At 65.8% G+C, this 56,644-nt stretch carries 60 protein-coding genes (2 of these 60 running past the window's edge); 24 read left to right on the top strand and 36 right to left on the bottom strand.

Features of this window, described 5'->3' with window-relative positions; all coding sequences use genetic code 11:
- The 4 genes in view from CH273_RS07060 to CH273_RS07045 are tightly spaced (each overlapping or abutting the next) and all read right to left on the bottom strand, a layout consistent with a single transcriptional unit that may run on beyond the window.
- Positions 1-218, bottom strand: partial view of a DUF1801 domain-containing protein gene (locus CH273_RS07060; protein ID WP_032393785.1) — the 5' portion only. The gene continues 202 nt to the left of window position 1, outside the view; only the first 218 of its 420 coding nucleotides appear in the window; the start codon lies at positions 216-218; its stop codon lies beyond the left edge, outside the window.
- Positions 215-559 carry a UBP-type zinc finger domain-containing protein gene (locus tag CH273_RS07055; protein WP_032393784.1) on the bottom strand — a complete coding sequence of 115 codons (345 nt, stop codon included), beginning with the start codon at positions 557-559 and terminating at the stop codon, positions 215-217. Before CH273_RS07055 ends, CH273_RS07060 begins: the two co-directional genes overlap by 4 nt.
- Positions 556-2,058, bottom strand: a complete 1,503-nt coding sequence (locus tag CH273_RS07050; protein WP_052049234.1) for an ATP-binding protein — start codon at positions 2,056-2,058, stop codon at positions 556-558. The genes CH273_RS07055 and CH273_RS07050 overlap by 4 nt, the downstream gene beginning before the upstream one ends.
- Complete coding sequence (locus CH273_RS07045) at positions 2,055-3,710, bottom strand: NAD(P)/FAD-dependent oxidoreductase (RefSeq protein WP_032393782.1); 1,656 nt, start codon at positions 3,708-3,710, stop codon at positions 2,055-2,057. The genes CH273_RS07050 and CH273_RS07045 overlap by 4 nt, the downstream gene beginning before the upstream one ends.
- Before the next feature lie 442 nt (positions 3,711-4,152).
- Between CH273_RS07045 and CH273_RS07040 the strand changes: the two genes are divergently transcribed.
- The 6 genes from CH273_RS07040 (at position 4,153) to CH273_RS07015 (ending at position 9,895) form a co-directional block, all read left to right on the top strand.
- The gene (locus CH273_RS07040; RefSeq protein WP_032393781.1) at positions 4,153-4,929 is read left to right on the top strand and encodes a DUF1206 domain-containing protein; all 777 of its coding nucleotides are present in this window, start codon (positions 4,153-4,155) and stop codon (positions 4,927-4,929) included.
- 194 nt (positions 4,930-5,123) lie between these two features.
- On the top strand, positions 5,124-5,588 hold the full coding sequence (locus tag CH273_RS07035; protein WP_032394134.1) for an SRPBCC family protein: 465 nt from the start codon (positions 5,124-5,126) through the stop codon (positions 5,586-5,588).
- Positions 5,589-5,676: 88 nt separating this feature from the next.
- Positions 5,677-5,946: a GlsB/YeaQ/YmgE family stress response membrane protein gene (locus CH273_RS07030; protein ID WP_032393780.1), complete on the top strand. Its 270-nt coding sequence runs from the start codon at positions 5,677-5,679 to the stop codon at positions 5,944-5,946.
- Positions 5,947-6,079: 133 nt separating this feature from the next.
- Complete coding sequence (locus CH273_RS07025) at positions 6,080-6,808, top strand: phosphatidylserine decarboxylase (protein ID WP_032393779.1); 729 nt, start codon at positions 6,080-6,082, stop codon at positions 6,806-6,808.
- Positions 6,805-7,659 carry a CDP-alcohol phosphatidyltransferase family protein gene (locus CH273_RS07020; protein WP_032394133.1) on the top strand — a complete coding sequence of 285 codons (855 nt, stop codon included), beginning with the start codon at positions 6,805-6,807 and terminating at the stop codon, positions 7,657-7,659. The genes CH273_RS07025 and CH273_RS07020 overlap by 4 nt, the downstream gene beginning before the upstream one ends.
- A 58-nt stretch (positions 7,660-7,717) precedes the next feature.
- Positions 7,718-9,895, top strand: coding sequence for an AAA family ATPase (locus CH273_RS07015; RefSeq protein ID WP_032393778.1), 2,178 nt, complete (start codon positions 7,718-7,720; stop codon positions 9,893-9,895).
- A gap of 53 nt (positions 9,896-9,948) precedes the next feature.
- On the opposite strand, the gene CH273_RS07010 is transcribed toward CH273_RS07015, so the two are convergent.
- On the bottom strand, positions 9,949-10,701 hold the full coding sequence (locus tag CH273_RS07010; protein ID WP_032393777.1) for an isocitrate lyase/PEP mutase family protein: 753 nt from the start codon (positions 10,699-10,701) through the stop codon (positions 9,949-9,951).
- A gap of 62 nt (positions 10,702-10,763) precedes the next feature.
- Entirely contained in the window at positions 10,764-11,174 is a 411-nt protein-coding gene (locus CH273_RS07005; protein ID WP_329955499.1) for an NUDIX hydrolase, read from the bottom strand.
- 235 nt (positions 11,175-11,409) lie between these two features.
- Between CH273_RS07005 and CH273_RS07000 the strand changes: the two genes are divergently transcribed.
- From CH273_RS07000 to mnhG, 6 genes are read left to right on the top strand one after another with little or no spacing between them, the layout of a single operon-like run.
- Positions 11,410-14,259, top strand: a complete 2,850-nt coding sequence (locus tag CH273_RS07000; protein ID WP_032393776.1) for a Na+/H+ antiporter subunit A — start codon at positions 11,410-11,412, stop codon at positions 14,257-14,259.
- On the top strand, positions 14,256-14,879 hold the full coding sequence (locus CH273_RS06995; protein ID WP_032393775.1) for a Na(+)/H(+) antiporter subunit C: 624 nt from the start codon (positions 14,256-14,258) through the stop codon (positions 14,877-14,879). Before CH273_RS07000 ends, CH273_RS06995 begins: the two co-directional genes overlap by 4 nt.
- Positions 14,876-16,519, top strand: a complete 1,644-nt coding sequence (locus CH273_RS06990; RefSeq protein WP_032393774.1) for a Na+/H+ antiporter subunit D — start codon at positions 14,876-14,878, stop codon at positions 16,517-16,519. The genes CH273_RS06995 and CH273_RS06990 overlap by 4 nt, the downstream gene beginning before the upstream one ends.
- Positions 16,520-16,521: 2 nt before the next feature.
- Positions 16,522-17,163: a Na+/H+ antiporter subunit E gene (locus CH273_RS06985; protein ID WP_306436883.1), complete on the top strand. Its 642-nt coding sequence runs from the start codon at positions 16,522-16,524 to the stop codon at positions 17,161-17,163.
- Entirely contained in the window at positions 17,160-17,417 is a 258-nt protein-coding gene (locus tag CH273_RS06980) for a monovalent cation/H+ antiporter complex subunit F (protein WP_032393772.1), read from the top strand. The genes CH273_RS06985 and CH273_RS06980 overlap by 4 nt, the downstream gene beginning before the upstream one ends.
- 19 nt (positions 17,418-17,436) lie before the next feature.
- A complete protein-coding gene (gene mnhG / locus CH273_RS06975; RefSeq protein WP_032393771.1) occupies positions 17,437-17,778 on the top strand; it encodes a monovalent cation/H(+) antiporter subunit G in 342 nt (113 codons plus the stop codon).
- Between the two features lie 9 nt (positions 17,779-17,787).
- Here mnhG and CH273_RS06970 read toward each other — a convergent pair whose 3' ends face one another.
- The 4 genes from CH273_RS06970 to CH273_RS06955 all read right to left on the bottom strand — a co-directional run bounded on the left by CH273_RS06970 (position 17,788) and on the right by CH273_RS06955 (position 20,674).
- A complete protein-coding gene (locus CH273_RS06970) occupies positions 17,788-18,918 on the bottom strand; it encodes a glutamate--cysteine ligase (protein WP_230596607.1) in 1,131 nt (376 codons plus the stop codon).
- A gap of 1 nt (position 18,919) precedes the next feature.
- Positions 18,920-19,630 (bottom strand): superoxide dismutase[Cu-Zn], encoded by a 711-nt coding sequence (sodC, locus tag CH273_RS06965; RefSeq protein ID WP_045198742.1) that lies wholly within the window; start codon positions 19,628-19,630, stop codon positions 18,920-18,922.
- A gap of 113 nt (positions 19,631-19,743) precedes the next feature.
- Positions 19,744-20,277: a LytR C-terminal domain-containing protein gene (locus CH273_RS06960; RefSeq protein WP_230596606.1), complete on the bottom strand. Its 534-nt coding sequence runs from the start codon at positions 20,275-20,277 to the stop codon at positions 19,744-19,746.
- A 58-nt stretch (positions 20,278-20,335) separates the two neighbouring features.
- Positions 20,336-20,674 (bottom strand): DUF3263 domain-containing protein, encoded by a 339-nt coding sequence (locus CH273_RS06955; RefSeq protein WP_032393769.1) that lies wholly within the window; start codon positions 20,672-20,674, stop codon positions 20,336-20,338.
- 229 nt (positions 20,675-20,903) lie between these two features.
- Here CH273_RS06955 and CH273_RS06950 point away from each other — a divergent pair, with 229 nt between their 5' ends.
- From CH273_RS06950 to CH273_RS06940, 3 genes are read left to right on the top strand one after another with little or no spacing between them, the layout of a single operon-like run.
- Entirely contained in the window at positions 20,904-21,506 is a 603-nt protein-coding gene (locus CH273_RS06950; protein ID WP_032393768.1) for a peptide deformylase, read from the top strand.
- Positions 21,503-22,474 carry an N-acetylglutamate synthase, CG3035 family gene (locus tag CH273_RS06945; protein ID WP_442981388.1) on the top strand — a complete coding sequence of 324 codons (972 nt, stop codon included), beginning with the start codon at positions 21,503-21,505 and terminating at the stop codon, positions 22,472-22,474. Before CH273_RS06950 ends, CH273_RS06945 begins: the two co-directional genes overlap by 4 nt.
- Positions 22,475-22,485: 11 nt before the next feature.
- Entirely contained in the window at positions 22,486-23,286 is an 801-nt protein-coding gene (locus tag CH273_RS06940; protein WP_052049231.1) for an exodeoxyribonuclease III, read from the top strand.
- Between the two features lie 15 nt (positions 23,287-23,301).
- Here the strand turns inward: CH273_RS06940 and CH273_RS06935 are convergent, their stop codons facing one another.
- Both CH273_RS06935 and CH273_RS06930 read right to left on the bottom strand, forming a co-directional pair.
- Positions 23,302-23,655, bottom strand: coding sequence for a GNAT family N-acetyltransferase (locus CH273_RS06935; protein ID WP_032394128.1), 354 nt, complete (start codon positions 23,653-23,655; stop codon positions 23,302-23,304).
- Between the two features lie 119 nt (positions 23,656-23,774).
- Positions 23,775-24,101 carry a GNAT family N-acetyltransferase gene (locus tag CH273_RS06930; protein WP_032393766.1) on the bottom strand — a complete coding sequence of 109 codons (327 nt, stop codon included), beginning with the start codon at positions 24,099-24,101 and terminating at the stop codon, positions 23,775-23,777.
- Positions 24,102-24,393: 292 nt separating this feature from the next.
- Between CH273_RS06930 and thiD the strand changes: the two genes are divergently transcribed.
- On the top strand, positions 24,394-25,248 hold the full coding sequence (gene thiD, locus CH273_RS06925) for a bifunctional hydroxymethylpyrimidine kinase/phosphomethylpyrimidine kinase (protein WP_032393765.1): 855 nt from the start codon (positions 24,394-24,396) through the stop codon (positions 25,246-25,248).
- On the opposite strand, the gene CH273_RS06920 is transcribed toward thiD, so the two are convergent.
- The 7 genes from CH273_RS06920 to thiO form a co-directional block, all read right to left on the bottom strand.
- Entirely contained in the window at positions 25,210-26,031 is an 822-nt protein-coding gene (locus tag CH273_RS06920; protein ID WP_032393764.1) for an adenylate/guanylate cyclase domain-containing protein, read from the bottom strand. The genes thiD and CH273_RS06920 overlap by 39 nt on opposite strands.
- Positions 26,032-26,068: 37 nt before the next feature.
- The gene (locus CH273_RS06915; protein WP_032393763.1) at positions 26,069-27,526 is read right to left on the bottom strand and encodes a M28 family peptidase; all 1,458 of its coding nucleotides are present in this window, start codon (positions 27,524-27,526) and stop codon (positions 26,069-26,071) included.
- 26 nt (positions 27,527-27,552) lie between these two features.
- Complete coding sequence (locus CH273_RS06910) at positions 27,553-28,323, bottom strand: ABC transporter permease (RefSeq protein WP_032393762.1); 771 nt, start codon at positions 28,321-28,323, stop codon at positions 27,553-27,555.
- Positions 28,323-29,285, bottom strand: a complete 963-nt coding sequence (locus CH273_RS06905) for an ABC transporter ATP-binding protein (protein ID WP_032393761.1) — start codon at positions 29,283-29,285, stop codon at positions 28,323-28,325. The genes CH273_RS06910 and CH273_RS06905 overlap by 1 nt, the downstream gene beginning before the upstream one ends.
- Positions 29,286-29,918: 633 nt before the next feature.
- Positions 29,919-30,671, bottom strand: coding sequence for a thiazole synthase (gene thiG / locus CH273_RS06900; protein WP_032393760.1), 753 nt, complete (start codon positions 30,669-30,671; stop codon positions 29,919-29,921).
- Positions 30,664-30,879, bottom strand: a complete 216-nt coding sequence (thiS, locus tag CH273_RS06895; RefSeq protein ID WP_032393759.1) for a sulfur carrier protein ThiS — start codon at positions 30,877-30,879, stop codon at positions 30,664-30,666. The genes thiG and thiS overlap by 8 nt, the downstream gene beginning before the upstream one ends.
- On the bottom strand, positions 30,876-31,928 hold the full coding sequence (gene thiO / locus CH273_RS06890) for a glycine oxidase ThiO (protein ID WP_082322375.1): 1,053 nt from the start codon (positions 31,926-31,928) through the stop codon (positions 30,876-30,878). The genes thiS and thiO overlap by 4 nt, the downstream gene beginning before the upstream one ends.
- Positions 31,929-32,086: 158 nt before the next feature.
- Here thiO and thiE point away from each other — a divergent pair, with 158 nt between their 5' ends.
- Positions 32,087-32,779, top strand: a complete 693-nt coding sequence (gene thiE, locus CH273_RS06885) for a thiamine phosphate synthase (protein WP_032393757.1) — start codon at positions 32,087-32,089, stop codon at positions 32,777-32,779.
- Here thiE and CH273_RS06880 read toward each other — a convergent pair.
- The gene (locus CH273_RS06880) at positions 32,776-33,612 is read right to left on the bottom strand and encodes an NUDIX hydrolase (RefSeq protein WP_032394127.1); all 837 of its coding nucleotides are present in this window, start codon (positions 33,610-33,612) and stop codon (positions 32,776-32,778) included. The two genes, thiE and CH273_RS06880, sit on opposite strands and share 4 nt — an antisense overlap.
- A 72-nt stretch (positions 33,613-33,684) precedes the next feature.
- Between CH273_RS06880 and CH273_RS06875 the strand changes: the two genes are divergently transcribed.
- The 3 genes from CH273_RS06875 to CH273_RS06865 are packed head-to-tail and all read left to right on the top strand — an operon-like array spanning position 33,685 to position 38,373.
- Positions 33,685-34,989, top strand: coding sequence for a hypothetical protein (locus CH273_RS06875; protein WP_032394126.1), 1,305 nt, complete (start codon positions 33,685-33,687; stop codon positions 34,987-34,989).
- Complete coding sequence (locus CH273_RS06870; RefSeq protein ID WP_032393756.1) at positions 34,986-35,957, top strand: glutamate ABC transporter substrate-binding protein; 972 nt, start codon at positions 34,986-34,988, stop codon at positions 35,955-35,957. The genes CH273_RS06875 and CH273_RS06870 overlap by 4 nt, the downstream gene beginning before the upstream one ends.
- A 10-nt stretch (positions 35,958-35,967) precedes the next feature.
- Complete coding sequence (locus CH273_RS06865) at positions 35,968-38,373, top strand: serine/threonine-protein kinase (RefSeq protein WP_052049229.1); 2,406 nt, start codon at positions 35,968-35,970, stop codon at positions 38,371-38,373.
- 13 nt (positions 38,374-38,386) lie between these two features.
- Here CH273_RS06865 and CH273_RS06860 read toward each other — a convergent pair whose 3' ends face one another.
- Positions 38,387-39,574 carry an acetate kinase gene (locus CH273_RS06860; protein WP_032393755.1) on the bottom strand — a complete coding sequence of 396 codons (1,188 nt, stop codon included), beginning with the start codon at positions 39,572-39,574 and terminating at the stop codon, positions 38,387-38,389.
- Positions 39,571-41,691: a phosphate acetyltransferase gene (gene pta / locus CH273_RS06855; RefSeq protein WP_052049228.1), complete on the bottom strand. Its 2,121-nt coding sequence runs from the start codon at positions 41,689-41,691 to the stop codon at positions 39,571-39,573. Before pta ends, CH273_RS06860 begins: the two co-directional genes overlap by 4 nt.
- Before the next feature lie 94 nt (positions 41,692-41,785).
- Between pta and CH273_RS06850 the strand changes: the two genes are divergently transcribed.
- On the top strand, positions 41,786-42,298 hold the full coding sequence (locus CH273_RS06850; protein WP_032393754.1) for a nitroreductase/quinone reductase family protein: 513 nt from the start codon (positions 41,786-41,788) through the stop codon (positions 42,296-42,298).
- Between the two features lie 12 nt (positions 42,299-42,310).
- Here CH273_RS06850 and fgd read toward each other — a convergent pair whose 3' ends face one another.
- The 4 genes from fgd to CH273_RS06830 all read right to left on the bottom strand — a co-directional run bounded on the left by fgd (position 42,311) and on the right by CH273_RS06830 (position 44,800).
- Positions 42,311-43,324 (bottom strand): glucose-6-phosphate dehydrogenase (coenzyme-F420), encoded by a 1,014-nt coding sequence (gene fgd, locus CH273_RS06845; RefSeq protein ID WP_032380238.1) that lies wholly within the window; start codon positions 43,322-43,324, stop codon positions 42,311-42,313.
- 64 nt (positions 43,325-43,388) lie between these two features.
- Positions 43,389-43,721: a YidH family protein gene (locus CH273_RS06840; RefSeq protein ID WP_032393753.1), complete on the bottom strand. Its 333-nt coding sequence runs from the start codon at positions 43,719-43,721 to the stop codon at positions 43,389-43,391.
- Positions 43,718-44,038, bottom strand: coding sequence for a hypothetical protein (locus CH273_RS06835; protein ID WP_082073910.1), 321 nt, complete (start codon positions 44,036-44,038; stop codon positions 43,718-43,720). Before CH273_RS06835 ends, CH273_RS06840 begins: the two co-directional genes overlap by 4 nt.
- A 69-nt stretch (positions 44,039-44,107) precedes the next feature.
- Positions 44,108-44,800 carry a GNAT family N-acetyltransferase gene (locus tag CH273_RS06830; protein ID WP_094637981.1) on the bottom strand — a complete coding sequence of 231 codons (693 nt, stop codon included), beginning with the start codon at positions 44,798-44,800 and terminating at the stop codon, positions 44,108-44,110.
- 104 nt (positions 44,801-44,904) lie between these two features.
- Between CH273_RS06830 and map the strand changes: the two genes are divergently transcribed.
- Complete coding sequence (gene map, locus CH273_RS06825; protein ID WP_032393751.1) at positions 44,905-45,675, top strand: type I methionyl aminopeptidase; 771 nt, start codon at positions 44,905-44,907, stop codon at positions 45,673-45,675.
- Positions 45,676-45,687: 12 nt separating this feature from the next.
- On the opposite strand, the gene CH273_RS06820 is transcribed toward map, so the two are convergent.
- On the bottom strand, positions 45,688-46,101 hold the full coding sequence (locus CH273_RS06820) for a GNAT family N-acetyltransferase (protein ID WP_082322374.1): 414 nt from the start codon (positions 46,099-46,101) through the stop codon (positions 45,688-45,690).
- 264 nt (positions 46,102-46,365) lie between these two features.
- Here CH273_RS06820 and CH273_RS06815 point away from each other — a divergent pair, with 264 nt between their 5' ends.
- Positions 46,366-46,845, top strand: coding sequence for a winged helix-turn-helix domain-containing protein (locus tag CH273_RS06815; RefSeq protein WP_032393750.1), 480 nt, complete (start codon positions 46,366-46,368; stop codon positions 46,843-46,845).
- Between the two features lie 3 nt (positions 46,846-46,848).
- On the opposite strand, the gene CH273_RS06810 is transcribed toward CH273_RS06815, so the two are convergent.
- Complete coding sequence (locus CH273_RS06810) at positions 46,849-47,373, bottom strand: hypothetical protein (RefSeq protein WP_032393749.1); 525 nt, start codon at positions 47,371-47,373, stop codon at positions 46,849-46,851.
- A gap of 98 nt (positions 47,374-47,471) precedes the next feature.
- Between CH273_RS06810 and CH273_RS06805 the strand changes: the two genes are divergently transcribed.
- Positions 47,472-48,437, top strand: coding sequence for a prenyltransferase/squalene oxidase repeat-containing protein (locus CH273_RS06805; protein ID WP_032393748.1), 966 nt, complete (start codon positions 47,472-47,474; stop codon positions 48,435-48,437).
- 194 nt (positions 48,438-48,631) lie between these two features.
- Here CH273_RS06805 and CH273_RS06800 read toward each other — a convergent pair whose 3' ends face one another.
- The 8 genes from CH273_RS06800 to CH273_RS06765 form a co-directional block, all read right to left on the bottom strand.
- A complete protein-coding gene (locus CH273_RS06800) occupies positions 48,632-49,054 on the bottom strand; it encodes a nuclear transport factor 2 family protein (RefSeq protein ID WP_032393747.1) in 423 nt (140 codons plus the stop codon).
- A gap of 69 nt (positions 49,055-49,123) precedes the next feature.
- A complete protein-coding gene (locus CH273_RS06795) occupies positions 49,124-50,059 on the bottom strand; it encodes an NADP-dependent oxidoreductase (RefSeq protein ID WP_032393746.1) in 936 nt (311 codons plus the stop codon).
- Positions 50,060-50,096: 37 nt separating this feature from the next.
- Positions 50,097-51,221 (bottom strand): LLM class flavin-dependent oxidoreductase, encoded by a 1,125-nt coding sequence (locus CH273_RS06790; protein ID WP_032393745.1) that lies wholly within the window; start codon positions 51,219-51,221, stop codon positions 50,097-50,099.
- Complete coding sequence (locus CH273_RS06785) at positions 51,218-51,958, bottom strand: DUF1684 domain-containing protein (protein WP_032393744.1); 741 nt, start codon at positions 51,956-51,958, stop codon at positions 51,218-51,220. The genes CH273_RS06790 and CH273_RS06785 overlap by 4 nt, the downstream gene beginning before the upstream one ends.
- Positions 51,955-53,310, bottom strand: a complete 1,356-nt coding sequence (locus tag CH273_RS06780; RefSeq protein ID WP_032393743.1) for an NtaA/DmoA family FMN-dependent monooxygenase — start codon at positions 53,308-53,310, stop codon at positions 51,955-51,957. The genes CH273_RS06785 and CH273_RS06780 overlap by 4 nt, the downstream gene beginning before the upstream one ends.
- Positions 53,307-54,383 (bottom strand): LLM class flavin-dependent oxidoreductase, encoded by a 1,077-nt coding sequence (locus tag CH273_RS06775; protein ID WP_032393742.1) that lies wholly within the window; start codon positions 54,381-54,383, stop codon positions 53,307-53,309. Before CH273_RS06775 ends, CH273_RS06780 begins: the two co-directional genes overlap by 4 nt.
- Positions 54,376-55,974: a dipeptide ABC transporter ATP-binding protein gene (locus tag CH273_RS06770; protein WP_032393741.1), complete on the bottom strand. Its 1,599-nt coding sequence runs from the start codon at positions 55,972-55,974 to the stop codon at positions 54,376-54,378. Before CH273_RS06770 ends, CH273_RS06775 begins: the two co-directional genes overlap by 8 nt.
- Positions 55,971-56,644: the 3' portion of an ABC transporter permease gene (locus tag CH273_RS06765; RefSeq protein WP_032393740.1), read on the bottom strand. The gene runs 220 nt beyond the window's last position; only the last 674 of its 894 coding nucleotides appear in the window; its start codon lies off the right edge, out of view; the stop codon is at positions 55,971-55,973. The genes CH273_RS06770 and CH273_RS06765 overlap by 4 nt, the downstream gene beginning before the upstream one ends.

Genomic DNA, 56,644 nt, shown 5'->3' with positions numbered 1-56,644 from the left:
CCCACGACGAGACTCTCGCCCCGACGACCACTGCCCGTCGTGTAACGGTAGGCACCGAAACCCACCATCGTCGGCCCCCACATCACCGCCGGCTGCCCGGTCACCCGACCCATCATCTCGGCCAGGGCGAGACCGTCCGCGCGGCGAACCGGATGTTCGACAGCGGCCAGAAAATCCTCGGCCGGTACATCGGTGGGTCGAGTCAGGTTCTCGTTCAATTGATCAGGGCCTGCCAGTTCGACGGCACCCGCTCACGCGGCCCGGGCACCGTCTGATCGAGCGGATGATGTTGCGGCGGAGCCAGTTCGGGGCCGTCGTACATCTGCTCGTCGGCATAGTTGTAGAACCAGTCCTCGCCGGGCTCGTAACTGCGCACGAACTGGTGCCGGGTGGACTCCGCATGCTTACTGGCGTGCTGCGACGGTGAGGAATCGCAACACCCGATATGGCCGCACTGCGCGCACCGACGCAGATGCACCCACCACCCTTGCGTTTGCGTGCACTCCACACAGCCCGGGCCCGACGGTGGGACCGTCGGGTCGATGCCTTCGATGGTCATGTTGCCTCCTCTGTGGCCGGGTCGACGGGCAGCCGAACGATGAACCGTGTGTCGCCCGGTTCGGACACCACTCGCAGATCACCCTGGTGCTTCTTCACCACGATCCGCCACGAGATGTCCAGACCGAGACCCGTACCTTCGCCGACCGGTTTGGTGGTGAAGAACGGCTCGAAGATCCGCGACCGAATCTCCTGCGGCACACCGGGTCCGGTATCACAGATCTCGATCTGAACCTGATCCTCGTCCAACGATGTCCGCACCGTCAACACCCCCTTCTCTTCAGGGGTCGTTCCTGCAGGCTCCACTCCCGCGCCTGCCATCGCCTGCACGGCATTGTCGATCAGGTTCGTCCACACCTGGTTGAGTTCGGCTGCGTAGACCGGGATGGGCGGAACCGCGGGGTCGTAGTCCTTCACCACCCGAATCTCGTCACCGATCTTGCGGCCCAACATGATCAAAGTGCTGTCGAGCAATTCCCGCACGTCGACGGTCTGGTACGGCGCGCGGTCCATCTGCGAATACTGTTTCGCTGCACCGACGAGCGTGGAGATGCGCGTGGTCGAATCCGCGATCTCGTTCATCAACAGCTCGGTTTCGACGGTGTAGTTGAGCCACCGGATCGCACCCTCCAGCATCGTCGGATCGTCCACCGTCGCAGCAACCTTGTCGAGCCACGGCACATCCAGACCGGCCGAGACGAACGTCGGAGCCAGATCCCAACCGTCGCCGATACCCTTGTCCTCGAACCATTCTCCGAGTTCGTCCTCGCGGTCCGACGCCTCCATCGCGGTCAGCTTCGGAGCCTTGGCCACCAACTCCACGGCCTCGTTCTGCAGTCCGACCAGATGCGCCATGCTGCCGCGATCGAGAGTGCCGCCGGCGATCATCGCCAACTTCTGCCGCATGTGCGCCACCCGATTCCGCAACGCCGACGTAGCCCGCACCGCAGCGGCTGCCGGATTGTTCAGCTCGTGCGTCAACCCGGCAGACAGAGAACCCAACGCCAACAGGCGTTCTCGTTGTTCCACTATCTGCTTGGTGTTCTGATTGCCGAAGAACAGACCCTCGAGCAGGTGCAGCGCCATCGGGAACCATTCCCGCACGATAGACGCGAAGCACTCGGCGTCGAGCACGAAGAACCGCGAGCGCTCGGTCACCCGCATCGAACCCTGGTACGTCTGCGGCACCCGATCACCCAGGTACGCCTGCCACGCACCCGCGTACACCCCCCGCTGGGAGGTCCGGTTGACCACCAGATCCTCCCCGCCCGAGAGCTTCGAGAGCACGACGGCACCGTCCATCAACACGTAGAAACACGTCGCCGGATCGCCCTCCGCATACACCGGCCCGGGTTCGATCGTTTCGATGCGTCCGTCCCGACACAGCTCCGCCAGCTGCGAGTCGGAGAGATGCTCGAACAGGAACAGCGTCCGCAACTCCTCCGGATCACACGCGGGCCCACTCTGGTCACTCCGCGGGCTCCGCTCCTGCGCGCTCACGGGTTCGCCAGATATCTGTGCACCAACATCACGGCCATTGCTCCCTCTCCCACTGCCGACGCGACGCGTTTGGCCGAGTCGGATCGAACGTCACCGGCTGCGAAGACGCCGGGCACACTCGTCTCGAGGTGATGCGGCAGGCGAGTCGGCGTCCACCCGGCAGGTCCCCGTCCGTCGGTGACGAGATCCGGCCCGGTGACCACGAATCCATGGTCGTCCCGCACGAGTACCCCGTCGAGCCACTCGGTGCGCGGCGCCGCCCCGATGAACAGGAACAGATACTGCGCGTCGACGGTCGTCGTCTCGTCGGTTGCCCGGTTCCGCAGCGTGATCGACTCGAGGTGACCGTCGCCCGACACGCCCGCGACCTCGGTGCACGGCCGAACGCTGATCTTCGGATTCTCTTCGATCTGTTTGATGAGGTAGTACGACATCGACGCTTCGAGGGAGGACGCCCTGATCAGAATGGTCACCGACTTGGCCCCGCGCGAGAGATACACCGCCGCCTGACCGGCCGAGTTCGCGCCGCCGACGATGTAGACGTCCTGCTCGGCACAGCGCGCCGCCTCGGTCATCGCCGATCCATAGAACACGCCGCGTCCGGTGAAGTCGTCGATTCCCGGTGCGTCCAGCCTGCGATAGGCGACGCCGGTGGACAGGATGATCGTCTGTGCACTGATGCTGCGGCCGTCGGCGAACCGTACGGTGCGCGCGGCACCGTTGGTCTCCAGGCCGACGACGTCCTGGGTGGTGACCACCTCGGCACCGAACTTGAGCGCCTGCCGCCGTGCCCGCTCGGCCAGCTGTGCACCCGACACCCCGTCGGGAAAGCCCAGGTAGTTCTCGATGCGAGAACTCTGACCGGCCTGGCCGCCGGTTGCGGTCCGCTCGATCAGGGTCGTCCGCAGACCCTCCGACGCACCGTAGAGCGCAGCTCCCAGTCCCGCCGGTCCGCCGCCGATGACGACCAGGTCGTAGAACTCCTCGGACGGCGACACCGTCAACCCGAGCCGATTGCCGAGTTCGGCATCGGACGGTTCGATCAGCGCATCGCCCTCGGTGGTGATGACCACCGGCAACCGGCTGTCGTCCACGCCCGCGGCCGCCAGCAGCCGGGCACCCTCGGACTCGTCGGACATGTACCAGCGATACGGCAGCTGATTGCGAGCGAGGAACTCGCGGATCTCCGACGAGCGCGCGGACCAACGGTGGCCGATGATCTTGGTGTCCTCGACGGCCCGATGGTCGTAGGCACACCAGGCCTCGAGTTGGGCGTCGAGCACGGGATAGAGCTTCTCCTCGGGGGGATCCCACGGCTTGAGCAGGTAGTAGTCGAGGTCGATGACGTTGATCGCGTCGATCGCGGCGTCGGTGTCCGCGTACGCGGTCAGCAGGATGCGCCTGGCCGTCGGGAAGATGTCCATGGCCTGCTCGAGAAATTCCATGCCGCTCATCTGCGGCATCCGATAGTCAGCCAACAATATGGCGACCGGGGTGCCGCGCAGCGCGAGTTCCTTCAGCGCGTCGAGCGCCCCGGAACCGGACTCCGCACGCACGATGCGGTACTGCTCGCCGTATCGGCGGCGCAGGTCGCGGGCGACCGAACGTGAAACCCCTGGATCGTCGTCGACGCTGAGAATGACCGGTTTCATGACCCTCCAGAACTGGTGCTCACCAACGACATGAGCATGCCACCGCGTCGCCCCGAATGGGAGGCAAGCAGTCCTGGAATCAGTGGGGTCAGATTCGGCCGCGCCTGATCAGATCGAGCTCCTGCGGGGTGAGGAGTCGTTCGAGCTTCTCGGCGGGCCAGGTGCGTGGGCTGCCGCTCATCCTGGCGGTCTTCAACAGCGGGAGATCTCTGCTGGTACGACGCATTATCGACTGTAATTTCACGGTGGATCACTCCGAACAATTTCTTCGTTGGTCCCGACACTCCGCTTGCTACATCGGTCAGTGTCCGCCCGGTGTTAACGCCTCGGTGGGATCTCGTGCGGCGTTTCGCAGCTCGAGACAGTTTCCTCGGTCCTCGCTCGGGGTAAACGGGAGCCCAAATCTACTGATCGGGGAACGATAGTGAACACGTCGGGAAATGTGGCCAGTTCCGTACAGAACAACGGAGCATTCGAGAAAGCGGCGCGAGCCGGTCACTTCGTCAGCGGAGTGCTGCACATTCTGATCGGATACATCGCGGTTCGGTTGGCATTCGGCCAGGCAGGTAATGCAGACCAGTCCGGTGCACTCGCCGAATTGGCCGACAAGCCCGGCGGGAGGATTGCGCTCTGGGTGGCGGTGGTCGCATTCGTGGCGCTGGCGCTGTGGCGCATCGTCGAAGCGATCGTCGGCAAGAAGTCCGACGCCGACGCAGGCAGTGCGATGGACCGTCTCAAGGCTGCCGCGCTGGCCGTCGTCTACATCGCGTTCGCTTTCTCGACCTACGGCTTCGCTACCGGCTCGGGCAAGTCGAGCGGGCAGCAGAACGCCGGCTGGTCCGCCCGATTGATGGAATCCGGCGGCGGCAAACTCGTGCTCATTGCTGTCGCGCTGGTCGTCATCGGCGTCGGCGGATACCACGTCTACAAGGGCGTTTCGAAGAACTTCCTCGACGATCTCGAAGGCCACCGGAGCGGGGCCGTCGTCAAACTCGGCATCGCCGGATACGCCGCGAAGGGCACTGCCCTCGTCGGTGCCGGACTTCTCGTCGTGGTGGCCGTTCTGCAGTCCGATCCGTCGAAGGCCACCGGCATCGACGGTGCCCTCAAGACCCTCGGCTCACAGCCCTACGGTCAGGTTCTGCTGATCCTCGCCGGAGTGGGCATCGCGCTCTACGGGCTGTATGCATTCGTACTGGCTCGCTTCGCTCGCATGTGAGCGGGAGTGGAGCCTGCGGAACGACCCCAGGTGAGCGGGAGTGGAGCCTGCGGAACGACCCCAGGTGAGCGGTACTTCGTAGTGGGCTACGAATTTCTGCTCACCTACGTGGCCGATTGTGTCCGTTGACACATAGGATGCGCACGATTGAGTGTGACATTCAGTTGCATCTACTCACTACCAGGAGGCCCACGTTGAGCAAGACTCTCGAAGCCACGATCGACATCGCCGCGAGCCCCGAGACCGTATGGTCCATCGTCTCGGACCTGCAGCGCATGGGTGAGTGGAGCCCGCAGTGCAAGAAGATGAAGGTCTTCGGCGGACCGGTCGGCAAGGGCACCAAGACGCTCAACGTCAATCGCAAGGGGATGCTCGTCTGGCCCACGACCTCCAAGGTCGTCACCTTCGAGCCCAACCGTGAACTCGCGTTCCGCGTCGTCGAGAACAAGACGATCTGGTCCTACACCCTCACACCGACCGCGACCGGAACGACCGTGGTCGAGAAGCGGGAGGCACCCAGCGGCACGTCGGCGGTGTCGTCGTTGCTGGTCAAGCGTGTCCTCGGCGGCATCGACGAGTTCGACGTCGAACTCGTCGAGGGTATGAACAGCACCCTGCGCCGCATCAAAGTCGAGAGCGAGAAGCTGGGAAAAAAATAATTCTTCTCAGGAAGGTTTCAGGTTTGTTTCCCTCGGGCATCCGACGTTTCGACAAGCAAACGACACGAACGGAAAGTGGGGGCAACACATGTTGGGTCTCGGATTCATCGGCTGGATCATCATCGGCGGACTCGCAGGGTGGATCGGCAGCAAGATCATGAAGACGGATGCTCAGATGGGCATCATTCTGAACATCGTCGTCGGCATCATCGGTGGCCTCATCGGCGGATACCTGCTGAAGGTCTTCGGCGTCGACGTCGAAGGTGGCGGACTGATCTTCAGCTTCATCACCTGCATCCTCGGCGCAGTCATCCTGCTGTTCCTGGTCAAGCTCGTGACAGGTCGCAGCCGCGTCTGATCGACTCGCAGCTCCCGACTGCCGGGGCACCTCACGTACGCTGTGAGGGCCTCGGCAGTCGTGCTTTCACGCCTCGATTGCTTCCGGCATCACGACCTGCCGACACCTGTCCGACGAAAAGTTAGAGGAGACCGTGGCACGCCGTCCCGCCCCGATTGGTCAACCGCCCCGCACCGGAGCGGCTCACATCGTCGACCTGGTCCGTGAAACGGTTCCACCGCTCCACCCCGCAGGCCTGCCGTTCGTCGGTGGTCCGCTCGCCGTCGCCGTTCTCGGCCGCCGATCCAAGTGGGTTCGCAACGCCGGCCTCGTCGCCGCCGGAGCCTGCGCCACCTTCTTCCGCCACCCGTCGCGGGTGCCACCGAACCGCCCCGGCGTCGTCGTCGCTCCCGCCGACGGCCTGGTCACCCTCGTCGACACCGCCGTCCCGCCCGCCGAGCTCGACCTGGGCTCGCAGCCGGTTCCGCGCGTGAGCATCTTCCTCTCGGTCCTCGACGTGCACGTCCAGCGCGTTCCCGTCGCCGGTCGAGTGGTGGAGGTCGTGCATCGCCGGGGCCAGTTCAAGTCCGCAGACCTTGCCGAGGCCAGCGAGGTCAACGAGCGCAACAGCATGCACATCAGGACCGACTCCGGTCAGGACGTCGCCGTCGTGCAGATCGCCGGTCTCATTGCTCGACGCATCATCAACAACGCCAAGGTGGGCGACGCCCTGTCGATCGGCGACACGTACGGCCTGATCCGATTCGGTTCCCGCGTCGACACCTACTTCCCCGCGGGCACCACACTTCTGGTCGAACGCGGTCAACGCGCCGTCGGCGCCGAGACGGTCCTCGCCGAGCTTCCACAGTGGAAACCGACATGATCACCAGACGCGCCAAGCCGCCTGCTGCCATCCGTCTGCTCCCATCCGTCGTCACGATTCTCGCGCTGTGCTCGGGCCTGTCCGCGGTCAAGTTCGCCCTCGACGGGCAGCTCGGCACTGCGCTCGCCATGATCGGTGCCGCTGCGATACTCGACGCGTTGGACGGCCGTATCGCTCGACTGCTCGACGCCACCAGCAAGATCGGTGCCGAACTGGACTCGCTGTCCGACGCCATCTCGTTCGGTGTGGCCCCGGCTCTGGTGCTGTACGTGACACTGCTCGAGGGCAGCAGCGGCGGCTGGATCGTCGCACTGGTCTACGCCGTGAGCATCGTGCTCCGTCTCGCGCGCTTCAACACTCTGCTCGACGAGGACGACACTCCTGCCTACGCGCGCGAGTACTTCACCGGAGTTCCTGCTCCCGCCGGAGCGCTCATCGCCATGGCACCGATCGCGGGCTTCGAGCAATTCGGCGACGGTTGGTGGGCCTCGTTCTACGTCGTCGCCGGGTGGTCGATCCTCACCGCCGGTCTGATCGTCAGCCGCATCCCCACGTTGGCGCTCAAGACGGTCTCGGTTCCGCCGCGGCTCGCCGCGATCCTGCTGGTGCTCGTCGCGCTGCTCGCCGCCGCGCTCATCACCTTCCCGCTGATCCTGCTGATGGGCTTGGTGCTGGCCTACCTGGTGCACATCCCGTTCGCGGTGCGCTCGCAACGCTGGACTGCCGCGCGCCCGTACACCTGGGACGCCAAGCCGGCCGAGCGCCGCGCAGAGCGTCGGGCCATCCGACGCGCACCGGGCAACAATCGCCGGTCGCAGGCTCGTCTGGGACTGCGTCGACCTCGCAGCTAGTGTCTCGCCGCTACTGCAGGGAGTGGAGCCTGCGGAATGACCCCAGTAGGTTGGGTGTGTGACCGAATCTCGCTCGACGACGCCTGAGCTCGTTCTCACCGCCCGCCTCAACACCTCGGCCGCCGATGCCCGACGCGGCGTCGTGCGCCTGCATCCGGAAGTTCTCGCGGCGCTGGGCCTGCGAGAGTGGGATGCCGTGTCGCTCATCGGTTCTCGTCGCACGGCCGCCGTCGTCGCGGCGGCACCCGACGGATCGCCCCAGGGCACCGCACTTCTGGACGACGTCACTCTCTCCAACACCGGTCTTCGCGAAAACGCTTCTGTCGCAGTCGGACCCGTCACCGTATACGGAGCCAGGACCGTCGCGGTGACAGGCTCCGCGCTCGCCACCGGTTCCATCTCCGACGCCACCCTGCGCCAGGCGTTGCTGGGCAAGGTGCTGACGGTGGGCGACACGGTCTCGCTCCTCCCCCGCGATCTCGGACCCGGCACTTCGACCACATCGGCGACGCAGGCGCTGTCGAGAACGTTCGGGGTTGCGTGGACGACCGAGCTGTTGACGGTCTCGGCCGTCGACCCGTCGGGTGGGCCGGTGAGTGTGCAGCCCAATTCGGCGGTCGGGTGGGGCTCGGGCACCGTCACCGCTGCACAGCCGCAGGCCGCGTCGCGTCCCGCGCCGAAGTCCGCAGCACCGCCGGTGAGCGCGGCGGATCTGGTGGGAGTCAGCGTCCAACAGTCGAAACTCACCGAGTGGCTGCGGCTGGCGTTGGACGAGTCGGAGTTGTTGGCGACGCTGGGCGCATCGCCGCATCTGGGAGTGTTGATCACCGGACCGGGCGGGGTCGGCAAGGCGACGTTGGCGCGCGCGGTCATCGGAGAACGCGCATGCGTCGTGCTGGACGGACCGTCGATCGGCGCGCTGGAGGCCTCGGCTCGGGTGGATCGGGTCACCGCGGCGGTCGATGAACTCGCCGGTTCCGGGGTTCTGCTGATCACCGACGTCGACGCGTTGCTGCCCTCCGTTCCCGAGCCGGCGTCCACGTTCGTCCTGGACGTATTGCGTCGGGCCGTCGACACTCCCGGTCTTGCCCTGATCGCGACGACGGCTCATCCGGAGGCAACAGATCCCCGGCTGCGTGGTCAGGACCTGTGCGATCGGGAGCTCACCATCACCCTGCCCGACGCGTCGGGCCGCAAGGGATTGTTGGAGCATCTGCTGCGCAAGGTTCCGCAGGGCGACGTCGATCTGACCGAGATAGCTTCACGGACACCGGGTTTCGTGGTCGCCGATCTGGCCGCACTGACGCGGGAGGCGGCACTGCGGGCGGCGGCTCGCGCATCGAACGATTCGGCCGCGGCCTCGTTGACGCAGGACGATCTGGTGGGCGCTCTTCAGGTGATCCGTCCACTCTCGCGATCGGGTAGCGAAGAACTGGCCATCGGCAGTCTGACGCTCGACGACGTCGGCGACATGGTGGAGACCAAGCAGGCACTCACCGAGGCGGTGCTGTGGCCGCTGCGTCACCCGGATTCGTTCGCGCGCTTGGGAATCGAGCCGCCGCGCGGAGTTCTGCTGTATGGCCCGCCCGGCTGCGGCAAGACGTTCCTCGTGCGGGCGCTGGCCAGTTCCGGGCAGCTCAGCGTGCACTCGGTCAAGGGCGCGGAGCTGATGGACAAGTGGGTGGGATCCTCGGAAAAGGCTGTGCGAGAACTGTTTCAGCGTGCACGCGATTCCGCTCCCTCGCTGATCTTCCTGGACGAGGTGGACGCGCTCGTACCCCGACGCGGCCAGAGCTCGGATTCCGGCGTCGGCGACCGGGTGGTCGCGGCGCTGCTGACCGAGCTCGACGGCGTCGAACCGTTGCGCGACGTCGTCGTGCTCGGGGCGACCAACCGACCCGATCTGATCGATCCCGCCCTGTTGCGCCCCGGCCGCCTCGAGCGCCTGGTGTTCGTGCCGCCGCCGGATTCCGATGCCCGCGTTGACATCCTGAAGGCGTCGGGCAAATCCATCCCGCTCGCCGAGGACGTGGATCTGGAGTCTCTGGCGTGCGATCTCGACGGCTACTCCGCGGCCGACTGCGCAGCCTTGCTGCGTGAGGCCGCGTTGACGGCGATGCGTCGGTCGATGGATGCGGCCGACGTCACCGCCGCCGATGTCGCCGCTTCTCGGGCGACGGTGAAGCCGTCACTCGATCCCGAGCAGGTGGCGCATCTGCGGGCCTACGGGTCGTGAACGGAAACTCGTAGCAGGCTACGAAGTTCTGCTCACCTGCGGCGAAGCCGCTCTCACTTCCAGCGGCCGAGGATCTCCTCTGCCCGCTTGGCCAACTCCATCTGGAAGATCGGTCCGAAGCTGATGCGACCGACACCGAGGGATGCGAAGTGCGACAGATCGCCTTCGGCCGGGTTGGCGATGGCGTTGATGGGCAGCGGGAGTTCCTCGGCGAGACGCTTGTAGTCGGCGTCGTTGTGGAATCCGACGGGGTAGAGCGAATCGGCTCCGGCCGCGGCAGCCAGCTTCAGGCGCGCGATGGCGCGGTCGACGCGGTCGCTCTCGTCGCCGATCGCCTTGACGAACAGGTCGGTGCGGGCGTTGATGACCACGTGTACGTCGGTGGCGTCGGACGCCGCGCGCAGTGCTCCGACGAAGTCGGCGTGTTCCTGCGCTTCGCGCAGGCGTCCGCCTTCGCTGTGCACGGTGTCCTCGATGTTGAGGCCGACGGCTCCGACGGAGATCAGGCCGTCGATCAGTCGCTTGGGGTCCTCGCCGTAGCCGGCTTCGATGTCGACCGACAGCGGCACGTCGACGGCGGCGGAGATCTGCGAGATGCGGGCGAGCAGTTCGTCGAAGGTCATGCCTTCGTTGTCGGGCTTGCCGATGGAGTCGGCGACGGGGTGGCTTCCGACGGTCAGCGCGGTGAAGCCTGCGGACACGGCCAGATTGGCGGACCAGGCGTCCCACACGGTCGGCAGTACGACCGGGTTTCCGGGCTTGTGCAGCTCGAGCAGGGTGGTGGCTTTCTCGGACAGGTTCGTCATCGGTACTCCTCAACGGTGGCCGGTGGAGAACGTTCGTTCTCTCGGTCTCCAACGTACCCGCTTCAGTCGATCAAATCGAGCGCTCTCATCCGGTCGAACACCATCAGTGATCCCGGAGCGACGTCGGGCATCGCCGCGTACTCGTCACGGGTGAAGTACCTGATCTCTGCGATCTCGCTGGTCGGCGTCGGCTCGTCGGCCAGATCGGCGAGGAAACACGTGAGCTCGAGTGGGGTGCCCGCCGGGTGCCCCCATGCCTGACACTCGAACACCCCGAGCAGCCGGGCACCCGTGACCGACGCGTCGAGCTCTTCTCTGATCTCGCGATGGAGGGCTTGCTCGGGTGTCTCGCCGGGGTCGATCTTTCCGCCCGCCATGTAGAACGCGGATTTGCCGGCCGATCGCGTCTGGATCATTCGGCGATTCCGGACGTACGCCAGCCCGGCGGTCCGAATGATCCTCGATCCGCTCACGACAACGCGCTCCCCTCGACCGGAGTCACCGCGACCGTTATGTACCGCTTGGCACGCGTCCGACCACGCAAAGTAAAGTGGACATCGACAACGCACGGCTGCCGTTCGGCAACCGGTTCGTACTTCTCAAAGCCTCACATCGAATTTCACACGGACTTCGCACACCCTACTCATCGCCGCCCTACGACCACCGCTCGGTTTGACCGCCGATGCGACCGAGACGACGGAGTGACTTTTGCTCGCCATTCTTCTTGCGCACGCCGCCGCCGCGCTGCTCGCGCCGCTGCTGGTCCGGTGGTGGGGTCGCAATGCCTTTTTCCCTCTCGCGCTCGTACCCCTGCTCAGCCTGATCTGGGTGTTCGGCAACTGGGGAACCGAACAGAAGCTCGATATCGAATGGGTCCCGGGCCTGTCGATGAACATCGACATGCGATTCGATTCGCTTGCCGCCATCATGTCGCTGCTGGTCCTCGGAATCGGTGCTCTGATTCTGCTCTACTGTGCGCGCTACTTCGAGGACGACGAACCTCGGCTCGGGCTGTTCGCCGCCGAGATGGTCGCGTTCTCCGGTGCGATGTTCGGCCTCATCACCAGCGACAACATGCTGGTGCTCTACATCTTCTGGGAAATCACGACGGTCCTGTCGTTCCTGCTCGTCGGTCACTACGCCGAGCGTGCCTCGAGCAGACGCGCAGCCACTCAGGCGCTGCTCGTCACCACCGCGGGTGGCCTGGCGATGCTGGTGGGCATCATCATCCTCGGCCAGGTCTCCGGTACCTACAACCTCTCCGAGCTGGTCGCGAACGCGCCGGGCGGTTGGTTGCCCGGTGTCGCGATCGTGCTGGTCCTGATCGGTGCACTGAGCAAGTCGGCCATCGTGCCACTGCACTTCTGGCTGCCAGGAGCCATGGCCGCACCGACCCCGGTGAGCGGCTACCTCCATGCCGCCGCGATGGTCAAAGCAGGCATCTACCTGGTGGCGCGCCTGGCCCCTGGGTTCGCCGATTCCGGCCCGTGGCGCGCCACCGTGATCAGCCTCGGACTGCTGTCGATGATCCTGGCCGGTTGGCGAGCTCTGCGGGCATTCGACCTCAAGCTGATCCTCGCGTTCGGAACCGTCAGTCAGCTCGGCTTTCTCATGGTGTTGGTCGGCATCGGTTCGGAGAAGGCGATGCTCGCCGGCCTGACGATGGTGATCGCGCACGCGATGTTCAAAGCGGCGCTGTTCATGGTCGTGGGCATCGTCGATCACACCACCGGCACGCGCGACATCCGCAAGCTCGCCCACCTGGGCAAGAAGGCTCCCTGGCTCGCCGCGATAGCGGCGCTGGCCGCGGCCAGCATGGCCGGACTCCCGCCGATGCTCGGGTTCGTCGGCAAGGAGACTGCGTTGTCGGCCGTGATCAGCACGCCGACGCTCGATCCCATCGTCGCGGCCGTCGTCGTCGCGGGCCTGGTGATCGGCTCGATTCTCACGGTCACCTACAGCATCCGATTCGTCTGGGGCGCATTCGCACGCAAGCAGCTCAAGCGTCCGAGTCCGTCGGTCAGGGCGATGCATGCACCGTCCGCACTGTTCCTGGCTGCACCTGCTTTCCTGGCGGTTCTCGGCGTGATCGCCGGATTCGGATCCTCGATCGTCGACCGCATCGTCAGTCCCTACGCCCGCACCCTCCCGTCGTACGGCCAGGAGCCCTACCACCTGGCCCTCTGGCACGGATTCAACCTCCCGCTCGCGCTGACGGTCGTCGTCGTCACCGGCGGTGTCGGGCTGTTCATCGCCCACCGGGTCGTCAACCGGCTCAAGTTCGAGCATCCCCCGCTCGGCAATGCAGACCGCATCTACGACAACGTGCTCAAGTACATGGATGCCCTGTCCATCCGCCTGACCGGCACCACCCAGCGCGGTTCGCTCCCCCTCACCCAGGGCACGATCCTGCTGACTCTGGTGCTGCTGCCGATGATCGTGTTGCTCGTCGGCCAGGACTCCGGCCTGGACTACACCCTGTGGAACACCCCGTTGCAGCTGGTCATCGGCGTGATCATGATCGCCGGTGGCCTCGGGGCCACGGTGATGCGCAACCGCCTGGCCAGCGTCATCCTCGTCGGTCTGACCGGCTACGGCTGCGGCGTCATCTTCGCCATTCACGGCGCACCGGATCTGGCACTGACCCAGTTCCTCGTCGAGACTCTCACCCTCGTGGTCTTCGTGTTGGTGCTGCGCAAGCTGCCGGCCGAGGTCGACGATCGGGGCTCGGCCGGTTCGCGCGGCCCCCGCGCCGTGCTGGCCGTCGCCGTCGGAGCGACCGTCAGTGTGCTGGGCGCATTCGCGATGAACGCCCGAAACACGGCCCCGGTGTCGCTGCTCCTGCCGGACGCCGCCTACGACCTGGGCGACGGCAAGAACGTCATCAACGTCATCCTCGTGGACATCCGCGCCTGGGACACCCTCGGCGAGATCTGCGTTCTGCTCGTCGCGGCGACGGGCGTGGCCAGCCTGGTCTTCCGCAACCGCCGGTTCGGCAGCGCTCCGCGGGTGTCCGACGCCCCCGCATCGTCCTCGGATGCGAATTTCGCCGCGGAGACGACGTGGTTGCTCGGCGGCGATCTGATCGATCCGCGACATCGCTCGTTGATTCTCGAGGTCACGACGCGATTGATCTTCCCGACGATCATGGTGCTCTCGATCTACTTCTTCTTCTCCGGCCACAACGCCCCCGGCGGCGGTTTCGCCGGTGGCCTCACCGCCGGACTCGCGCTGGTGCTGCGGTACCTGGCGGGTGGGCGCTACGAGCTCGGCGAGGCAGTGCCGATCGACGCCGGCAAGATCCTCGGTCTCGGGTTGATCTTCGCGGCCGGTACCGCGGTGGCGTCGATGTTCCTCGGAGCGCCTGCGTTGTCCTCGGCGACGTTGGAGGTGACGTTGCCGATTCTCGGCGACATCAAGTTGGTCACCGCATTGTTCTTCGACCTCGGTGTGTACCTCATCGTGGTCGGGTTGGTACTCGACGTGCTCCGTAGTCTCGGCGCCCGTCTCGACGCGCAGGTGGAAATGCAGAGCCAAGGCCGAGTGAGCGCCCCATGACCGCAGATCTCGGAATGCTGATCATCACCGGTGTTCTCGTCGCATCGGGTGTGTATCTACTGCTCGAACGCAGCATCACCAAGATGCTGCTCGGGCTGCTGTTGTTCGGCAACGGCGTCAATCTGCTGTTGCTGACCGTCGGCGGGCCCGCGGGGGCACCACCCATCGTGGGTCGCGACAATGCCGTCAATCAGGAGATGGCCGATCCCCTGGCCCAGGCTGTGATCCTCACGGCGATCGTCATCACGATGGGTATCGCCGCGTTCGTCCTGGCGCTGGCGTATCGGTCGTTCACCCTCAACACCAAGGACGACGTGGAGAACGACCCCGAGGACACCAAGGTCTCCCGGCGTCGCTCGATGGCCGAGGCCCCCGACCGCGACCGCTCGGACGACCCGGTGACGGGCGAGCCGAGCTTCGGCGGCGACGCGTTCGACTCGAAGGGCAACCCGATTCCGATCGAACAACTCGTCAATCGCGAGGACCTCGAATGCTACGAGGACCTGCACGACGGTGATTTCGACAACGACGACGACGATCCGCAGGTGCGCGGGCTCGACGGAATCGACACAGCCGAGAAGGACGACAGCAGGCCACAGAAGAAGGGAGACGACCAGTGACGATCTCCCCAGGAGTGATCGACGTTCTGACTCCGCTGCCGGTACTGATTCCGATGTTGGCGGCGGCGCTGACTCTGGTGCTGGGTCGACGTCCTCGCGCTCAGCGTTTCATCACCCTCGTCGCGCTGACCGCTGTGGTCGCCATCTCGTCGGTGATGCTCTACCTCGCCGATCGCGACGGCACCAGCGCACTGCAGGTCGGCGGCTGGGACTCCCCGCTCGGCATCTCCCTCGTGGTGGACCGCCTGTCGGCGATGATGCTCGTCGTCTCGTCGATAGTCCTGCTGGCCGTCATGGTCTACTCGATCGGTCAGGGCATCCGTGACGGCAGCGAGAACCAGCCCGTCTCGATCTTCCTGCCGACCTACCTCGCGTTGACCGCAGGTGTCTGCAACGCGTTCCTCGCAGGGGACCTGTTCAATCTGTTCGTCGGCTTCGAGGTGTTGCTCGCGGCGTCGTTCGTGTTGCTGACCCTCGGCGCGAGTGCGGACCGGGTACGCGCGGGCGTGTCGTACGTGATGGTGTCGATGGTGTCCTCGCTGATCTTCCTGATCGGCATCGCGCTGGTGTACGGCGCAACCGGAACGCTGAACCTGGCCCACATCGCGGTACGGATGGACGACATCAACCCAGGAACGAGGACCGCGATCTTCGCTGTCCTGCTGGTCGCGTTCGGCATCAAGGCCGCGGTGTTCCCACTCTCGACGTGGCTGCCCGACTCCTACCCCACCGCCCCGGCACCGGTCACCGCCGTGTTCGCCGGCCTGCTGACGAAAGTCGGTGTGTACGCGATCATTCGCGCCCACACCCTGCTGTTCCCCGACGGCTCGCTCGACAACGTACTGATGGTCTGTGGCCTGCTGACGATGCTCGTCGGCATCCTCGGTTCCATCGCACAGAGCGACATCAAACGACTGCTCTCGTTCACCCTCGTCAGTCATATCGGCTACATGATCTTCGGCGTCGCGCTGTCGACGCAATCGGGACTGTCCGGCTCGATCTACTACGTCGCCCACCACATTCTGGTGCAGACGACACTGTTCCTCGTCGTCGGTCTCATCGAGCGTCAGGCCGGCTCGTCGTCTCTTCGACGCCTCGGTGGTCTGGCTGCGGCCAGCCCGGTGCTGGCGATCGTGTTCCTGGTGCCGGCCCTCAATCTCGGTGGCATTCCGCCGTTCTCGGGCTTCATCGGCAAGGTCGCACTGCTGCAGGCCGGTAGCGAGCAGGGCAGCGTGTTGGCCTGGTTGCTCGTCGCGGGCGGAACGGTCACCAGCTTGCTGACGCTGTACGTCGTCGCCCGTGTCTGGACCAAGGCGTTCTGGCGTGCTCGCGCCGACGCCCCCGAGGGCGACCTGGCGGACAACAGCCCGTCCGCGCTGCTCGACGACTCGTCGGACATCGCGTTCGGTGATCGCGAGGACGTGGGCCGGATGCCGGCCTTCATGCTGATCCCGACGATCGGGCTCGTTGCCGTCGGCTTGGCCATGACGGTGTTCGCGGGACCCATCATCGACATCAGTGATCGCGCCGCGGCCGACCTTCGTGATCGATCGGTGTACATCGATGCGGTGCGCGGAGCGGAATTCGTCGGAGATCAGGCCGCCGAGCAGGCTCGCGGAGACGAGGAAGGCACTCGATGAAGATGAACCGCTCCCTTCTGCTACGCGTGTGGACTCTCGCGTGGTTGACCGCCATCTGGGTTCTGTTGTGGGGCAACGTCTCTGCCGCGAACATCCTCGGTGGCATCGCGGTGGGACTGCTCATCATGGTGCTGCTGCCGTTGCCTCGCGTTCCCGTCGAGGGCCGCATCCACGTGTTCTCACTCGTCAAGCTGGCCGTCGTATTTCTCTACTACGCAATGGAATCGAGCTTCAGCGTGGCCTGGCTGGCCATCCGGCCCAAGGCTCCACCGGTCACCGGGGTGCTGCGCTGCCGTATCGCGATCAAGTCCGATCTGGTGCTCACCCTGTTCGTCGACGCGATGAATCTCGTGCCCGGCACCATGGTGCTCGAAATCGACCGGACCAGACGCCTGCTCTACGTGCACGTGTTGGACATGGGCACCCAGAAGGCCGTCGACGGTTTCTACGCCTACGTACGAAACATGGAGAAGCTGTTCATCGCCGCGTTCGAGCGAGACTCCGACTGGAAGCCGAGCCCATTGCACTTCCAGGAGTACGAGCAGTACCACGGAGTGCTCGGCGACGATCCGATCCCGGTCGATTCGGACGCGCCTCGGGACGACAAGAAGACCGACGACAAGAGGAAGGGGGACTGGTCGTGACCGTCGTACTGGCGATTGCCGGAGCCCTCCTGATCGGTGCCGCGATTCTCACCGCGTACCGATTGCTCGACGGACCGAGCACGCTCGACCGTCTCGTCGCGATGGACACGATCCTCGCCGTCTCGATGTGCGGTCTCGGCGTGTGGGCCGTGTACAGCCGCGACACCACCCTCGTACCGGCCATCGTCGCGCTGTCACTGGTCAGCTTCGTCGGGTCGGTCAGCATCGCACGATTCAGGGTGAGGGACGAATGAACAACACAGTGAGGGACGAATGAGCACCGTAGCCCAGGTCATTTCTTCCGTCTTCATCCTGTTCGGAGCCCTGCTCGCCTTCACCGCGGCGGTGGGCATCGTGCGCTTTCCCGACACCCTCTCGCGGATGCACGCGGCCACCAAGCCACAGGTGGTCGGGCTGATCATGGTTCTGATCGGGGCCATCATCAGCCTGCGCGGCAACGTCGACATCTGGATGCTGGTGCTGGTGGGCATCTTCACCCTGGTCACCGCTCCGGTCATCGCACACACGGTCGGCCGCGTCGCCTACCGCGAACAGCGCGGCCGCGACGGACTGCTGATCGTCAACGAGATGGAACCGAACGAATCGGACCAGTAGGCGAGCGGATCAGGATCGGAGGTCGGTGACCAACGATTCGACGACGGCTCGCAGGTCGCCGCCCGATTGCGCGGCCACCGCCCGCTGACGTTGGTACGACGCCCCCCGCCGGGGAATGTCGGCCACCGCTGCCAGTTCGTCGACGCAGTTCAGTCGGACGGCCGTCGGCGTCAGCTTCTCGAGCAGATCGTGCAGATCGTCGGTGACCAGCCGTTCGTTGCTGTCGGAGTCGAGGATGATCTCGGCATCGAGGCCGTACCGCGCGGCACGCCACTTGTTCTCCTGGACGTGCCACGGTGGTATCGACGGCAGGGTCTCCCCCGCTTCGAGACGTTCGTCGAGATGGACGATGAGGCAGTGCGTCAACGCAACGAGAGCCGCGAGCTCCCGCTTGGTCGACGCCCCGTCGCACACCCGAACCTCGATCGTGCCCCACTTGGGAGCAGGACGGATGTCCCAGTGCATGCCGCCGAGTTGCTCGATGACGCCGGTCTTGAGCTGATCACGGACGAAGCCCTCGAACTGCGACCAGTCCTCGAACTGGAACGGCAGACCGGCCGTCGGCAGCTGCTGGAACATCAGTGCCCTGTTGCTGGCGTAGCCGGTGTCGTTGCCCGCCCAGATCGGTGAGGACGCCGACAGCGCCAGCAGGTGCGGGTACTGCAGCAGCAGCGAGTTGAGAATGGGAAAGACCTTGTCGGGAGACGACACACCCACGTGCACGTGCACACCCCAGATCAGCATCTGCCGACCCCACCACTGGGTACGAGCGATCAGCTCGTCGTAGCTCGGAGAACTGGTGAGCTGCTGGGTGGACCACTCGGCGAACGGATGAGTGCCCGCCGAGAACAGGTCGATTCCCAATGGGTCCGCGGCGCGCCGCACCAACTCCAGGGAGCCGCCGAGGTCCTCCATGGCCTCCCCGACGTTCTCGCACACTCCGGTGACGAGTTCGACGGTGTTGCGCAGCAGTTCCTTGGTCACCCGCGGGGTGTCCCCGGCGAGATCGCGGACGCCGTCCATGACCGCCTCGGCGGAGTTGACCAGGTCCCGCGTGTTCTTGTCGACCAGCGCGATCTCCCACTCGACGCCGAGCGTCGGGCGCGGTGAACTCGCGAAGTCGATCCGGGGAGCGTTCAAACTACTGCAGTACCGCGCATGCCGCCCGCGAGCCGGCGTCGCCGGTCATCAGAGTCGTCATGTCCGGCACAGCGGCACCGTCGGGCAGGGTGTATCGCGGCGGGATGTTGGCGAAGTTGTCGGCACCCTCGTGCACGATCACCGAGGTTCCGGCACCGTCCGCACGCAGATCGTCGAGTGTGATCGCGTCCGTGGTGGTGACGAGCATTCCGGTGCCGTCCTCGCCGACCTGGATGGACGTCAGATCACCGCTGGCCGGGTGCTCGGTGCGGCCGTCGACCTGCAGGTGACCACCCGCGGACAGGAACGCGCCCGGATCTCCGCCGGTCGGTGCCACGGAGTTCGGCTCGCAGGCGGCGACGGCATGGACGTGGAAGCCGTGGAAGCCGGGGGTCATGCCCTCGACCTCGGCGGTGACGGTGAGCTTGTCGCCCTCGGCCGCGAACGAGACCGTGCCCACCTCGGCACCGCCGGCGTCGCGCAGAGTGCCCTCGATGGTGTCGCCGGAACCCGACTCGGCCGGGCCGTCACCCGCCACGGCTTCTGCCGACGGATCGGCCTCGCCGGTCCAGACCGGAGGGACGGTTCCGGGGACATCGGACGGAACCTCGCCGTTGCTGCAGGCGGAGAGCCCGAGCGCCGCGATCGCGAGGACCGGGGCCACGTAACGCAACGATCGGGTCGCAGCAGTGCGTCGCTTGAACATGTCCATCGGAAATCGCTCCTCTTTCAGGCAGTTTCGCCGGGCTCGGAAATGATAACGTGCCGACCGATTCAGCCGAATCGGGCACGGAAGTCGATGCTGTGCAACTGGCCGCTGCAGGACTACTGAGTCACGATGACGACGACGCCTGCCGTGGATTCGAGTGAGGTCGGCTTGGGTTCGGCCGGGACTCCGAGCTGCGTGGCGATCGTCTGCGCGGCCTGTTCCTCGCCTGCCGCGGTGCCGTAGTACACCGCGGTCTGAGCGAACTGGGCTTCGCTGAAGTTGCCGGTCTCGGCGACGGTCCATCCCTCGGCGGTCAACGTACTTGCGGTGCCTGCCGCGAGACCGGAGATGTTGGAGTTGTTCAGAACCCGCACCTCGACGTCGGCGGGGGTGCCCGAGGTGGTGGTGGTCGGCGCGCTGCTGGTCGTCGCGTCACCTGCCGGTACCTGAGCGGCCGGAGCCTGTGCGGTGGGTGCTACCGCAGCCGGTGCACTCGTCGTCTCGGCGGCGGGCTCGGCGGCCGAGTTGTCGGAATCGGAACCCGTCAGCGACAACGCGCCGATCGCCGCGAACAGGATCGCGAGCGAGATCAACACCATGGCCAGGGCACGGAGTGGTGGCCCGGTCTGTTCCGGGTTCGGGCTGCTCACGTAGTCGACCCTAGCCGACCGTCGACGGCGACCCAGCACACGGAACTCGAGGACCTGCTCAGACGTCGAACCCGAGTCGACGTGCCGCACGAGCCTTCTGCCGACTCGCACGCAACCGGCGCAGGCGCTTGACCAGCATCGGATCAGCGGCAAGTGCCTCGGGACGATCGACCAACGCGTTCAGGATCTGGTAGTAGCGGGTTGCCGACATGGAGAAGAGTTCCTTGATGGCCTCTTCCTTCGCCCCGGCGTACTTCCACCACTGCCGCTCGAAGGACAGGATGTCGTGCTCTCGTCGACTCAGTCCGTCCGCACCGACCTCGTTCGGATCCTGTGAGCCGTCCGAACTTCCCGGTTGCTGAGACTGGTTCGAGTCACGCGCTGCTGCGCCGTCCATCCCACTCCTCGACTTCTCGACTTCCTCGGGTCTGCAGGATCACCCACCCGGAGAAATCTGCTTCCCCCAGCACTGCCGGCACCCAAAGGAGCACCGACCGAATTACACGGTTGTACTTCGGGGATCATTCAACCACGTTCGACGGCTCGAGCACGGCTCCCGCGAGGTACCGGCGCGTGGCGTGTTCCATGTGCTCGACCACATGCAGCACCTACTATCCTTGTCGACCATGGCAATTCTTCCCATCCGGATCGTCGGCGATCCGGTGCTGCACACCGCAACCGCACCCGTCACCGAGTCACCCGCCGAGCTGGCCGAGCTGATCGCCGACATGTACGAGACGTTGGCCGCCGCGAACGGCGTCGGTCTCGCCGCGAATCAGGTGGGCGTCGGCAAGCGTCTGTTCATCTACGACTGCCCCGATCAAGGCGAGGACGGCAAGATCTTCCGCCGCCGCGGCGAGGTCGTCAACCCGGTGCTCGAGACGTCGGAGATTCCGGAGACGATGCCCGATCCCGATGACGACGACGAGGGCTGTCTGTCCGTTCCCGGCGAGCAGCACCCCACCGGGCGCGCCGAGTGGGCTCGGGTGACCGGTACGGACGCCAAGGGTGATCCCGTCGACATCGAGGGCCGCGGCTTCTTCGCTCGGATGCTCCAGCACGAGGTGGGTCATCTCGACGGTTTCCTCTACACCGACGTGCTCATCGGACGGCATGCGCGGGCGGCCAAGAAGGCCATCAAGCGCGCCGGGTGGGGCGTGCCCGGACTGAGCTGGACACCCGGCACGGTGGACGACCCGTTCGGCCACGACGACGAGGACGACGACTGACCGTCCCGGTGGGTACGCGGGTGATGCTTCGCTATCGGTTGCCACCCGGCCACACCCACCCGATGACGGACGTGATCGGTGAGCTGGTGTCGGCCGACGCCGGCGCGGTCTCGGTGCGCGGCCGGGACGGCACACTGGTTCAGGTTGCCGCCGACCGAGTCGTGGCATTGAAACCCCTGGGGCCCAGGCCGATTCGAACCTCGGAGATCCGCTCGCTCGAAGCCGCCGCTGCCGACGGCTGGCCGGGCGTCGAGCGGGAATGGATCGACGGCTGGCAACTGCGTTTCGGTCACGGGTTCACCGGCCGCGCCAATTCGGCCGTGCCGCTCGAGCCCGGAGCGTCGACGGCACCCGAGACGCTGGCGCGCATCACAGCCCGATACGCCACTCGCGGATTACCGCCGACGCTCGCCCTTCCCGATCGCCTCGGCACTCCCCCGGCGGGTTGGTCGACGTACAACGAAAGTGCCGTCATGGCGGCAGACATCTCCGATCTCGTTCTACGCGAGGGTGACTCGGCGATCACCGTCACCTCGGAACCGTCCCGACAGTGGTTGGATCGCCTGTACTACCAGGGCCACGCGGCTCCCGCGGGCGCAGCGGAGGTGGTCTCGGCGGTTCGGGGCGGAACCCTCGGTTTCGGGATGATCGGCGCGCGCTCGTCTTCGGCAGCCGCGGTCGGTCGTGCCGCGGTGAACACCGCCCCGGACGGTCGCTGCTGGGTGGGACTGACCTCGCTCTGGGTCTCCCCCGAGCATCGGCGCAACGGGCTCGGCACCCTGATGTGCGGAGAACTGGTGCGCTGGGGACGCGAGCGCGGCGCGGCGCACGCGTACCTGCAGGTGGCGGTCGAGAACACCCGAGCCGTTGCCCTGTACCGAGACCTCGGCTTCGCCGACCATCATCGCTATCGCTATGCCCGGCCCGAGAACGCGATGGGTCCGAACCCTGTCGGGGGCGTTCGATAGGGTTCCTCTCCGTGCGCTTGGCTACCTGGAATGTGAACTCCGTCCGCTCTCGTCAGGATCGAATCGTCGATTGGCTGCAGCGATCCGATGTCGATGTCCTGGCGATGCAGGAAACCAAGTGCAAGGACGCACAGTTTCCCTACGAGCGGTTCACCGACATCGGGTACGAGGTGGCCCACGTCGGGTTAAGTCAGTGGAACGGCGTCGCGATCGCATCCCGCGTCGGCCTGGACGACGTGCAGGTCGGGTTCGAGGATCAGCCCGGGTTCAGCAAGGATCCCGAGATCGACCCCGCCCAGGAGGCGCGCGCCATCGGGGCCACGTGCGACGGGGTGCGCGTGTGGAGCCTGTACGTGCCGAACGGCCGCGAACTCGCCGATCCGCACTACACCTACAAGCTCGAGTGGCTCGCCGCGCTGAAGGCCGACGCGCAGGCGTGGGTGGCGGCGGATCCGTCGGCACAGATCGCACTCGTGGGTGACTGGAACATCGCGCCCACCGACGACGACGTCTGGGATCCGGCTCTGTTCGAGGGCAAGACCCACACCTCGCAGGCCGAGCGCGACGCCTTCACCGCGTTCGGCGACGCCGGCTTCACCGAGGTGACGCGGCAGTTCACCCCCGAGCCCAGGACGTACACCTACTGGGACTACACACAGTTGCGGTTCCCGAAGAAGCAGGGTCTGCGCATCGACATGGCGTTGACCTCCCCTGCCCTGGCGGCTCGGGTGACCGGTGCGTCGATCGACCGCGAGGAGCGCAAGGGCAAGGGGGCGAGCGATCACGCTCCGGTGATCGTGGAGATCGGCTGAGGCCGAGCCGGTCGACTATTCGGCGATCAGATCCAGGAATTCCTCGTGCTGCGCCAGATAGCGCCGGACGTAGGTGCAGATCGGGACGATGCGCCACTGTCGATCGCGGGCCGTGTTGAGCGAGGCTCGCACCAGCACTCCCGCCCACCCGCGGTCGCCGTATTCCTCTTTGACGACGGTGTGCATGAGTGCGACGACCGGGCCGACGCCGTCGTCGTCGCCCTCACCGAAGCGGTACCCGAGAATGCCGACGAGTTCGTCGTCGACGAAGAGATCGAACCTGTAGTGATCGACGTCGTCCTCGATGCGAACGACGGGTCGATCGACCGAGGGAACCGCGTCGACTCGTCGAGGAAGTATGTGACTCATGTCACTTATGAGACCAGTGTTGTCCATGTGGCGCGAGGCGAGTGCCTCGATCGTCGCCGAGTCGTGCCCTGAATGTGACCGGTCCTACCGTGACCGGTCGACAACCCGGGAAAGAAACGTCAGAGCGCGACGAGCATGTCGTTGTACTCCGGGTTGGCCGCGGCGAAGCGCTGCACGTACGTGCAGACGGGCTTGACCTTCCAGCCGTAGGACCGAGCACTGTCGAGCGCGCGACGCACCAGAATGCCGGCCAGTCCTTGATGACCGAAGTCCTCGGTGACGACCGTGTGCATGAAGGACACGACATGAGTACGCGTCGCGCGCGAGCCGTTTCCCTCGACCTCGTAGAAGCCGACGATCCCGACGAGATCGCCGTTGAGTCGAAGCTCGAACCGGTTCTGGTCTTTGTTGATCGAGACATCAGCGCTAGGAGAACTTGCCAGCATGGGACGCCTCCTTCGCTGTGTGTGGAGTGATGAACGAGTGAAACCGATGTGACGTGCACCACTATTAAACATGCGCACGGTGGGTCTGTCACCTTTTCTACCAACAAACCTTCGGATGCGTAGGTTCGTCCGCCGAACACGACAACAATGCTGGTACGGATCATAAGTGACCCTGTTCGACGTTGTGATACAACAACATTCAAGGCCAGCCCATATTTTCGCCATCTGCTCGGCAATCCGTGTCGACGGCAGCGACCCCCCGTCTCTCCGCCCGCCGGTACTGTCTTCTCTCGTGAAGTTCCTACCGCTCACGCCCAACGGCGAGACTCCCGTCCGCGCGCTGACCATCGCCGGAACCGACTCCGGCGGCGGAGCCGGAATTCAGGCGGACAGTCGAACGATGGCCTTGCTGGGCGTCCACGCCTGCGTCGCCGTCGCTGCGGTCACGGTCCAGAACACCGTCGGCGTGACGGGCTTCCACGAGATTCCGCCGGACGTCGTCGCTGCACAGGTTCGCTCCGTCGTCTCCGACATCGGGGTCGGCGCAGCAAAGACCGGAATGCTGGCCTCCACCGCGATCATCGAAGCTGTCACGGCCGTGTGCACCGAGGTGGGTATCGGCCGAGATCAGCCGGTTCCCCTGGTCGTCGATCCGGTGTGCGCGTCGATGCACGGTGACCCACTGCTGCACGCGGAAGCCCTCGACGCCATCCGCCACACCCTCTTCCCCATCGCCTCGCTGGTCACCCCCAACCTCGACGAGGTTCGGCTCATCACCGGCATCGACGTGGTCGACGACTCGAGCGCGCACCGCGCCGCGGAGGCCCTGCACGGGTTGGGCGCGCAGTGGGCCCTGGTCAAGGGCGGTCACCTGCGGACGTCTACGCACAGCACGGACCTGCTGTTCGACGGCGACACCTTCCTCGAGTTCACCAGCGAGCGCATCGACACCGGCAACGATCACGGCGGCGGCGATACCCTCGCCGCATCGATCGCGTCGGCGCTGGCACACGGCTATTCCATGCCCGACGCGGTCGCGTTCGGCAAGGAGTGGGTCACCCGCTGTCTGGCTGCGTCCTACGATCTGGGCGCGGGCCACGGACCGGTGTCACCGCTGTGGCGACTGCACGAGTCGGAGGATGCGTAGGTCGTCGGGTGCGCCCTTGATCTTCGGAGCGAAGAAGCTGCGGCGATAGGGCTTGGAAACCACGTGCAAGGCGTCGAGCACCTCCGGCGGGACCGCCTCGAGGGCAGTCGCGGAGATCATCACGTTGCCGTTGCCGCCGGTCTGCATCACCCGGGCGGCGACGGTGACGTCGACGCCCAGCCAGTCCGATCCCACCTGACGCGGGCTACCGGTGTGGATGCCGACGCGCATCGTCGGGGTGTAGCCGTCGACGTCGACGCCCTTCAGTGCCTCTCGGGCCGCGAAGACCGCGTCGACTGCTTTGCCCGCGTCGGCGAACACCGCCATGATGCCGTCGCCCAGCCTCTTGACGACGTGGCCGCCACGGAATGTGACCTCGGGTTCGACGGCCTTGGAGACCTTGCGCAGCAACGTCAGGGTCGCGGTGTCGCCGGCCCGGAGCGACCAGGACGAGAACCCGACGAGGTCGGTGAACACGATGGTGACATCGTGCTCACCGCGGCCTCGGCCTGCGCGTTCGAGGATCGCCTGCCACAGCTGCAGCGCCCCGAGACCCACTTCGCGGGACGCGCCGGGTTCGTCGTCGAGTCCGTTCGCAGCCAGGAACCTGTCGGCGACGCGGGCGACGGCCAGGGCTCGGCCCGGACCGTCGATCGACAGGGGATCGCCGAACGTGGGGTCACCCGGTAGTGCGCGGCGCACGCGCCGAACCGCCCCGACCACTGCGGGCGCTCGGTTGGTGGTGCGGACCCACTCCACGACCGAGGAGACGACTGCGTTCACAGCATCGAGCGTAACCCACGGTTACACATACTTTCCCTCACCCTTCGGCGCGCGCGGCCTCGCGCTCGGCACCCACCGGAACCCCGTTGGGGCCCTCCACCGACTGCGCGTAGACGCCGATGCCATAGGCCACGGCCGCACCGTTCTTCGCCAGTGCGGCGCGGTCGACGTTCGCCAGGGTGTCCTGGTCGGTGTGGTAGTTCTCGTCGAACGTCTGATCCGCGGTGCCGCCCCACTTCTCGGCCTGCGCTGCGGTCTTGTTCTCGTCCGCTCCGCTGAACACGCCGCCGGCGGGGATGCCGACCTCGATGAACGGGCCGTAGTCTGAGCGACCGTCGAAATCGGTCCCGTCGACGGCTACGCCCTCCTCGGCCAGTCGCTCGACGAAAGTGCGCTCGATGGCGTCGGATCCGGCCGGTCCGGCGGGCTCACCCACCTGGTCGGAGTCGTCTCCGTCGTAGGCGAGGTATCCGGCGTTGTGCGAGCCGATCATGTCGAAGTTCAAGTACAGCGCGATGTTTCGCTTGTCCTCGTCGGACAGGCCCTCGACGTACTTGGTGGAACCGACGAGTCCGTTCTCCTCGGCACCCCAGAACGCGAAACGCACCGCGTTGGTGATCTCGGGGGCGCCGCCCATCTGCAGTGCGGTCTCGAGGACTGCCGCCGTTCCGGTTCCGTTGTCGTTGATGCCGGGGCCCTCCGGGACGCTGTCGAGATGGGCACCGGTGACCACGACGTTCTCAGTCGAACCGGTGGTGGTCTGCGCAATGATGTTGCGACTGGTGGTCGTTTCGGTTTCGGTGACGAGCGTCAGCGTCACCTCGGGTGCGGCGAGAACGGCCGCGCCGTCCTCCTGGCTGACTCCGCCGGTCGGGATCCGCGCGGTGTCGGCGTCGCCGAGCGTGCCCGAATCGAGCGGTCCCGGTTCGTTGTTGACGATGATCGCGGCGGCCGCTCCCAGTTCTGCTGCAACGGTTTGCTTCACGCCGAACGGGCACACTCCGCGCGGCACCACCGCGACGGCTCCGGCCAGGTCGAGGCCGGTGTAATCGGCTGCCTCGCAACCGTCCGCACCGGCGGGAGCGCTGACGACGCGTGCGGTGATCCCCTCGGCGGTGGTGGTCGGCGAGTAACTGAGTGCGAACACCGGAATCTCGGTGCCCGCGAGCGACAGGGTTTGGGTCTGCGCCTCGAAGGTCTCGAATTCGAATTCCGGGGTGGTGACCTCGAATCCGGCCGATTCGAGTTGCGAGACAACATAATCGACACTGGCGTCGTAACCGGCGGTGCCTGCGGCGCGGTTTCCGTCGTGGTCGGCGGCAATTGATTCCAACTGTTCGAGGTGCCCCACCAAGGCCTCCTCGGTGACCGCGGCAGACAGGCCGGGCCCGTCGGGTGTCGCGAAAACTCTGGCCGGTTCCTCGTCCGAGGTGGACGAGCAACCGGCCAGAATCAAGACAGTGACAGCGCTACCTGCAAGTAGGGAAATCCGCATAGCGGACACCCTACCGGCGAGTGGCGTCAGGCGTCCCGACGATTGACGACGAACACCGCTGCCCCGAAGATCACCGCGGTGAACGCGACGAAGTAGATCAGTCCGCCGATCGGGCCCCAGTGGAAGTCGATTCCGCCGTCGGAGCCAAGGAAGTGATTGGCATTGAGGAACGGTAGGAACGGCTGGATCTTCGCCCCGACGTTCGGAATGAGGCCGACGAGATTCTCGATCAGCAGCGGCCACAGCAGCAGGATCGCGATCGCACCGGCCGACTGTCGAACGAGAGCGCCGACGCCGATCGCGAGAACGACCTGCAGGAACGCCAGAATGGCGGTGCCGTACAGAACGCGCCACGTACCGTCCACGTCGAATCCGAGCAATACGCCCGCCTGTTCACCGGCCAGAGCCTTGGCGATGACGAGCCCGACCACCGCAAGCGCGAACGACAGGACAGCGCCGTATACGCCCACCAACAGCGCCTTCGCGCCCAGAACCGATCCCCTGTTGGTCACCGCCTGGAACGTGGTGCGGATGATTCCGAACCGGTATTCGCTGGTCACGGTCAACGCGGCCAGGATCATCAGCACCATGGCACCGAACGTGCCGACTCCGACTCCGACGACATCGGCGGCGGTCGTGGGCGGAATACCCTCGGGCGCGTCGAGGCTCAGGGCCGACTTCGCAGCCCAACCCAGAATGGCCGCGAACCCGAGACCGAGCACCACGATGATCGCGCTGCACCACCACGGCGACTTGGTCGAGGTGAACTTGATTCTCTCTGCTGCCAAGACGCCCATCAGAGTGCACCGCCCATCGCTTGCTGAGTGTTGGGAGTGTCGGCTCCCGCGCCGTGATACTGCACTGTGTCTCCGGTGAGTTTCATGAATGCTTCCTCGAGCGAGCCTCGCTGGGAGGCCAACTCGTGCAATGTGATTCCGGCTCGGCCGGCGATGTCGCCGATCGCGTCGGTGGTCGAGTTCAGCACCACGAGCGAGGGCTGAAGTTCGTCGGTCCTGTCCGGCTCGCGCACGGTCAGACCGGCCGTGGTCAGCGCCTGGCGCAGACCGTCGAGCTGCGGGCTGCGGACGCGCACCGACGCCTCGGAGGCGTGGTCGATGAATTCCTGCACCGACGAATCGGAGATCAGCTTGCCACGTCCGATGACGATGAGATGTTCGGCCGTCTGCGCCATCTCCGAGAGCAGGTGGCTCGAGACCAGGACCGTGCGGCCCTCGGCTGCCAAGCGCTGCATGAACTTTCGGATCCAGACGATGCCCTCGGGATCGAGTCCGTTGACCGGCTCGTCGAACAGCAACACCTTGGGGTCACCGAGCAACGCGCCGGCGAGTCCGAGCCGCTGCGACATGCCGAGCGAGAACCCGCCCGCATTCTTCTTCGCGACCTCCGACAGTCCCACCAGACGCAACACCTCGTCGACACGCGACTTGGGGATGCCGTTGGAGGCCGCCATCCACTCGAGATGTGCACGCGCCGAACGGTTCGGGTGCACCCACTTGGCGTCGAGCAGAGCGCCGACGGTACGCAGTGGCTGCTTGAGCTGGCTGTAGTTCTTACCCTCGATGGTCGCCGTTCCCTTGGTGGGGCGGTCGAGGCCGAGGATCATCCGCATGGTCGTCGACTTGCCTGCGCCGTTGGGGCCCAGGAAGCCGGTCACGATGCCGGGTCTGATGGTGAAGGTGAGGTTGTCGACCGCCGTCACCGCGCCGTATTGCTTGGTCAGTCCTGTCACTTCGATCATGGGTACAACTGTCCCCCATCGACAGCGTCCGCACATCGACCCACAGTCGCCGATTGCATCATCCTTTCGGATGACACACACCCTGAGACAGTCGGTCACACGGGCGCGGAGTCACAGGGGCTGCGGAGTCACGGGGGTCACACACCCACAGCCGCAAACGCGCGCGCATTCGTCACGTGCGCGCGCAATCGCCCACCTAACCGCCACTATTTCGCGCGCCTTCCGCAAACGCGCGCGCGTTTGCCGGAAAAGCAGGACCACAACAAGAGCTACGCCGACGACACAGCAGCCGCTTGGACGAGCCGGAGTCACACACCCGCCGCCGGCAAATGCGCGCGCATTCGTCACGTGCGCGCGCAATCGCCCACGTATCCGCCACTAATTCGCGCGCCTTCCGCAAAAGCGCGCGCGTTTGCCGGAAAGCAACACCACGAACAGGAGCTACGCCGACGACACAGCAGCCACATGGGCGAGCCCGAGTCACACACCCGCCGCCGGCAAATGCGCGCGCATTCGTCAGGCGCGCGCACAATCGCCCACCTATCCGCCACTAATTCGCGCGCCTTCCGCAAAAGCGCGCGCGTTTGCCGGAAAGCAACACCACGAACAAGAGCTACGCCGATGACACAGCGGTCACATGGGCGAGCTGGCCTGCGCCCAGAATCGTTTCGGGATACGGCCGGCATGTCGGGCCTGGTATCCCGCCGCCACCGCGTTCCGCATCGCCGACGCCATCAGCGCCGGGTCCTTCGCCCGGGTCACTGCGGTCGCGAGCAACACCGCGTCGCAGCCGAGTTCCATCGCGAGGGTGGCGTCGCTGGCGGTGCCGATGCCCGCGTCGAGGATCACCGGAACCGATGCGGCGTCGACGATCATCTCGATGTTGTGAGGGTTGGCGATGCCGAGGCCGGTGCCGATGGGTGAGCCGAGCGGCATGACGGCCACGCAGCCGATGTCCTCTAGCCGCTTGGCCAGTACCGGGTCGTCGGTGGTGTACGGGAGAACCTGGAAGCCGTCGTCCACGAGTTGTTCTGCGGCCGTGACCAATTCGATGGCGTCGGGCAGCAGGGTTCGCTCGTCGGCGATCACTTCGAGTTTCACCCAGTCCGTCTCGAGCGCCTCACGGCCCAGTTGCGCGGTGAGCACTGCTTCGGCCGCGCCGCGGCAGCCTGCGGTGTTGGGCAGCGGGGCGATGTTCAACCGGCGCAGCAGATCCAGCACTCCCGTCCCACCGGCGGCGTCGACGCGGCGCATCGCAACGGTGGTCAGTTCGGTTCCCGATGCGACGAGGGCTTCCTCGAGTACCGCGAGATTGGCCGCTCCCCCGGTGCCGGTGATGAGCCGGGAGGCGAAAGTGCGGTCGGCGATGGTGAGTGCGCTATCCACCCTGTACCGCCGTGAGAATGTCGATGGTCCAACCCTTTTCGACGCTGGTGCTGTCCCAGCGACTCTTGGGCAGCACGGCACCGTCGACGGCGACGGCGATGCCTTTCTCGGGCATGCCCAGGAATTCGAGCAGCCGACGCATGGTCATGTCCTCGGTGAGCAGGTGGTCTTCACCGTTGACGGTGATACCGATCGCGACCTGTGTCATGGTGTCCTCTCGATCTGCGGAAATCTCTGGGGGTCGGCTGCTTTCGCCTCGGGTAGCGTCTCGCCGGACACCAGTGCGGCGACGGCGTCGGCGGTGATGGGGGCGAGCAGGATGCCGTTGCGTCCGTGTCCGGTGGCGGCGATCAACCGGGGAGACAGCCTGCCGATCAGAGGTAGCCCGTCCGGGCTCATCGGCCGCAGGCCGGCAGCGGTTTCGTACAGTTCGTACTCGCCGATGCTCGGCATGAGTCGTTCGGCGTCGGCGATGAGGTCTCGTACCCCGGCGACGGTGACCTGGGCGTCCTGGCCGGATTCGTATTGGGTTGCGCCGACGACCAATCCGTCGCCGCGCGGTACCAGGTAGATCGCGCGGCCGTGCACGGTTCCGCGGACGGTGCGCGATGGCGGCGGTGCGGCGCTCGGCCGTCGTCGCAGTCGCAGGATCTCGCCTTTGACCGGCCGGACGGGCAGCGTGGGCCACAATGCGGCCGACTGTGCCCCGGCGGCCAGGACCACCTGATCGGCGTCGGGCACGGTCTCCACCGGGGTGGTCACCAGTTCGACTCCAGCGTCCCGGCACCCCTGCTCGAGCGCGGCGATCAGCGCCCGATTGTCCACCGACAACTCGGTCGGAGCCAGCAGGCCCAGTCGGATGTTCTGCGCCAGTGCAGGTTCGAGCTCACGCAGCTGTGCGCGGCCGAGAATCTCGAGTTCGTGTCCCTGTTCGCCCACCCATTCGGCGATGGTTCGTAGGTCGGCGGCATCGGCCGAGTCGAGGGCAACCGTCACCGATCCGGTTGCGGAGAACACCGAGGGTCCGGGGAGGCGTCGGGCGAAGTCCGGCCACCTCGCCAGCGACGCAGCGCCCAGGTGCAGCAGTTCGTGTTCGCCGGGCCAGCCCTCGGACAGCGGTGCCAGCATGCCGCCTGCGACCCAGGATGCGCCCTTGCCGAGCGCGGGATCGTGCACCACCACTCGGTGACCGTCCTGGCTCAGGCGCAGCGCCGTCGACAACCCGATGACGCCTCCGCCGATAACGACGATGTGCACGCGATTCACGTCCTCACTCCCTGCGCCCGCATGATCGGGTTCAGGTATTGACGGTAAGGGCGGCGAACCCACTCTCAGCCCCACGATCCTCGGGACTCCCGCGATTTCTCGGCCACTCCGTCGTCGGTGGCGGCCTCCATGAGAATACAGTTCGCTTTGTGCATCCATCTCAGACCGCCCGCAACCAGACTCCCCGTGAGCGTCTTGCGTCCGCTCGCCTGTACCTGTGTACCGATGCCAGGCGCGACAAGGGCGACCTCGCGCAGTTCGCCGAGGCCGCGTTGTCCGGTGGCGTCGACATCATCCAGCTGCGTGACAAGAATTCCGCAGGCGAGCGCGAGTTCGGGCCCCTCGAGGCCAAGGACGAGCTCGCGGCGCTGGCGATTCTGCTCGCTGCGACCAAGCGGCACGGTGCGCTGTTGGCGGTCAACGACCGTGCGGATCTGGCGTTGGCCTCGGGCGCGGATGTGCTGCACCTCGGTCAGGGTGATCTGCCGGTGCATTACGCGCGGCAGATCCTGGGGCCGGATGTGGTGATCGGCCGCTCGACGCAGAACCGCGCCCAGTCCTCGCTCGCCGCGATCGAGGACGGCGTCGACTACTTCGCCGTCGGGCCGGTGTGGCCGACGCCCACCAAGCCCAACCGCAAGGCCGCGGGGCTCGAGACTCTGCGGGCGACGGCGGACGCGCTGCCGGAACGGCCGTGGTTCGCCATCGGCGGCGTCGACGCGACCAATGTCGATCAGGTTCGGGCCGCCGGTGCCGATCGCATCGTCGTGGTCCGCGCGATCACCGAGGCGCGGGATCCACAGGCCGCAGCCCGCGACTTGGTCCGAGCACTGCAGGCCTAGAGCCAACCCAGTACTGCGGACGGCGTCAGGACCTGCACCGATTCCGGCAGCCGGTCGCGTAGTCCGCGGTCTGCGGTGACGAGCGCGGTCAGGTCTCCGTCGATGTGGGCCTGCTCGGCCAAGGTGTCGTCGCCACTGCCGTCGGCGAGAATCGTGCGGGTGCGGGGGTCGTCCACCACGGCGTCCCTGGCCCGGCCTTCGAGCACGGCGTCGATGCGGGTGAGCCAGCCGTACTGACCGCTGGGCAGTTCGACGGTGCGAGGCAGCGTCTCGGCGAGCGAGGTCAGCAGTGCGCTCGTCGACCCGGTGCGGTCCTTCCACCATCCGTTCGGCCGGGACCCCAGCACGTTGGCGGTGTCGAGCAGCACCCGCAGCGGCACGGTACGCAACGACGGCCAGCTCGACGCGAAGCCCGGGTGCAAGGGGAGTTCGTCGACGACCGACTCCGGCACCCAGCGCAGCTCGGTGCTCTCCCCGTTGGGCACGGTGGTCAACGGATGATCGGCGTCGGCGACGACGGTGGTGTACGACCAGCCGCTCTCGACACTCGCGGTGACGCGCTCGCTGCGAACACTGACCTGTTCGGCCGTGATACCGGCTTCTTCGTGGGCCTCGCGCACCGCCGCGTGCGCCGTGCTCTCGTGGGAATCGCGGGCTCCGCCGGGCAGTGCCCACGTTCCGCCCTGGTGACTCCACAGGGCACGGTGCTGCAGCAACACCATGGGCTCGCCTGCGTCGGACGGTGCGCGCAGCAGCAGGCCGGCGGCACCGTGCCTTCCCCAGTGCCGAGTGCCGTTCTCGCCGATCACCCAGCCGTCGCCGTCACCACGCATGCTCACCACCCTAGGTGAATCACCTGCCTGTAGTGGCTGCAGTACCGTCCGCCTACTTATATGCTCGGGTGCGTGATCGCGGCCGGTATTACCCCCTCCGCTGCCGTCCCCCCGACAACGGCCACACACGTCGGTGTCGCTGCAGGCAAGCCACCGGTTCGCTACACGATGCGCTCGACGCCCGCGCGGTTGGTCGCGATGGGAATCGCGCTGGTGGTGCTCGCGTTGACGGTCGGAAATCTTGCGTCCACGGCCGTGACCGATCGGGTCGACACCCTCGGCACCCTGTTGGTGCGCACCGAGCCCTTCGCGAACTCGGCGCAGAATCTGTACGGGGCTCTGTCGGTGGCCGACGCGGCCGCGGCCACCGCGTTCATCGCCGGTGGTCTCGAACCGCCCGAGGTACGCGAGCGCTACTCGCAGGCGCTCGGCGAGGCGTCGTCCGAGCTGATCGCGGCCTCGGCCGGGGTGACCGAGAACGACGCGGCCACCAGCGCGGTGCTCACCCAGATCGCCGCCGGGTTGCCGGTGTACAGCGGTCTGGTCGAGACTGCGCGAGCCAACAACCGCAGCGGAAATCCGGTGGGCGCGGCGTATCTCGGCGAGGCGTCGACCATGATGCAGTCGAGTTTGCTCCCGCTGGCCGAGAAGTTGTACACCGAACAGGCGTCGCGAGTCTCGGCCGATCAGGAACGATTCACCAGTCCTCCACTGTTCGCGATCGGCTCGCTGGTGTTCCTGTTGCTGATGACCGGCCTGGCTCAGTGGTATCTGTCGCGGACCACCCGCCGAACGTTGAACGCCGGATTCCTCACTGCCACAGTTGCTGTCGCCGGACTGCTCGGCTGGATGCTGGTGGTGGGACTGATTTCCTCGATCGCCACCGATCGTGCGATCGACCGTGGAGTGTCCCCGTTGAAGTCCTACACGACGGGTTTCATTCTGGCGCAACAGGCCAGAGCGGACGAGACACTCGACCTCGCTCGTCGTGGCGGCGGCCAGGATTACGGAGAATCGTTCGACGCCAACGTCTCTCGGCTCACCGAGATGTTCCAGGGCGACACCACGGTGATCGATGCACTGAACACGTGGTCGGTCTCGCACTCGAGGATCGACTCCGCCCTCGAGGTCGGCGATTTCAACGGCGCGGTCTCCATTGCCACCGGCTCGGGCGAGTCCGATTCGGCGGCCGCGTTCACCGCGCTCGACAGTGTTCTGGTCGACGGAATCGAGAACGCGCGAAGCGAACTGCGGTCTAACATCGACCGATCGGTGTGGGTGCTGTCCGGACTGTCGAACGGTGCCTACGTGCTCACCGTCTTCGCGTCGGTCGCCTTCGGTATCGGCCTTTTCCCGAGGCTGCGTGAGTACCTGTGAAACGTCTACTTGCCGTTGGCATTCTGGTCACCTCCCTGGTGGTCGGCTGCGCCACGCCGGAAAACGCTCCGCCGCAAGCGGAGACGACGTTCACCGAACCGCCGCTACCGGACGGCGCGTCCGTCGCCGCCCGCCCCACCGAGAGTCCCGCCGACGACGAGTGCGCGCGCCCCACCGCCAGCCTGCGCCCGCTGCAGACAGGCACCGATGCTCCGCCGCCGCCACAACCGACCGTCGACGCATTGCGCGCCAAGGGCCGGTTGGTCGTCGGGTTAGACACGGGCAGCAATCTTTTCAGCTTCCGTGATCCGATGACCGGCCAGCTGGTCGGGTTCGATGTCGACATCGCGCGGGAAGTCTCACGAGATCTGTTCGGCGACCCGAATCGATTGGACTTTCGCATCCTCACCTCTGCGCAGCGGCTCGAAGCTCTGCAGGATTCTTCGGTGGACATGGTGGTCAAGACCATGACCATCACGTGTGCTCGCCGCAAGGATGTCCAGTTCTCCACCGTGTACTTCCAAGCGCAGCACCGTGTTCTGGTGGTACAGGGATCGGGCATCCGCGGTGTCGAGGATCTGGCAGGCAAGAGAGTGTGCGCAGTGGAGGGCACCACCTCGCTGCGACGCGTTCAACGCGTCCAACCCGCCGCGACGGTGGTGACGGTGCCGATGTGGTCGGATTGCCTTGTGGTGCTGCAGCAACGGCAGGTCGACGCCATCAGCACCGACGACGCCATCCTCGCCGGTCTCGCCGCTCAGGATCCCTACCTCGAGATCGTCGGTGACAGCCTGAGCCCGGAGCCGTACGGGGTGGGGATCAACAAGAACAACGAGGATCTGGTGCGCTTCGTCAACGGGACGTTGGCGCGCATCCGCTCCGACGGCACCTGGAATCGCATCTACGATCGTTGGCTGACGGTGCTCGGTCCCTCCCCCGGTCCGCCCAGCGCGACGTACAGCGATTAGGGGCCTGGACATGGACGACGAACAGCAGCCCACGGCCCCGGCGGAGCGAACGCAGGCGGTCTCGCGCACCGACGACAGCGAGCGCACCCGGGCGGTGTCGAGAACGCAAGCAGTGTCGGCAACGGACGGCGTCGAGCGTACTCAGGCCGTCTCGCGGTCGACGGTCGGCGATCCGACCCCGACATCGACGGCGTCACAGTCCGCTTCCACCCGCTCCAAGACGGGTCGATCGAGATCCGGTCGATCGCGCAGCACCGGCATTCGGCGACGACTCGGCGGCGGTCTGGTGGACGTGCCTCGCGTCGAACCGATCGATCCCGCCACTGCAGTGATGTCGGATCCGACGGTGCCGCAGCACAAACGGTTCTGTTGGAAGTGCAATGCCAAGGTCGGTCGCAGCGAACCGGGTGAGCCCGACGTGGCGATGGGTATCTGCCCGCACTGCGGTGCCACGTTCGACTTCACTCCACTGCTGGAGCCGGGCGATCGCGTGGTCGGCCAGTACGACGTGCAGGGCTGCATCGCACACGGTGGGCTCGGCTGGATCTACCTCGCCATCGACCGCAACGTCAGTGACCGCTGGGTGGTCCTCAAGGGACTGCTGCATTTCGGGGACGAAGAGGCGCACGCGGTCGCGGTCGCGGAGCGACAGTTCCTCGCCGAGGTCGCCCACCCCGGCGTGGTGAAGATCTACAACTTCGTCGAGCAACCCCGCAGCGACGGCTCGACCGTCGGCTTCATCGTGATGGAGTACGTCGGCGGCCGTTCGCTGCGCGACATCCTCACTGCCTGCGGTGACGGTGCCCGTCTGCCCGTCGAGCAAGCGTTGGCCTACGTACTCGAAGTGCTTCCGGCACTGGGCTATCTGCATTCGATCGGGCTGGTCTACAACGACCTCAAACCGGAGAACATCATGGTCTCCGACGACCAGATCAAACTCATCGACCTCGGCGCGGTCGCGGGCATCGAGGACTACGGCTACCTGTACGGCACGGTGGGCTATCAGGCACCGGAGATCGTGAAGACGGGACCGACGGTGGCGTCGGACATCTTCACCGTCGGCCGCACACTCGCGGTGTTGACGCTGGACATGCCGTCGAAGAACGGCAAGTACCTCGACGGCCTCCCCTCGGCCGAGGAATCCGAAGTGCTACAGCAGTTTCCGTCGTTGCATCGACTGCTGCTGCGCGCGACGCACGAGGACCCCACTCGGCGGTTCCGATCCGCGGACGAGTTGGCCGGGCAGGCCACCGGCGTGCTGCGTGAGATTCTGGCCATCAGGACAGGTGTCGAGCGGCCCGGACTGTCGACGGTGTTCAGCCCGCCCCGTACGACCTTCGGCACCGAGCAGTCGGTGGGACGCACCGACACCTACGTGGACGGTACGGTACGCCACGAACGAATGACGGCCGCCGAAGTGGTTGCTGCGCTTCCGGTTCCACTGGTGGACCCCAACGATCCGAGCGCACCGTTGCTGGCGGCGGCCGTACACGTCGAACCGCGACAGACCCTGGACTCGCTGCAGCACGCCAAACGCAACGGCATCGAACGCGTCACCGCCGGGGCCGAATCGGGCCGCTCCGCAGGTTCGTCGAGTCCGGTGGAACTGAGCCTCGAGATCACGCTCGCCGAGGTCAAGGCCCACCTGGATCTCGGGAACGTCGTCGATGCAACCGACATCCTGGCGAAGGTGCAGTCGACCGACCACACTGCCGACCCGTGGCGGGTGCAGTGGTACGCGGGCCTGATCGCGCTGCTGCATCACGAATACGATTCTGCGTTCACCCATTTCGACAACGTGCTCGGTGCGATGCCCGGCGAACTCGCGCCCAAGCTCGCTCTCGGAGCCACGTCGGAACTGCTCGGGCATGTGGCCGCGGGCGACAAGGAGGAAGCCGAGAAGTGGCGGGCCCGCGCCGAGGGCCTGTACCGAGCGGTGTGGCGAACCAATCGTGGCATCGTCAGCTCGGCGTTCGGCCTGGCGAGGCAGTTGCAGCGCCGCGGCGATCAGACCGGTGCCATCGCCGCGCTCGATCAGGTGCCGATCAGCTCGCGGCACTACTCCATGGCCCGCATGACCAGCGTGTTGACGTTGCTGATGGATCGCTCGCGAGCCGAGCTGTCCGAGGCCGATTTCCGTTCTGCAGCACGGCGAGTGGCGCTGCTACCCAAAGCCGAGAGCCGGGCGTTGCAGATGCGGACGCTGGTGCTGGCGATGGCCCTGGACTGGATCGTCTCCGGCCACGCCGCCACAGCCGAGCGAGAACCCATTCTCAGCGTCCCGTTCACCGAGGACGGGTTGCGGCGCGGCACCGAGAAGGGCCTTCGCGCACTGGCCCGCAACGCCACCGATCGCGCCCACCGCTTCTCGCTGGTGGATCTGGCGAACGCGATCAGGCCACGGTCGCTCTTCTGACTGCAGCGCTGTTCTAGCTGCCTTCGCGGACGAGGTCGTCCGCCGCACGAGCGATCGCCAGCTCCTCGTCGGTCGGCACCACCAACACCGTGACGGCAGACGAGTCGGTCGAGATCACCCGAGCCTGTTTGCTGCGCAGCGCATTACGCTCGGCATCGATCTCGATGCCGAAGCCCTCGAGATTCGCCAGGGCATCCGCACGCACCGCTGCGGCGTTCTCACCGACACCGGCGGTGAACGTGATGGCGTCGAGCTTGCCCAAGCCGATCATGTATGCGCCGATGTACTTGCGGAGACGATGAATGTAGACCTCGTACGCCAGGCGTGCGGAGGCGTCCCCGTCGTCGATGCGCTGCTGCAGTTGTCTGAAGTCGTTGACCCCGGACAGTCCGATCAGGCCGGAGCGACGGTTGAGCAGGTCGTCGATGTCGTCGACGCTCATTCCTGCACTGCGCCGCAGGTGCATGATCACACCGGGGTCGATATCCCCACTGCGGGTACCCATCACGAGCCCTTCGAGCGGAGTCAGTCCCATCGAGGTGTCGACCGCCTTGCCTCCTGCGACGGCCGAGGCCGAGGCACCGTTGCCCAGATGCAGCACGATCTGGTCGATGTCGGCGAGGTCGCGACCGAGGAACTGCGCCACCTGCTCGGACACGTACCGATGCGAGGTGCCGTGGAAGCCGTAGCGCCGAATGTCGTGCTCGGCAGCGACGGTTGCGTCGATGGCGTAGGTCGCGGCGGCGTCGGGCAGGGAATGAAAGAAGGCCGTGTCGAACACGGCCACGTGCGGCACGTTCGGCAGTTGCTTCCTGGCGACCTCGATGCCCAGCACGTTCGGCGGATTGTGCAGCGGTGCAAGGTTGCTCAGATCGGAGATCTGTTGCACGACGGAGTCGTCGATGATCGTCGGACGGTAGAAGACCGTCCCGCCGTGGACCACACGGTGCCCGACGGCGGTGACCGATTCCAGGTCGACGCCTGCGTCGGCGAGCATCTCGAAGGCCAGGGCCAGACCGGCACCGTGATCGTCGATGCGCTGGACTCGCTCGACGGTCTCGCCCCGGTGGTCGAGTTCGACGCGTCCGTCGGACTCACCGATGCGCTCGACGAGCCCGCTGGCCACGGACTCCCCCGAGCCGGGGTCGACCAGTTGGAACTTGACCGAGGACGAGCCGGAATTGACGACGAGGATGCTCACTTGCCCTCCCCATCGGCCGCGGCGATGCCCTGTGCCTGAATCGCGGTGATGGCGACGGTGTTGACGATGTCCTCGACCAGCGCGCCGCGCGAGAGATCGTTGACGGGCTTGCGCAGGCCCTGCAGAACGGGTCCGACGGCGACCGCACCGGCACTGCGCTGGACGGCCTTGTAGGTGTTGTTGCCGGTGTTGAGGTCCGGGAAGATGAACACCGTCGCACGGCCTGCAACGTCGGAGTCGGGCAGCTTCGACGCGGCGACGGACGGTTCGATCGCCGCGTCGTACTGAATCGGACCCTCCACGAGCAGTTCCGGATTACGTTCGCGCACAAGCGCTGTGGCTTGCCGTACCTTGTCGACATCGGCTCCGGAACCGGACTCACCGGTGGAGTACGACAGCATCGCCACCCGCGGCTCGATACCGAACTGGGCTGCTGTCTGCGCGGAGGACAAGGCGATGTCGGCGAGTTGCTCGGCCGTCGGGTCGGGTACGACGGCGCAGTCGCCGTAGGCGAGAACACGATCGGACAGGCACATCAGGAAGATGGACGACACGGTCGATACGCCCTCGGTCGTCTTGATGATCTCGAACGACGGCTTGATGGTGTGCGCGGTGGTGTGCGCGGCACCGGAGACCATGCCGTCGGCAATTCCTTTGTGCACCATCATCGTTCCGAAGTACGAGATGTCGGCCATGATCTCGCGGGCACGGTCGATCGTCATGCCCTTGTGTTTGCGCAGCTCGGTGTACTCGGCGGCGAAGTCCTCGGCGTAGTCGCAGTTCTTGGGGTCGAGAACCGTAGCGCTGTCGAGATCGACGCCCAGTTCCGATGCGCGTCGTCGAATGGGGCCCTCCTCGCCGAGGATCGTCAGGTCCGCGACCTGACGCTGCAGCAGACGTCCGGCAGCCCGGAGGATGCGATCGTCACCGCCCTCCGGAAGCACGATGTGTTTGCGGTCGGCGCGGGCTCGGTGGATCAGCTGGTACTCGAACATCTGCGGGGTCGTGATGGTGGGGATGGCGATGTCGAGCCGCCCCAGAAGGGTTTTCGCGTCGACCCGCTGTTCCATCAGTCCGAGTGCGGTGTCCACCTTGCGCTGCGATCCCACCGCCACGCGGCCGCGCGTCTGCGCTGCAGCGGAGGCGGTATCGAAGGTGCCGAGCTCGGTGGTCAGAATCGGTAACCGGGGGCCGAGCCCTGCCACCAGACGAGCGATCGCCGGATGGGGTTCGATGCCGCCGTTCATGATGATGCCGGCCAGTGAGGGAAAACCCTCCGCCTCATGGGCATTGACGAGGGCGAGCAGCACGTCGGACCGGTCCGCCGGCGCGATGACGACGACGCCCTCGGTGAGGCGTTCGAGGATGTGTTCGGCCGTCATACCACCGACCATGACCCGCAACGCTTCTCGCTGCAGCAGCGACGAGTCACCGGAGTACAGGGAACCGTCCACCGCCTCGAGCAGCTCCGCCATCGTCGGCGCGACGAGCAGTGGGATCTCCGGTAGCGACCACGCAGGCACGCCGACCGACGCCAAGGCGTCGGTCACCGCATCGAGATCGTCCGGCGCGCAACGGTTGGCCACGATCGCAGCCAGGTGGGCATGATGCTGACGCAGCTCGCCGTGGCACAGAGTGGCCAGCTGCGCGATCTCGTCGGGCGTGCGACCGGACCCGCGCAGCGCAAGCAGCACGGGGGCACCGAGATTCACGGCGATGCGAGCATTGAAACCGAGCTCACTGGGACTGCCGACGTCGGTGTAGTCGCTGCCCACGATCACCACGGCGTCGCACTGAGCGGCCACCTCGTGGTACCGGTTGACGATCTCGCTGAGCGCTGCATCCGCATCGGCGTGCACCTGCTCGTACGTGACACCGAGCGACTGCTCGTACGTCAGATCTGCGGTGGTGTGCTCGACGAGCAACTCGAGGATGTAATCCGGCTCGTCGGTGGAGCGGGCGATGGGACGAAACACCCCGACCCTGGCCGCGGACGCGGCGAGCATCTGCAGCACACCGAGCGCGATGGTCGACTTCCCGGTGTCCCCTTCCGGTGACGCGATGTAGATGCTCGAGGGATACATGTCCGACGCGTCGGTGCCGCTGGGCTCAGCCATGCCCGCCAGCCTAGTAGGGGTCGTTCCGCAGGCTCCACTCCTGCCCAGTGGTTGCGGTGTTGACACCGGGCGCGGTCGGGTTGTCCCATGAACCATGGCCGAATCACCGTTCCCGGATGTGCGCTGGGGCAGCGAAACCTCGTTCATCCGCAAGCCCGCCGTGAAGTTCGCGTCGACGAAGCCCGGTTCGTGGGTCATCAGGAACCTCGCAGGCGTCGACCGGTGGTTGCTGACCAAGTCCGACGGCCGCTTCACCGTCCTCGGCCCCATCGCGGCACCGGTGGTGTTGCTGACCACCACCGGCCGCAAATCCGGCAAACCCAGGACCAGCCCGCTGCTGTACTACCGGGAGGCCGACAAGATCTACGTCGTCGGATCGAATTTCGGTCAGCAGCACCACCCGGCGTGGACGTCGAACCTGCTCGCCGACCCGAAGGCCGTCGTGGCCATCGGCGGCAAGAAGATTCCGGTGACGGCCACCCGCATCACCGGCGACGAGAAGGCACGCATCTACCGCCAGTTCGACGCGATGGTCGAGGTGTACGGCGAATACGAGACCAGGACCGACCGCGACATGCGATTGTTCGCACTCACGGCCGATCGCTGATCTCGTCGGGAGTCAGCCGAGCTTGCGCAGGCGCGGCGCGAGGTCCTTCTCGAACAGTTCGAGGAACCTCTTCTGATCGTGGCCCGGTGCGTGGAACACCAGGTGGTTCAGGCCTGCGTCGGTGTACTGCTTGACCTTCTCCACTGCCTCGTCCGGGTCCGATGCCACGATCCAGCGCTTGGCGACCTGTTCGATCGGCAGCTCGTCGGCGGCCTTCTCCATCTCGATCGGATCGTCGATCGAGTGCTTCTGCTCCGGCGTCAGTGACAGCGGTGCCCAGAAGCGGCAATTCTCCAGCGCCAGTTCGGGATCGGTGTCGTAGCTGATCTTGATCTCGATCATCCTGTCGATCTCACCGGCGTCGCGCTCGGCTTTGCCCGCGCCCTCTTCCACCGCGGGAAGCAGTTTGTCGGTGTAGAGCTCCATGCCCTTGCCCGAGGTGCAGATGAATCCGTCGCCCGCACGTCCGGCATACCGCGCCACCACCGGACCACCGGCCGCGATGTACACCGGGATGCCACCCTCGGGAACGTCGTAGATCGACGCGCCCTTGGTCGTGTAGTACTCGCCCTCGAAGTCGACCCGGTCGCCGAGCCACAGCTCACGCATCAACCGCACCGACTCACGCAGGCGCGCGAATCGTTCCTTGAACTCCGGCCATTCGCCGGTGAACCCGGTGGCGATCTCGTTGAGCGCCTCACCGGTACCCACACCGAGCATGATGCGTCCGGGATACAGGCAGCCCATGGTCGCGAACGCCTGCGCGATGACCGACGGGTTGTAGCGGAACGTCGGCGTCAGCACCGAGGTGCCGAGCTGGATCGTGTTGGTGCGTTCACCGACGGCCGTCATCCATGCCAGCGAGAACGGCGCATGGCCACCCTCGTGACGCCACGGCTGGAAGTGGTCACTGACCGTCGCCGAATCCATACCGTGCTGCTCGGCCAGCACACCGAGCTCGACCAACTCCCGCGGCCCGAACTGCTCCGCCGATGCCTTGTAACCGAGTTTGAGACCCTGCGCCACGCCGAACTCCTGTCGTTGGTCGTCCTAGTTCTTTGATTGTGCACCCGCGGTGGTCGGCTGAGTACTACTGGATCCCCAGAACCGTGACCACTGCAGCCAGCAAAGCCACCGCACCGATACCGATCGCGAAGATCCACAGGTCTCGAGACTCCGGCATCGGTGCACCGTTCTCCAGAGCATGTCGAACGCGCAGCCACCGCCGTAGGCCGATGATCGGTGCCGCTGCGGCGAGGCCGATGAGAATCAGACCGAGGGTCGTCCGAACCCATCCCGTGCTGAAATCGGGAACCAGGTGAACGATCGCGATTCCGCCGGCCAGGAGCCCGAGCGACGTCCGCAGCCAGGCGAGAAAGGTGCGCTCACTGGCGAGCGTGAACCGCTCGTCGGGGCGTGTCACTGCCGTGCGGTCATGCGCTCGCGAATCAGATGGGCAACCGATTCAGGATCGTCGGGGGTGAAGACCGGCGAGATGCGGCGGATGGTGAGCACCACTGCAGTGTCCTTCTTGGGACGCATCACGTCCAGCGGAAGCCACTGGTCGATCCAGGACGCACCCCACAGCCGCCACCGCCCGTTCCAGTTGCCGAGAACGGCGGTATCGACCGCGCGAATCCTGCCGTAGGGCACGAACTTCTTCGTGGCGAAGGGGAAGTAGTAGTACCTCAGGGTGACGCCTGCCTCGTCGAGACGGACCAATCCGTCGTCGTAGATCACATCCCTATTTGTTCGCACAGGTAACGGTATGCCTTCGGGCTCAGAGCGCGCAACAGCGAATTTCGGAACCTATCGCGCGTTCGGCGCGGGCGTACGGACCAACGTCAGCTGCGAGGTTCGACGCAACTCGAACCCGATGGACAAGTAGAGCTCGATGGCGCGGACATTCGCGTCCGACGCATGCAGGAACGGCTCCTCACCGCGGCCGCGAATACCGTGACCGACCGCGCGAACCAGATCCGTCGCCAGACCCTGTCCGCGGAAGGCCGGGTCGGTGCACACCGCGCTGATCTCCGTCCACCCCGGAGGGTGCATGCGCTCGCCCGCCATCGCGATCAGCGCGCCATCGCGTCGAACACCGAGGTACGTGCCGAGTTCGATGGTGCGGGGCAGGAACGGTCCCGGCTCGGTGCGGCCGACCAGATCGAGCATCTCCGGGACGTCCGCGGCCGTCAGCTCGACCGCCTCGGCGAAGGGCCGCGTCTCGAGATGCGTGCCGACCAGCTGCACCAAACCGAATGTCTCCACATGCGACCACCCCTCGGGCAGTGCGCGTTCCGGACCGTTCAGCCCTACGACGGTGCGTGGCCCGAACAGAGCGGCGATGTCGTCCCAGTCCTGAGACTCGAGCACGTCGGGGTGCACCAGGAACGGAGACACCTCGGGATCTGCCCGCACGATCCGTCCGCGGCTGACGGCGAACCGCGAGAGCGAGCCCTCGAGGGAATTACGAACGGGGTCGTCGAGAGGATGAGCAGACACGACAGACAGCGTCGCACGAACCGACACACGGCTTTGCGTGCCGTCGGACTCGACACCAATACTTATACCGGTATCGTTGTTCGACATACGTCGAAAGGCACCACATGATCGAGATCCTCCCTCCCAGCAAGATCCCCCTCGCGCGCGAATCCGGCGCCCTGGTCGCCGGAATACTTCGGACCGTCCGCGAACGCGCCACAGTCGGCACCAATTTGCTCGAGATCGATCAGTGGACCAAGGAGATCATCGAGGGAGCCGGGGCGACGTCCTGCTACGTCGACTACGCGCCGTCGTTCGGGAGCGGGCCCTTCGGTCACTACATCTGCACTTCCGTCAACGACGCTGTGCTGCACGGTCTCCCGCACGATTACTCTCTTGCCGACGGCGATCTGCTCACCCTCGATCTGGCCGTGATACTCGGCGGTGTGGCGGCGGACTCGGCCATCAGTTTCGTCGTGGGCGAGGCCCGAGGAGAAGACACCGCGATGATCGAGGCCACCGAACGAGCATTGGCCGCAGGCATCGACGCAGCTCGCCCCGGCAACAAGATCGGCGACATCTCCCATGCCATCGGCACGGTCCTCGGTGCCGCCGGCTATCCGATCAACATGCAGTTCGGCGGCCACGGCATCGGCTCGACGATGCATCAGGACCCGCACGTGTCCAACTCCGGACGGCCGGGCCGTGGCTACGGCCTTCGACCGGGTCTGATGCTGGCACTGGAGCCGTGGATCATGGAGAACACAGACGAGCTGGTCACCGACCCCGATGGGTGGACCTTGAGAAGCTCGACGGGATGCCGCACCGCGCACAGCGAGCACACCGTGATCATCACCGACGACGGTGCCGAGATCATGACCCTGCCCAAGCTCTGACCCTCGATCGACTCACCACCGTTTCTCGAAGGTGTTGGAGAACGGGAGCGGGTCGTAGGGCGCGAACACCGGGATACGGGTGTAACCGCTTTTCTCGTACAGCCGGACTGCGTCGGGCTGACGGTCTCCGGTTTGCAGGATCAGCCGCGGCAGTCCCTGCTCACGAGCCGCGTTCTCCGAGGCGACCAGCAGTGCCGTCGAGACGCCTGTTCCACGGTGGTCCACGTGGACGAACATTCGTTTGAGCTCGAGGTCGAGCCCGTTCCACCGCAGTGCCGCATGGCCGACCGCCTGCTCGACCCCCTCGGCATCGCGGCGGTAGACGACGAACGTGCGGTGCACCGTGCCCTCGTCGACGGCATTGGCCTGGGTCTTCGCCATCAGGGCAGCGCGATCTGCGTAGCGAGGACCCACCTCGGCTGCCATCTCGGCCCGGAGAGCGTCGGCGTCGGGATGATCCCAGTCGACGGAACGGGTGATGAGGTCGGTGCGAGGGTGGAGTGCGTCGGTCACGCCTGATCGCAACACGCGCGAGATCCTCCGGTCAACCGTTGCAATCACGGTGAGCGCATCCCTGACGAAACCTCACCCCATCGATAATTCTGTGACTGTGAACGAGAACTGTCGCTGCCCACGCTGACCATCCGACCCAGTTCTGCAGCGCACGTTCGTCACAGGAGACAACCAGCCATGAGCACCGAAGCCACAGTCGTCCTCCGCATTTCGGACTCGGGCACGTCGTCCTTGCAGGGATTGACCCGCCCACAACTGCACGCACTTGCCGATGCCCTTCGTGGCGCAGCGAAAAGCTATGCCCCGCATGCGAAGATCCTCACCCGATTCGACGTGCGGGTCAACGAACTCAACGCTCCTCTGGTGATCGACCTGCCGGCTCGCGACGTGATCGTCGGCGGCAAGAGTGTGCGCCTCAGCCACACCGAGTTCGAGATCTTCGCGTATCTCGCACAACGCCCGCGCGTTGTCGTGAATCGGTCGGAGCTCAGCGGTTCCGACGGCGGTCGCAGCGTCGACGTGCACCTGTCGAGGGTGCGAACCAAACTCGGACACTTCGGTCGTTTGATCACCACCGTCCGCGGGGCCGGCTACCGGTTCGATCCGGAGCCGGGCATCCGCGTCATCACCGACCCGACCGTACTGCGGAGCGCGTGACCGTCACTGCGACAGTGCGACGGACCTGCGACGACGATTTCGGCGAACGACAACGAAGACCAGCAGAGCCACGAGGACCACGGCGATGATCGCGCCCAATGCCGTCGCGCCGCGGAAGCCCGGTGCGCTGGTGTCGAGAGTGCGTTCGCCGGCATGAGCGGCATTGCTGGTTCCGAGAACGATGGTGAGTGTCAACAGGTTCGGGATGGCGGTGACGACAGCCAGGATGACCGATCCGATCGCCAGTTGCTTTCCTGCCCTGCCTTTGCGAACCGACCATGCGCTCCAGAAGAACACCAGCGGCGCGAAGGTGCAGACGATGCCGAACAGCAGTCCCCACAAGATGCCCTTGGTGAACGTGCGATCGGCCAGTTCCTCGACCCGCAGACTCCACCAGCGCGGTAGGAAAGCCGCGAGGATGAAATACGCGATCAGCAGAAGCACGATGCCCGCTCCGACGAGGATGGCGCGTCGTTTCCAGTTGGCCGAACTGGTCGACGGTGCGGGGGTGGTCGGATCTGCAGTCATGTTGCAATCGTAGATCGTGCGGAGCGTTACCCCACGCGAGTCGAGACCCGATCGTTAGCTGGACCTCCCGCGAACGAACGACGTTAGACTCCTCGGCCATGGTCGCCGACTCCCTGCGCGAATGGCTCATCGACTCGGATCCGGCGCTGCGTTGGCAGGTCGAGCGCGACATCGTGAACGAATCCCCCGCGATATGGGAGGCAACGCGCGCACGAGTGCCGACCGAAGGATTCGGTGCACGGCTATTGGCGCTGCAGGACGCGGACGGCCAATGGGCGGGTGGTGCTTACTTCCCTGGCGGCTTCGACTGTTCGGCCGAACAGGGGCAACCCTGGACCGCAACCACCTGGTCGCTGAACTCGCTGCGTGAATGGGGTGTCGACCCAGCCGTTCTGCGATCGCGTCGCACTGCAGAACTGCTCGCGGAGAACAGCCGGTGGGAGTACGAGAACCTGCCGTACTGGGGCGGCGAGGTGGACTGCTGCATCAATGCGTGGACCCTCGCCAACGGGCTGTGGCTCGGTGCCGACGTCGAGGGCATCGTCGAATGGTTTCTCGCGCACCAACTGCAGGACGGTGGATGGAACTGCGAGTGGGTCGACGGCTCCACCCGGTCGTCGTTCCACTCGACGCTGAACTCGCTGAAAGGATTGCTGGCGTACGACGCGGCCACCGGTGCCACGATGGAGACGCGGGCCGCACGACGCACCGGTGAAGAATATCTGCTGACGCGAAAGCTGTTGTACACGTTGTCCACCGGCGAAGCGGTCGGACCCTGGGTGAGTCGCTTCGTCCACCCGTTCCGCTGGATGTACAGCGCTCTCAACGCACTCGATTATTTTCGGCACGCGTCTGTGCTCGACGGAACGCCGCCGGATCGCCGTCTGGAGGAGGCAATCGGAGTCGTCCGGGCCGCCCGACAGAGCGACGGAACGTGGTTGCAGGGTCGAACCCTGTCCGGTCGGGTCTGGTTCGAGACCGACGTGCCGGAGGGCGAACGCTCGAAGTGGCTGACCCTGATCGGAACCCGAGTGCTGACATGGTGGGATTCATACGACCGCTGAGGGTGCGGGCCAACCCCCGTCCGTATTCAGCCGCGAATACCGAAGTCGACGGCAGCGTGGGTGCAGGCAGGTTGTGATCCCAGACGATCGATGATGGCCGTCAGTCGTCTTCTGAGCCAGGTCATGAACGCGACGCTAGGCTCGCCGCCCGAATAGCGCACCCGTTGCAATCACGCTGATTCGAAGGCCTGGCGCTACCGATCCTGTTCCGTCGACCTCCAAGAAGATCCGGTCTCCCGTTCGAAAGCTGGTCGCACGTCGACCGTGTCGTACACGATCGACAGTGTTGTGATCCGGCCGTCGTCGTCGAGTTCGGCGACATCGACGACGTCGAACGGGGCAGCCACCCCGGAGGGTAGCCGCCAGTCGAAATGGAACCAGAACGTGACGAGCCGCGTTCCTGCCGAGGTGCGCCCCTCTGACACGCCCTTCGACGTCAGCTCCGCGCTGTCGGTATCGATGAACAAAGCGCGATAGAAGTCGGGTGCGGGAGTCGGACCGTACAACGGCGAATGCACAACGGCACCTGGCGCGAACAGACTCACGATCGCATCGAGGTCGGCGCGATGGAGGGCGTCGAGGTAGCTCTTCACCAGGTCGTCCGTGGCCGAGTTCATGCGCCAACGCTAACCGATCGCAGAACGTCCGCGGCGGCCCGCCACAGAGCGGATCGCACAGCTCCCGCGTCAGGGAATCAGGACGAACTTTCCGCGCGGGTGCGTCGACTGCAGTTCGGCGTGCGCCCTCGCGGCGTCGGAGAGCGGGAAGGTCTTGGCGACCGTCACTTCGATGACTCCCGCGGCGGCCTGCTTCAACAGGGCGGGCGATGCGAGGCGTCGACGCTCCATGCTTGCCGGCCCACCGACGGTCGAGAACCCGTCCGCTTCAGCACGGCCGAAGGCGGCCGTCGTCACCAAACGTGCTCGGTCCGTGAGCACTTCGAGAGAGACATCGATGGCCTCGTCGGTACCCACGGCATCGACGGCTGCATCGATACCGTTCGGGGCAGCCGCACGAACACGATCGAGCAAGCCATCACCGTATTCGACGGGCTCGGCCCCGAATGCTCGCAGTGCGTCGTGATTCTGTGCGCGTGCGGTTCCGATGACGGTGGCACCGCGCTCTTTCGCGAGCTGGGCCACGACGGATCCGACGCCGCCTGCGGCCCCGTGCACGAGGACCGTGTCACCGTCTTTCACGGCGACGGATTCGAGTGCGTCGTAGGCCGTTCCGGCTACGGCCAGCACTCCGGCAGCAACGTTCCAGTCCAATGCGGCCGGCTTCGGAAAGACGAACCGTGCGGGAACCAGAATCCTCTCGGCGTAGGTACCGTTTCGGCCCGACACGATCACGGCGTCGCCGACGGCGATGGGTCCGACCGGCCCCTCGACGTCTCCGCCGACCGCAACGACGATGCCCGACGCCTCACTGCCCAACGCGATCGGGAGCTTGGATTCGTCGGTGCCGAACGCGCCGCTGTAGCTCTTGTAGTCGAAGGGATTGACGCCGATCGCCTTGAGCTCGACCAGGACCTCACCGTCGGACGGTTCGGGAACCTCTCGTTCGACGATCTCGATGACGTCCGGCCCACCGTAGGACGCTGCCACTGCTGCTCGTGTCATGGAACCTCCAACGGTCGATGCGGTGAGTATGTTCCGATCACACCCGTAGTCGCGGCAGTCCCCACTCCTTACCGAGCAGCTCGTACGAACGCAACCGATCCACGTGATCGTAGGTCACCGAGGTGAGCACCAGTTCGTCCGCGCCCGTCGCCTCCTGCAACGCCTCCATCCTGTCCGTCACGGTGGCTGCGGATCCGACGAACTGGGTCTCCACCCGATCGGCGACGAGCCGATACTGCTCGTCGGTCAACGGCCTGGCACCGTCGGGATTCGGATACTCGGCGGCACCGTGTCCACTGCGAATGCTGTACACCCACTGCGGAAACGACGCTGCCAGCCCACGTGCCTGCTCGTCCGATTCCGCGACGACCACATCGGCCGACACCGCCACGTACGGCTCGGACAGACCTGCCGAGGGCACGAAGGATCGGCGATACTCGTCGATCGCGTCGAGCGTCGTGCCCGGGCTGAAGTGATAGCTGGCCGCGAAGGGCAGACCACGCGCACCTGCCTCACGCGCGGTCGGCCCCGCGCTGCTGCCGAAGAGCCACACCGACAAGCCCGCACCCGCACCCGGCCTCGCCGTCAACGGCACACCGTCCCGTTCGTAAGTCCCGGCGAGCAGCGCGGCCAGATCGTCGAGCTGACCGACGAAATCCGGTGCCTGCGCCTCGGGCTGTTGCAGCGCGGCCAGGGACGCCGAGAGCAGTGGGGTCCTACGTGGTGCAGCCTCCGCCGGTGCGGGAGGAAAGAGCCCACTGGGATCGGGCGACGACACACGCTCGGGCATTCCCTGCCCATCGCCTGCGACCGCCTCGGCTCGTCGCTGACCCGACCGACCGACCCCCAGATCGATCCTTCCCGAATACAACGCGTCGACGGTCCCGAACGATTCGACGACAGCTGCGGCCGTGGTGAATCCGAGTTGAACGGCCGCCGATCCGACGCGAATCCTGTTGGTGGCAGCAGCAATCAGGCCGATCAGCACCGCGGGCGACGAACTCGCGACCCCGACAAAATGGTGCTCGGCCACCCAATAGCGCTCGTAGCCCCACTCCTCGGTCTGGCGTGCAAGGTCGACCGTGTTTCGCAGCGCTTGCTGGACGGTGGACCCCTCGCTGATCGGGGACAGATCGAGAACGGACAATGGAACTCGGGTCATCTCGGGTTCTTCTCCCCTGCCTCGACGGCGATGGTCAGCCTGTTCTCGGTAGGCGCAACCGGGCACGTCGCGTAGTCGGTGAACGCACACGGAAGGTTCGATGCCCGGTTGAAATCGAGAACGACGGTGCCGTCCACCGGTGCGGGCACTGCCAGGATCCGTGCAGCCGGATAGGTGGTCACCCCGCTCGTGGCGTCGGTGAACAGGACCTTCAGACCATTGCCGTTGCCACCGAAGGCAATCAGCTGCGCAGAGGCACCGGCCAACTCGAAGTCGAGAGTGCCCACGGCCGAGTGGTGATGTTCGAGTCCTTCCACCACGGCTCCGGTCGTGACGGTCACCGGAGAGTCGTACGGGGTGAACGTCCCGGTGGCAACGAACTCCTCGTCGGGCTCGTAGGCCGGGATGCCGTCGTACGACTGCAGGGTCTGCGCTTTCGGATCGTGCACCCGCAGCGCGACCGAACCGGTCCGACGGATCACCTCGATACGCCGATCTCCGTCCTGCACCAGGATGCCCGGTGCGCCCTCCACCGGATTCAGCGCGGTCACGCCATCGAACCCCTCGACGGTCACCGAATCGGCGTCGGCCCTCCACCGGCCGGGAAGATCCGCGACGGTCTCGAATTCATCGGTCAACCAATACAACCCGGTCAACGACACCCAACCGAAGGGATCGCCGTAGGACGCCTCTCGCTCGGCATGCCACTGCTTCCAGTCCTGCTCGAAATCGCTCATGATGCTCGCACTCCTTCTCGCTGTTCGTACGGATGCCGCAGACCGAGGTGCTCGCGCAAGGTGGTGCCGGTGTATTCGGTGCGGAAGCTGCCGCGGTCCTGTAATTCCGGAATCACTCTGTCGACGAATTCGTCGAGGCCGGCAGGGGTGATGTGCGGGACGAGAATGAAGCCGTCGCTCGCGTTGTTCTGCACGTAACTGTCGATCTCCTCGGCCACGTGCGCAGGGGTTCCGACGAACTGCTGCCGTGTCGTCATCGCGATGATCAGTTCACGAATACTCAGGTTGTCTGCTTCGGCTCGCTCGCGATACTGCTGGGCGATGGTTCTGGGGTCGCCGTGTCTCGCACGGCCACGGGTGATCGACACATCGCCGCTGGGTTCGATGTCGGGCAGTGGCCCGTCGGGATCGTATGCGGACAGGTCCTGTCCCCACACCTGTTCGAGGAACGCGATGGCCGTCCTGCCGCTGACCTGCTGATGCCGGATGTGATCCGCCTTCTCGGCGGCGTCCTGCGCAGAATCTCCGAGCACGAACGTCGCCGCGGGCAGCACCTTCAGGTCGTCGTGATCGCGGCCGTACTTGGCGAGCCGACCCTTCACGTCGGAGTAGAACTTCTGCCCGTCCTCGAGAGTGCCGTGGATGGTGAAGATCGCGTCGGCCTTGGCGGCACCGAATTCTCGACCTTCGTCGGAATCGCCCGCCTGCAACAGAACCGGATGTCCCTGCGGACTGCGCGGCAGCGTGAAGCGGCCCTCCACATCGAACTGGGGTCCGGAATGCCGGACCGTTCCGATCTCCGATTCGCGGCCGAAGACTCCACGCTCGCGATCGACGACGAACGCGTCGGACTGCCATGAGTCCCAGAACTTTCGCGCGACGTCGATGTTCTCGTTGGCACGCACGTAGCGGTCGGCACGATCGAGGTAGCCGCCCCGCCGAAAATTCTCGCCCGTGAACGCGTCCGAGGACGTCACCATGTTCCACGCCGCTCTACCGTCGGACAGGTGATCCAGCGACGAGAACTGTTTGGCGAGCTCGAACGGCTCGTTGAAGGTCGTGTTGATCGTCCCGGCAAGTCCGAGCCTGCTCGTCACCGACGCAAGCGCGTTGAGGACGGTGAGCGTATCGGGTCGCCCTACTACATCGAGGTCGTGAATCTTGTTGCGGTGCTCACGCAGTCGCAGCCCTTCGGCGAGGAAGAAGAAGTCGAACAGGCCGCGTTCGGCCGATTCGGCGAGGTGTACGAACGAATCGAACTCGATCTGGCTCTTTGACTCCGGATCGGCCCAGACGGTGGTGTTGTTGACGCCCGGGAAATGGGCACCCAGATGAATCTGCTTCTTCGTCACAGGCTCTTCCCTTCGAGTGCATAGCGATTGGCCGGACGTCTCAGGCCGAGACGCTCGCGCAAGGTCGATCCGCTGCGGGTGTCCGTGGCCGGTAGTGCTGCCACTCCGGACGGCAGCGCGAGCGGTACCAGCGTGACTCCGTCCAGACCGGCCGCCTCGACGGATCCGAGGAGCAGGTGCAAGCCCGCCAGGTCGCCGATATGCGACACGGACTCGGCGACTCTGACGTGCCCCGCCCAGTTGTCGAGCTGAGCGAGTTCTTCAGCGGCAGAATCGGATACCAGGGTCTCCACATCCAACAGAACGAACACGTTGGCCGGGTCACGGCCTTCCGCAACGACGGCCCGTCGAATACGGGCGGCAACAGTGGCCGCATCCTCGACTGTGTCGGCGGCGATGCGGACGATGTCGGCGCGCGCCGCGGCCACCGACACGGACTCCGTGGAGTCCACGCGGATCACGACGAGCGGCTGCCCCTGCGGAGACCTCGGAGTGATGGACGGGCCCTTGACCGAGAAGTTCTCACCCTCGAAGTCGATGTAGTGCAGCTTGTCTCGGTCGATGAACCGCCCCGACTCGACGTCGCGAATCTCGGCGTCGTCCTCCCAGCTGTCCCAGAGCCTGGTGACGACCTCGACTGCCTCGTCCGCCTCACGCCACAGACTACTGTTGTCCTGCTCCGCTTTTCGTCCGAACAGCGCTGCCTGCTCGGCTCCCGGACTGACCTCGACCTGCCACCCGGCCCGGCCGTGGGATGCGAAATCCAGGCTCGCGATCTGCTTCGAGATGTGAAACGGCTCGGTGTGCGTGACGGTGATCGTAGGCACCAGCCCGATCTTCTCGGTGAGGGCGGCTGCCCGTGCCGCGACGGCTGCGGCCTCGAGCGTCCGACTGGCGAACGAATCGCCCAGGAAGGCGAGATCGACACCTGCTCGATCTGCAGCCTGGAGCTGGTCGATCCAGAATCCTGCTGTGAACACTTCTTCGGCGCGGGAGTCGGGGCGACGCCAGGCCTGCGAATGTGCGCCGGTGCCTTTCAGCTCGATCGCGGTCAGGAACAGCGTGTCAGACACTGGTGCTCGCTTTCTCGTGCGCGCTTCCGGGGATGGCCCCGAGTAGCTCGCGGGTGTAGTCCTGCTGTGGATTGTCGAACAGTGCTGCGGTGTCGCCGTATTCCACGATGACTCCGGATCGCATCACGGCCACGGTGTCGCTGATCTGACGCACCACGGCCAGATCGTGGGAGATGAAGAGGTAGCTCAGACCCAGCTCGGACTGCAGGTCGCCCAGCAGCGTCAGAATCTGCGCCTGCACCGATACGTCGAGGGCCGAGACCGGCTCGTCGAGCACCACCAGCTCCGGCGCGAGGGCCAACGCGCGGGCGATGGCAACGCGCTGACGCTGCCCACCGGAGAGCTCGGCCGGCCGCCGGGCCAGGTAATCGCTGGTGAGTGCCACCTGATCGAGCAGCGTCCTGGCACGCTCGGAACGCTCACGCGAGGTACCGACCTTGAACGCGTCCAACGGTTCTCGCACGATCTCCCCGACGCGCAACTTCGGGTTCAGTGAGGCGTACGGGTTCTGATAGACGATCTGTACACGCCGCCGCAGTTCACGCTTGGCCTTGCCACGCAGACCCGTGATGTCCCTGCCGTCGAACGTGACCGACCCCGACGACGCGGTCTCGAGACCGATCGCGATGCGCGCCAACGTGGATTTGCCGGAACCGGATTCGCCGACGAGCGAGACGGTGCGCCCACGTTCGACGGTCAATGTGGCTCCCTTGACCGCATCGAGGTGGACGCCGCGGCCGATGGTGAAGCGCTTCGAGACGTCGCCGACCGTCAGGATCGGCTCGCCGACCGTGGGGCGCGCGGGTCGTACGGCGGTGTTCAACGAGGGCGCTGCAGCCAACAGCTGACGTGTGTACGCGTGGGTCGGGTTCGCCAGCACCTCTGCAGTGGGGCCGGATTCGACGATCCGTCCTGCGCTCATGACGATGAGGCGGTCGGCTCTGTCCGCAGCCACGCCCAAGTCGTGGGTGATCAGCAGGACCGCGGCACCGGTCTCGGCGATCCTGGTGTCGAGATGGTCCAGGATGCGACGCTGGACGGTGACGTCGAGGGCGCTGGTCGGCTCGTCGGCGATCACCAGTTCCGGGCGGCACGCGAGAGCGATTCCGATCAATACGCGCTGACGCTGCCCACCGGACAGGTCCTGCGGATACTGCCGCGCTCGCACCTCGGGGTTGTCCAGCCCGGCTTCGGTCAGGATCCGAATCGCCTCGATCTTCGCGGAGCGGCGATCGGCCAGACCGTGCACCCGCAGCACCTCGGCAACCTGGTCGCCGACGCGAACAACCGGGTTCAGCGAGGTGGTCGGGTCCTGCGGGACGAGCCCGATGTGGCGGCCGCGCAACCGGTTCAGCGTCTTGTCCGACGCCGTATCGAGCCTTTGCCCGTCGAACGTCACCGATCCGCCCACGATGCGTCCGGAACCCGAGAGCAGCCCGATGAGGGCGTGCGCAGTCGTCGACTTTCCGGAGCCCGATTCACCGACCACGGCCACCACTTCACCGCGGTCGACGGTGAACCCGATGCCGGAGACGGCGGTCGTCTCACCGTAGTTCACGTGCAGATTCTCTACTTCGAGAATGGGGCTCATCGCGATCGCCTCTCGAGTGCATGCCCGAGGCGGTGCGCGGACACGACGACGGCCACGATCACCAATCCCGGCAATGTGGTCATCCACCATGCGGTGGCCAGGAAGTTGCGGCCCTCGGATATCAGCGATCCCCACTCCGGGGTGGGCGGAGCAGCACCGAAACCGAGGAAGCTGAGCGCCGATACCGCGAGAACCGCCATACCGAATTCGACTGCAGCGAGAGCGATCACAGGGCCGTACGAGTTTCTGAGGATGTGCCTGCGGAAGACATCGAACCACCGCACACCCGAGGCGTACGCCGCTTCGACGTACAGCGATCTGCGCACCCGCAGTACCTCCGAGCGCATCACTCGGGCGAAATTGGCGATCAGCGTGACTCCGACGGCGATAGCGACGTTCACGGTGCCGAAGCCCAGTGCGGTCACCAGCGCCAACGAGAGCAACAACGTCGGAATCGACAGCAGGACATCGACGATTCGCATCAGCACCGCGTCCACGATTCCGCCGACGGCGCCCGAGACCAGACCGATGATCGAGCCGACCACCAGTGCGATACCGACCGCCAACAGCGTTGCCGTCAGCGACAGTCCGGAACCGTGGACCACTCGGGTGAAGACGTCACGGCCGATGTTGTCGGTGCCGAACCAGTGCGACGCGCTGGGTGCCTGGA

The sequence above is a fragment of the Rhodococcus sp. 05-339-2 genome, from assembly GCF_002258965.1.
In the GTDB taxonomy this organism is placed as follows: domain Bacteria; phylum Actinomycetota; class Actinomycetes; order Mycobacteriales; family Mycobacteriaceae; genus Rhodococcoides.
This window is presented reverse-complemented; position numbering and strand designations above follow the sequence as displayed.

Excerpts from the sequence above, each read along its gene's own strand:
- CH273_RS06850 (WP_032393754.1), top strand. The coding sequence starts at position 41,786 with ATGGCCGAATCACCGTTCCCGGATGTGCGCTGGGGCAGCGAAACCTCG.
- CH273_RS06985 (WP_306436883.1), top strand. The coding sequence starts at position 16,522 with ATGAACCGCTCCCTTCTGCTACGCGTGTGGACTCTCGCGTGGTTGACC.
- CH273_RS06770 (WP_032393741.1), bottom strand. The coding sequence starts at position 55,974 with ATGAGCCCCATTCTCGAAGTAGAGAATCTGCACGTGAACTACGGTGAG.
- CH273_RS06805 (WP_032393748.1), top strand. The coding sequence starts at position 47,472 with ATGGTCGCCGACTCCCTGCGCGAATGGCTCATCGACTCGGATCCGGCG.
- CH273_RS06880 (WP_032394127.1), bottom strand. The coding sequence starts at position 33,612 with ATGCGTGGTGACGGCGACGGCTGGGTGATCGGCGAGAACGGCACTCGG.
- pta (WP_052049228.1), bottom strand. The coding sequence starts at position 41,691 with ATGGCTGAGCCCAGCGGCACCGACGCGTCGGACATGTATCCCTCGAGC.
- CH273_RS06905 (WP_032393761.1), bottom strand. The coding sequence starts at position 29,285 with ATGATCGAAGTGACAGGACTGACCAAGCAATACGGCGCGGTGACGGCG.
- CH273_RS06955 (WP_032393769.1), bottom strand. The coding sequence starts at position 20,674 with ATGGACGGCGCAGCAGCGCGTGACTCGAACCAGTCTCAGCAACCGGGA.
- CH273_RS07010 (WP_032393777.1), bottom strand. The coding sequence starts at position 10,701 with ATGACGAACCTGTCCGAGAAAGCCACCACCCTGCTCGAGCTGCACAAG.
- mnhG (WP_032393771.1), top strand. The coding sequence starts at position 17,437 with ATGAGCACCGTAGCCCAGGTCATTTCTTCCGTCTTCATCCTGTTCGGA.
- CH273_RS06810 (WP_032393749.1), bottom strand. The coding sequence starts at position 47,373 with ATGACTGCAGATCCGACCACCCCCGCACCGTCGACCAGTTCGGCCAAC.
- CH273_RS06790 (WP_032393745.1), bottom strand. The coding sequence starts at position 51,221 with ATGACCCGAGTTCCATTGTCCGTTCTCGATCTGTCCCCGATCAGCGAG.
- CH273_RS06820 (WP_082322374.1), bottom strand. The coding sequence starts at position 46,101 with ATGGCAGCCGAGGTGGGTCCTCGCTACGCAGATCGCGCTGCCCTGATG.
- CH273_RS06785 (WP_032393744.1), bottom strand. The coding sequence starts at position 51,958 with ATGAGCGATTTCGAGCAGGACTGGAAGCAGTGGCATGCCGAGCGAGAG.
- CH273_RS06815 (WP_032393750.1), top strand. The coding sequence starts at position 46,366 with ATGAGCACCGAAGCCACAGTCGTCCTCCGCATTTCGGACTCGGGCACG.
- CH273_RS06995 (WP_032393775.1), top strand. The coding sequence starts at position 14,256 with ATGACCGCAGATCTCGGAATGCTGATCATCACCGGTGTTCTCGTCGCA.
- CH273_RS07055 (WP_032393784.1), bottom strand. The coding sequence starts at position 559 with ATGACCATCGAAGGCATCGACCCGACGGTCCCACCGTCGGGCCCGGGC.
- CH273_RS06950 (WP_032393768.1), top strand. The coding sequence starts at position 20,904 with ATGGCAATTCTTCCCATCCGGATCGTCGGCGATCCGGTGCTGCACACC.
- CH273_RS06795 (WP_032393746.1), bottom strand. The coding sequence starts at position 50,059 with ATGACACGAGCAGCAGTGGCAGCGTCCTACGGTGGGCCGGACGTCATC.
- map (WP_032393751.1), top strand. The coding sequence starts at position 44,905 with ATGATCGAGATCCTCCCTCCCAGCAAGATCCCCCTCGCGCGCGAATCC.
- CH273_RS07030 (WP_032393780.1), top strand. The coding sequence starts at position 5,677 with ATGTTGGGTCTCGGATTCATCGGCTGGATCATCATCGGCGGACTCGCA.
- CH273_RS06935 (WP_032394128.1), bottom strand. The coding sequence starts at position 23,655 with ATGAGTCACATACTTCCTCGACGAGTCGACGCGGTTCCCTCGGTCGAT.
- CH273_RS07020 (WP_032394133.1), top strand. The coding sequence starts at position 6,805 with ATGATCACCAGACGCGCCAAGCCGCCTGCTGCCATCCGTCTGCTCCCA.
- CH273_RS06915 (WP_032393763.1), bottom strand. The coding sequence starts at position 27,526 with ATGCGGATTTCCCTACTTGCAGGTAGCGCTGTCACTGTCTTGATTCTG.
- thiS (WP_032393759.1), bottom strand. The coding sequence starts at position 30,879 with ATGACACAGGTCGCGATCGGTATCACCGTCAACGGTGAAGACCACCTG.
- CH273_RS07045 (WP_032393782.1), bottom strand. The coding sequence starts at position 3,710 with ATGAAACCGGTCATTCTCAGCGTCGACGACGATCCAGGGGTTTCACGT.
- CH273_RS06865 (WP_052049229.1), top strand. The coding sequence starts at position 35,968 with ATGGACGACGAACAGCAGCCCACGGCCCCGGCGGAGCGAACGCAGGCG.
- CH273_RS06930 (WP_032393766.1), bottom strand. The coding sequence starts at position 24,101 with ATGCTGGCAAGTTCTCCTAGCGCTGATGTCTCGATCAACAAAGACCAG.
- sodC (WP_045198742.1), bottom strand. The coding sequence starts at position 19,630 with ATGGACATGTTCAAGCGACGCACTGCTGCGACCCGATCGTTGCGTTAC.
- CH273_RS06800 (WP_032393747.1), bottom strand. The coding sequence starts at position 49,054 with ATGAACTCGGCCACGGACGACCTGGTGAAGAGCTACCTCGACGCCCTC.
- CH273_RS06910 (WP_032393762.1), bottom strand. The coding sequence starts at position 28,323 with ATGGGCGTCTTGGCAGCAGAGAGAATCAAGTTCACCTCGACCAAGTCG.